50 protein-coding genes (2 of these 50 only partly in view) are annotated in these 56,530 nt (G+C 69.0%); 24 read left to right on the top strand and 26 right to left on the bottom strand.

Features of this window, described 5'->3' with window-relative positions; genetic code table 11:
* A protein-coding gene (locus QHF84_RS25570; protein WP_281316027.1) for a patatin-like phospholipase family protein crosses the window boundary here: on the top strand, window positions 1–901 show its 3' portion. The gene continues 212 nt to the left of window position 1, outside the view; the window shows 901 of its 1,113 coding nt (coding positions 213–1,113); its start codon lies off the left edge, out of view; its stop codon occupies window positions 899–901.
* On the opposite strand, the gene QHF84_RS25565 is transcribed toward QHF84_RS25570, so the two are convergent.
* On the bottom strand, window positions 898–1,317 hold the full coding sequence (locus QHF84_RS25565; protein WP_281316026.1) for an STAS/SEC14 domain-containing protein: 420 nt from the start codon (window positions 1,315–1,317) through the stop codon (window positions 898–900). The two genes, QHF84_RS25570 and QHF84_RS25565, sit on opposite strands and share 4 nt — an antisense overlap.
* 226 nt (window positions 1,318–1,543) lie before the next feature.
* Here QHF84_RS25565 and QHF84_RS25560 point away from each other — a divergent pair, with 226 nt between their 5' ends.
* Window positions 1,544–2,260 carry a DNA-directed RNA polymerase gene (locus QHF84_RS25560; RefSeq protein WP_281316025.1) on the top strand — a complete coding sequence of 239 codons (717 nt, stop codon included), beginning with the start codon at window positions 1,544–1,546 and terminating at the stop codon, window positions 2,258–2,260.
* A gap of 10 nt (window positions 2,261–2,270) precedes the next feature.
* Here the strand turns inward: QHF84_RS25560 and QHF84_RS25555 are convergent, their stop codons facing one another.
* Complete coding sequence (locus QHF84_RS25555) at window positions 2,271–3,737, bottom strand: 5'-methylthioadenosine/S-adenosylhomocysteine nucleosidase (protein ID WP_281316024.1); 1,467 nt, start codon at window positions 3,735–3,737, stop codon at window positions 2,271–2,273.
* Between the two features lie 83 nt (window positions 3,738–3,820).
* Between QHF84_RS25555 and QHF84_RS25550 the strand changes: the two genes are divergently transcribed.
* Together QHF84_RS25550 and QHF84_RS25545 are read left to right on the top strand one after the other, a co-directional pair.
* Complete coding sequence (locus tag QHF84_RS25550; protein ID WP_281316023.1) at window positions 3,821–5,215, top strand: SIR2 family protein; 1,395 nt, start codon at window positions 3,821–3,823, stop codon at window positions 5,213–5,215.
* 48 nt (window positions 5,216–5,263) lie between these two features.
* The gene (locus tag QHF84_RS25545; protein WP_281316022.1) at window positions 5,264–6,187 is read left to right on the top strand and encodes an adenylate/guanylate cyclase domain-containing protein; all 924 of its coding nucleotides are present in this window, start codon (window positions 5,264–5,266) and stop codon (window positions 6,185–6,187) included.
* Between the two features lie 3 nt (window positions 6,188–6,190).
* Here QHF84_RS25545 and QHF84_RS25540 read toward each other — a convergent pair whose 3' ends face one another.
* The 8 genes from QHF84_RS25540 to QHF84_RS25505 all read right to left on the bottom strand — a co-directional run bounded on the left by QHF84_RS25540 (window position 6,191) and on the right by QHF84_RS25505 (window position 19,830).
* Window positions 6,191–6,703, bottom strand: a complete 513-nt coding sequence (locus QHF84_RS25540) for a class I SAM-dependent methyltransferase (protein WP_281316021.1) — start codon at window positions 6,701–6,703, stop codon at window positions 6,191–6,193.
* Between the two features lie 162 nt (window positions 6,704–6,865).
* A complete protein-coding gene (locus tag QHF84_RS25535; protein WP_281316020.1) occupies window positions 6,866–10,501 on the bottom strand; it encodes a hypothetical protein in 3,636 nt (1,211 codons plus the stop codon).
* A gap of 147 nt (window positions 10,502–10,648) precedes the next feature.
* A complete protein-coding gene (locus tag QHF84_RS25530) occupies window positions 10,649–11,689 on the bottom strand; it encodes a tetratricopeptide repeat protein (protein WP_281316019.1) in 1,041 nt (346 codons plus the stop codon).
* Between the two features lie 259 nt (window positions 11,690–11,948).
* On the bottom strand, window positions 11,949–13,787 hold the full coding sequence (locus QHF84_RS25525; protein WP_281316018.1) for a VWA domain-containing protein: 1,839 nt from the start codon (window positions 13,785–13,787) through the stop codon (window positions 11,949–11,951).
* Between the two features lie 85 nt (window positions 13,788–13,872).
* Window positions 13,873–15,225 (bottom strand): hypothetical protein, encoded by a 1,353-nt coding sequence (locus QHF84_RS25520; RefSeq protein ID WP_281316017.1) that lies wholly within the window; start codon window positions 15,223–15,225, stop codon window positions 13,873–13,875.
* 73 nt (window positions 15,226–15,298) lie between these two features.
* The gene (locus tag QHF84_RS25515; RefSeq protein WP_281316016.1) at window positions 15,299–16,642 is read right to left on the bottom strand and encodes a sigma-54 dependent transcriptional regulator; all 1,344 of its coding nucleotides are present in this window, start codon (window positions 16,640–16,642) and stop codon (window positions 15,299–15,301) included.
* Window positions 16,642–19,626 (bottom strand): ATP-binding protein, encoded by a 2,985-nt coding sequence (locus tag QHF84_RS25510; RefSeq protein ID WP_281316015.1) that lies wholly within the window; start codon window positions 19,624–19,626, stop codon window positions 16,642–16,644. The genes QHF84_RS25515 and QHF84_RS25510 overlap by 1 nt, the downstream gene beginning before the upstream one ends.
* A 3-nt stretch (window positions 19,627–19,629) precedes the next feature.
* Window positions 19,630–19,830: a hypothetical protein gene (locus tag QHF84_RS25505; protein ID WP_281316014.1), complete on the bottom strand. Its 201-nt coding sequence runs from the start codon at window positions 19,828–19,830 to the stop codon at window positions 19,630–19,632.
* Between the two features lie 267 nt (window positions 19,831–20,097).
* On the opposite strand from QHF84_RS25505, the gene QHF84_RS25500 reads away from it, so the two are divergent.
* Genes QHF84_RS25500 through QHF84_RS25485 form a run of 4 tightly spaced genes read left to right on the top strand, consistent with a single transcriptional unit; the run spans window position 20,098 to window position 25,294 of the window.
* The gene (locus QHF84_RS25500; protein ID WP_281316013.1) at window positions 20,098–21,435 is read left to right on the top strand and encodes a hypothetical protein; all 1,338 of its coding nucleotides are present in this window, start codon (window positions 20,098–20,100) and stop codon (window positions 21,433–21,435) included.
* A 39-nt stretch (window positions 21,436–21,474) separates the two neighbouring features.
* Entirely contained in the window at window positions 21,475–23,445 is a 1,971-nt protein-coding gene (acs, locus tag QHF84_RS25495; RefSeq protein ID WP_281316012.1) for an acetate--CoA ligase, read from the top strand.
* A complete protein-coding gene (locus tag QHF84_RS25490; RefSeq protein ID WP_281316011.1) occupies window positions 23,442–23,732 on the top strand; it encodes a DUF485 domain-containing protein in 291 nt (96 codons plus the stop codon). The genes acs and QHF84_RS25490 overlap by 4 nt, the downstream gene beginning before the upstream one ends.
* On the top strand, window positions 23,729–25,294 hold the full coding sequence (locus tag QHF84_RS25485; RefSeq protein ID WP_281316010.1) for a sodium/solute symporter: 1,566 nt from the start codon (window positions 23,729–23,731) through the stop codon (window positions 25,292–25,294). Before QHF84_RS25490 ends, QHF84_RS25485 begins: the two co-directional genes overlap by 4 nt.
* Window positions 25,295–25,297: 3 nt before the next feature.
* Here QHF84_RS25485 and QHF84_RS25480 read toward each other — a convergent pair whose 3' ends face one another.
* Together QHF84_RS25480 and QHF84_RS25475 are read right to left on the bottom strand one after the other, a co-directional pair.
* Window positions 25,298–25,894, bottom strand: coding sequence for a Uma2 family endonuclease (locus QHF84_RS25480; RefSeq protein WP_281316009.1), 597 nt, complete (start codon window positions 25,892–25,894; stop codon window positions 25,298–25,300).
* Between the two features lie 68 nt (window positions 25,895–25,962).
* Window positions 25,963–27,093, bottom strand: a complete 1,131-nt coding sequence (locus QHF84_RS25475; protein ID WP_281316096.1) for an aromatic ring-hydroxylating dioxygenase subunit alpha — start codon at window positions 27,091–27,093, stop codon at window positions 25,963–25,965.
* A 161-nt stretch (window positions 27,094–27,254) separates the two neighbouring features.
* Between QHF84_RS25475 and QHF84_RS25470 the strand changes: the two genes are divergently transcribed.
* The 3 genes from QHF84_RS25470 (at window position 27,255) to QHF84_RS25460 (ending at window position 30,267) form a co-directional block, all read left to right on the top strand.
* Window positions 27,255–27,980, top strand: a complete 726-nt coding sequence (locus QHF84_RS25470) for a hypothetical protein (RefSeq protein ID WP_281316008.1) — start codon at window positions 27,255–27,257, stop codon at window positions 27,978–27,980.
* Window positions 27,981–28,045: 65 nt separating this feature from the next.
* Entirely contained in the window at window positions 28,046–29,101 is a 1,056-nt protein-coding gene (locus QHF84_RS25465; protein ID WP_281316007.1) for an OmpA family protein, read from the top strand.
* A 38-nt stretch (window positions 29,102–29,139) separates the two neighbouring features.
* Window positions 29,140–30,267, top strand: coding sequence for a hypothetical protein (locus tag QHF84_RS25460; RefSeq protein WP_281316006.1), 1,128 nt, complete (start codon window positions 29,140–29,142; stop codon window positions 30,265–30,267).
* Window positions 30,268–30,271: 4 nt separating this feature from the next.
* Here QHF84_RS25460 and QHF84_RS25455 read toward each other — a convergent pair whose 3' ends face one another.
* From QHF84_RS25455 to QHF84_RS25445, 3 genes are read right to left on the bottom strand one after another with little or no spacing between them, the layout of a single operon-like run.
* Window positions 30,272–30,928, bottom strand: coding sequence for a hypothetical protein (locus QHF84_RS25455; protein WP_281316005.1), 657 nt, complete (start codon window positions 30,926–30,928; stop codon window positions 30,272–30,274).
* A gap of 17 nt (window positions 30,929–30,945) precedes the next feature.
* Window positions 30,946–32,577, bottom strand: a complete 1,632-nt coding sequence (locus QHF84_RS25450; protein WP_281316004.1) for a serine/threonine-protein kinase — start codon at window positions 32,575–32,577, stop codon at window positions 30,946–30,948.
* A complete protein-coding gene (locus QHF84_RS25445; protein WP_281316003.1) occupies window positions 32,574–33,476 on the bottom strand; it encodes an SUMF1/EgtB/PvdO family nonheme iron enzyme in 903 nt (300 codons plus the stop codon). Before QHF84_RS25445 ends, QHF84_RS25450 begins: the two co-directional genes overlap by 4 nt.
* Window positions 33,477–33,634: 158 nt before the next feature.
* Here QHF84_RS25445 and QHF84_RS25440 point away from each other — a divergent pair, with 158 nt between their 5' ends.
* From QHF84_RS25440 to QHF84_RS25420, 5 genes are all read left to right on the top strand, one after another.
* Window positions 33,635–34,099, top strand: coding sequence for a Tudor-knot domain-containing protein (locus QHF84_RS25440; protein ID WP_281316002.1), 465 nt, complete (start codon window positions 33,635–33,637; stop codon window positions 34,097–34,099).
* A 15-nt stretch (window positions 34,100–34,114) separates the two neighbouring features.
* On the top strand, window positions 34,115–35,281 hold the full coding sequence (locus QHF84_RS25435; protein ID WP_281316001.1) for an acyltransferase: 1,167 nt from the start codon (window positions 34,115–34,117) through the stop codon (window positions 35,279–35,281).
* A 124-nt stretch (window positions 35,282–35,405) separates the two neighbouring features.
* Complete coding sequence (gene fusA / locus QHF84_RS25430) at window positions 35,406–37,490, top strand: elongation factor G (protein ID WP_281316000.1); 2,085 nt, start codon at window positions 35,406–35,408, stop codon at window positions 37,488–37,490.
* Between the two features lie 8 nt (window positions 37,491–37,498).
* The gene (locus tag QHF84_RS25425) at window positions 37,499–38,803 is read left to right on the top strand and encodes a hypothetical protein (RefSeq protein ID WP_281315999.1); all 1,305 of its coding nucleotides are present in this window, start codon (window positions 37,499–37,501) and stop codon (window positions 38,801–38,803) included.
* 89 nt (window positions 38,804–38,892) lie between these two features.
* Entirely contained in the window at window positions 38,893–39,822 is a 930-nt protein-coding gene (locus tag QHF84_RS25420; RefSeq protein ID WP_281315998.1) for a cation diffusion facilitator family transporter, read from the top strand.
* Between the two features lie 3 nt (window positions 39,823–39,825).
* Here the strand turns inward: QHF84_RS25420 and QHF84_RS25415 are convergent, their stop codons facing one another.
* Window positions 39,826–40,254, bottom strand: a complete 429-nt coding sequence (locus QHF84_RS25415) for a hypothetical protein (protein WP_281315997.1) — start codon at window positions 40,252–40,254, stop codon at window positions 39,826–39,828.
* 416 nt (window positions 40,255–40,670) lie between these two features.
* On the opposite strand from QHF84_RS25415, the gene QHF84_RS25410 reads away from it, so the two are divergent.
* Both QHF84_RS25410 and QHF84_RS25405 read left to right on the top strand, forming a co-directional pair.
* Entirely contained in the window at window positions 40,671–41,330 is a 660-nt protein-coding gene (locus tag QHF84_RS25410; RefSeq protein ID WP_281315996.1) for a hypothetical protein, read from the top strand.
* Window positions 41,331–41,536: 206 nt separating this feature from the next.
* On the top strand, window positions 41,537–41,704 hold the full coding sequence (locus tag QHF84_RS25405) for a hypothetical protein (RefSeq protein ID WP_281315995.1): 168 nt from the start codon (window positions 41,537–41,539) through the stop codon (window positions 41,702–41,704).
* A gap of 4 nt (window positions 41,705–41,708) precedes the next feature.
* On the opposite strand, the gene QHF84_RS25400 is transcribed toward QHF84_RS25405, so the two are convergent.
* The 8 genes from QHF84_RS25400 to QHF84_RS25365 all read right to left on the bottom strand — a co-directional run bounded on the left by QHF84_RS25400 (window position 41,709) and on the right by QHF84_RS25365 (window position 51,444).
* Complete coding sequence (locus QHF84_RS25400; protein ID WP_281315994.1) at window positions 41,709–42,323, bottom strand: hypothetical protein; 615 nt, start codon at window positions 42,321–42,323, stop codon at window positions 41,709–41,711.
* A 1-nt stretch (window position 42,324) separates the two neighbouring features.
* The gene (locus tag QHF84_RS25395) at window positions 42,325–43,350 is read right to left on the bottom strand and encodes a site-2 protease family protein (RefSeq protein ID WP_281315993.1); all 1,026 of its coding nucleotides are present in this window, start codon (window positions 43,348–43,350) and stop codon (window positions 42,325–42,327) included.
* 32 nt (window positions 43,351–43,382) lie between these two features.
* On the bottom strand, window positions 43,383–44,042 hold the full coding sequence (locus QHF84_RS25390; RefSeq protein ID WP_281315992.1) for a molybdenum cofactor guanylyltransferase: 660 nt from the start codon (window positions 44,040–44,042) through the stop codon (window positions 43,383–43,385).
* Window positions 44,039–45,958 (bottom strand): molybdopterin biosynthesis protein, encoded by a 1,920-nt coding sequence (locus QHF84_RS25385; RefSeq protein WP_281315991.1) that lies wholly within the window; start codon window positions 45,956–45,958, stop codon window positions 44,039–44,041. The genes QHF84_RS25390 and QHF84_RS25385 overlap by 4 nt, the downstream gene beginning before the upstream one ends.
* A gap of 15 nt (window positions 45,959–45,973) precedes the next feature.
* On the bottom strand, window positions 45,974–47,227 hold the full coding sequence (glp, locus tag QHF84_RS25380) for a gephyrin-like molybdotransferase Glp (protein WP_281315990.1): 1,254 nt from the start codon (window positions 47,225–47,227) through the stop codon (window positions 45,974–45,976).
* A gap of 7 nt (window positions 47,228–47,234) precedes the next feature.
* Window positions 47,235–48,863, bottom strand: a complete 1,629-nt coding sequence (locus QHF84_RS25375) for an NADH-ubiquinone oxidoreductase-F iron-sulfur binding region domain-containing protein (RefSeq protein WP_281315989.1) — start codon at window positions 48,861–48,863, stop codon at window positions 47,235–47,237.
* Window positions 48,864–48,884: 21 nt separating this feature from the next.
* Window positions 48,885–49,109 (bottom strand): hypothetical protein, encoded by a 225-nt coding sequence (locus tag QHF84_RS25370; RefSeq protein WP_136928993.1) that lies wholly within the window; start codon window positions 49,107–49,109, stop codon window positions 48,885–48,887.
* Between the two features lie 289 nt (window positions 49,110–49,398).
* Window positions 49,399–51,444 carry a DUF2330 domain-containing protein gene (locus QHF84_RS25365; protein WP_281315988.1) on the bottom strand — a complete coding sequence of 682 codons (2,046 nt, stop codon included), beginning with the start codon at window positions 51,442–51,444 and terminating at the stop codon, window positions 49,399–49,401.
* A 311-nt stretch (window positions 51,445–51,755) separates the two neighbouring features.
* Here QHF84_RS25365 and QHF84_RS25360 point away from each other — a divergent pair, with 311 nt between their 5' ends.
* The 5 genes from QHF84_RS25360 (at window position 51,756) to QHF84_RS25340 (ending at window position 55,028) form a co-directional block, all read left to right on the top strand.
* On the top strand, window positions 51,756–52,292 hold the full coding sequence (locus QHF84_RS25360) for a MerR family transcriptional regulator (protein ID WP_281315987.1): 537 nt from the start codon (window positions 51,756–51,758) through the stop codon (window positions 52,290–52,292).
* On the top strand, window positions 52,289–52,717 hold the full coding sequence (locus QHF84_RS25355) for a DUF2203 domain-containing protein (RefSeq protein WP_281315986.1): 429 nt from the start codon (window positions 52,289–52,291) through the stop codon (window positions 52,715–52,717). The genes QHF84_RS25360 and QHF84_RS25355 overlap by 4 nt, the downstream gene beginning before the upstream one ends.
* A 5-nt stretch (window positions 52,718–52,722) precedes the next feature.
* Window positions 52,723–53,286 carry a GTP cyclohydrolase I gene (locus QHF84_RS25350; RefSeq protein ID WP_281315985.1) on the top strand — a complete coding sequence of 188 codons (564 nt, stop codon included), beginning with the start codon at window positions 52,723–52,725 and terminating at the stop codon, window positions 53,284–53,286.
* A gap of 61 nt (window positions 53,287–53,347) precedes the next feature.
* Complete coding sequence (locus QHF84_RS25345) at window positions 53,348–54,001, top strand: LON peptidase substrate-binding domain-containing protein (protein ID WP_281315984.1); 654 nt, start codon at window positions 53,348–53,350, stop codon at window positions 53,999–54,001.
* A gap of 49 nt (window positions 54,002–54,050) precedes the next feature.
* Window positions 54,051–55,028 (top strand): hypothetical protein, encoded by a 978-nt coding sequence (locus QHF84_RS25340; RefSeq protein ID WP_281315983.1) that lies wholly within the window; start codon window positions 54,051–54,053, stop codon window positions 55,026–55,028.
* On the opposite strand, the gene QHF84_RS25335 is transcribed toward QHF84_RS25340, so the two are convergent.
* Window positions 55,025–55,552 (bottom strand): hypothetical protein, encoded by a 528-nt coding sequence (locus QHF84_RS25335; RefSeq protein WP_281315982.1) that lies wholly within the window; start codon window positions 55,550–55,552, stop codon window positions 55,025–55,027. The genes QHF84_RS25340 and QHF84_RS25335 overlap by 4 nt on opposite strands.
* Entirely contained in the window at window positions 55,549–56,124 is a 576-nt protein-coding gene (locus QHF84_RS25330; protein ID WP_281315981.1) for a hypothetical protein, read from the bottom strand. The genes QHF84_RS25335 and QHF84_RS25330 overlap by 4 nt, the downstream gene beginning before the upstream one ends.
* Before the next feature lie 357 nt (window positions 56,125–56,481).
* Between QHF84_RS25330 and QHF84_RS25325 the strand changes: the two genes are divergently transcribed.
* Window positions 56,482–56,530: the beginning of a hypothetical protein gene (locus QHF84_RS25325; protein ID WP_281315980.1), read on the top strand. It continues 1,085 nt past the right edge of the window; 49 of the gene's 1,134 nt are visible here — the first part of the coding sequence; its start codon is at window positions 56,482–56,484; its stop codon lies off the right edge, out of view.

The raw sequence follows: 56,530 nt of genomic DNA, 5'->3' as shown, positions 1-56,530 counted from the left end.
TCGCCTCTACCGCGCGCTGCTCGATCCGGTCGACAACTTCTTCCCGCTCGAACGTGGCCACGTCTTCCGCATGGACATCGACGAGTGGCGCCGCGCGCTCTCCACCTCGTGGGTCGCGATTCGCCACGCCCTCGCGCGCCTCTCGTCGCGCCACGACGCCGTCTCGCCCACCGCGCCGAGCCACCTCTACCTGTGGGAGCAGATCGATCGCCTCGCCGACTCCCTCCCCGCGGGCTTCTTCACGCTCGACCGGTACGAGCGTTTCCTCGCTGAGTTTTTCCTTCGCCGCGGCATCCCGAACGCCTTCCGCGCCATGCCGCGCCCCTTGCGCATCCCCACGTACGACGTCGACTGCGGCGACCGCATCCTCTTCGGCGCCGAGGGGCACGAGGACATCCCGGTCTCGCTCGCGTGCGCCGCGACGCTCGCGCTCCCGCCCTTCTTTTCGCCGATCCGTATCGGGGATCGGCACTACATCGACGGCGGGCTCGGCGACGTCGCGCACCTCGACGTCGCGGCCGAGGCGGGCGTCGAGTTCGCGGTCGTCGTGAACCCCATGGTCCCCGTCTCCGTCGCGCACCGCGCCGTTCCCACGGGACACGGCGTGCGGCAGAGCGTGCGCGACAAGGGCCTGTTCTGGGTGATGAACCAGGCCATGCGCATCGGCACCCACGCGCGCCTCGCGCAGAACGTCGAGCAGATCCAGCAGAAGACCGGCATGCACGTCCTCGTGCTCGAACCCGAGCCGACCGACGTCCTGCTCTTCTTGCACAACCCTTCGAACCTCGCCGCGCGCCGCGCCATCCTCGAATACGCCTACCGCACGACACGCGAGCGCATCGTCGAGTGGATGGAGAAGCGCCGCGGCGTGGTCGCGCGCCTCGGCTGGGAAGCGGCCTAGACCGCGCGCAGCGACGCGCGCTGCTCGGCGAGCCAGGCGCGCGCGGTCTCTTCGTCGTCGAAGAATTCCGTGGGCGACGTCTTGCCCTGCATGAGCCGCGCGGCCGTCTCCAGCATGGACACGACGACGCGGACCTGGAAGTTCGCCCCCACCATCGCCATGGGCCCCATCAGCTTCGCGCGCGGGTCTTTTGCGGCGATCTTTCGCGCCTGCGTGGTCGGGCCCGACGAGCGCGACACGTCGCTCAAGAGCATCACGGGCTGTCCCCCTGCGACCCCTTCGAGCAGATCGTAGAGCGCCACCATCTCGTCCGGCTCGATCGGGCCGTGCAACGACAGCACCACGAGGTCGGGCGGCTCGAAGGTCACGCGATGGGCCGAGCCGATGCGGAAGATACGCGACGCGTCGTGTTCCAAGGCTGCTCCGCCGTGGTCACCCGGATTTTGAAGCGAGGACGCTCACGGATATCCCTGGGCAAAGACCTCGTCAACGCACACCTCCGGGGCGCGCGTGTAAGGCTCGCCGACCTCGGGACGTTCTCGGGGCATGTCGCCCGCGCCTCGATCCAGCCTCGCCACTGCCCGTCCTTCCACGCCGGCCCTTGAAAGCCGCCCCTCGCTGCGCTCTCCTCGGGGGATCCCGATGGTTGCCCGTCCTGCTCTCCTCGCCGCCCTCGCCACCGTCGCCCTCTCGGGCCTCACGGGCTGCGCGAGCCTCGTTCCTTTCACCCACGAGATCCGCACCGAGCACGGGCTCACGGACGACGAGGTCAAGAACCTTCAGTTCTACACCTCGCACGGCATCACGCTCCGCCGCGAGATCGAGTCGGGCGGCCGCAAGATCACCCCGGGCCACAAGTTGCTGCTCATCTCGGGCAAGCAGATCGAGGAGGTCGTGATTCCGGCGAAGACCCCGGGCGTCGCCGTGAAGGTCGGCCCGCGCGCGCTCGCCGTGAGCTTCGAGCCGGGCACCTCGCTCGTGTTCACCGTGAAGGGCTCGCGCCTCGCGATGAACGATCGAGGGTTTTTGCGCCCCCTCGCGCTCGATCCTTCGCCCGCGTCGCCGTTCGAGCGGAACGTGACGAACCTGCTCGGCCAGGAGTTCGCGCAGCCTCCGAACCCGTTCCCGGGCAATGACGGCAATGAGCCGCTCACCGGCTCCTCGACCGTGGCCGGCGACGACGCGAGCGGCAATTACTGGCTCGACACCGACAGCGCGGGCCGCATCTCGTTCGCGGGCAAGCTCTGGAACAGCGAAGAGGACAGCATGCAGGCGCACCTGCTCATCGACTCCGATCTCCTGGAGGAAGTCGACAAGAAGCGGAACGTCCTGCACGGCGTGAAGCTCGAGCCGAAGTGATTCGCTCGCGCTACTTGCTCTTCAAAAACGGAATCGGGTGGCTCTTCAAGAGCTCCACCGTGTACCCCGCGGCCACGTCGCAGGCATACGCTCGAAATTCTTGCACGCGCGGCGTGTTCTTGTTCTCGTCGGCGAGGTCCGACACGCCGCGCACCATGAAGAACTCCGGCTGACGCGCCGCCGCGAAGCAAGCGCTCGCCACGCCCGCGGCCTCCATCTCCACGCCGATCAAGCTCGGCCACACGTTCCGATACTCCGTGAGCACCCGCCCGACCGCGACGACCTTGTCGCCCGACGCGATGGGCCCGAGGTGGATCCGCGGCGCGCCCTCGCCCGGGCGCGGCACCGTAAGGCTCTGCGTCCACGCGTCGCCGAGCACGTTCAGCGCCGCTGCATAAAGCCGACGTGATGCTTTGTGCACCGACCACCGCACCTCGATCCCCTGCTCCGTGAGCTTTTGCAGCTCGTAATCGACGACCTGCTCCGAGATCAAAAGATCCCCGAGCGAGACGCTCCGCCCCGCGACGCCCCCCGCGATCCCCACGAGCACCACGTGCCGCGGCCGCCAGCGCTTGATCGCCTCGCTCGTCGCCGTCGCCGCATTCACGCGGCCCATTCCGAGCAGCGGCAGCACCACGATTCGATAGCTGCCCGCGCCGTCCGCGACGGGCAACGTGGCGCGGAAATAGACGTGCACATCGTCCTTGCGCGGCACGACCCGCTCGAAGCCGGGCAGGCGCCGCAAGAGCGCGTCGCGCTCCTCGGGCAGCGCCGTGACCAGCAAAAAATCGACCCGCTCGGGCTTCGTTTTCGCCGCGCTCTTCGGCTGCCGCGGCTCCTTCGGCCGATCCGCGGCGGTGATCGGTTTGCGGCCCGAGACCTCTTCCGTGATGAGATCGAGCAGCCGCTCGGCCACGTCGTCGGCCGCCTCGCGTGTGGTGATCGGCGTATCGAGCGCGGCGATCTGCGCCCGCGTCACGCGCCGGTAGAGGCCGGAACCCTCGAAATCGGCCATGATCTCGTCGAATGCTTTCTTCGCGTCGCCGCCCGTGGACGGCAGCGGAAAGACGGGCACCTGCTCATTACGCGCGGTTTGGTATGTCTTGTACGTACCGCTGATGCCGCCGATGAGGATCACGGCTTGCGCGCGCCTGACGCTCTCGACCCATTCGGGGACACCTTTCTCCACGTAAACCACGTCCCCGCCGAAAAAGGAGGGCTCGTCGGGGCGCGGCACGATTTGCTTGAGGCGCGTGGAGAGCGGGAGCCCGAGGGCTTGCAGCTCACCGGCGAAGGCCATCGTCGCGGCTTTGTCCACGCCGTTCCAGCCGCACGTCACGAGCCCTGCGCCGCTGTGCGCCAGCGCCCGCCCGATCGCTTGCGCCGTGAGCTCCTCCGTCCTGGGCAACGGCGCTTTTCGCGAACCCGTGCCCGCGACCTGCACCCACATCTCCTGCCCCTCTGCGGCGTCCCTCATGATGGTGGAGTCTACCAGGCGTCTCGCCTCGGGTGTACGCTTCAGCAAACGCGCGGCGTGGGTCGAGCGCGGAGGAGCCGAGCATGGATCAGGGCCTCACCGATTTCCTGCGAGATTACGTCGACGCCCTCGAACGCGGGAGCGCGGCGCTGTTCGTCGGCGCGGGTTTGTCGATGGCCGCCGATCTGCCAGGCTGGGGCAAGCTGCTCGAAGGCATGGCGCGCGAGATCGGGCTCGATGTCGACGAAGAGCACGACCTCGTCTCGCTCGCCCAATTTTACGTCAATCGGTATGCCGGCAGCCGCACGCGCCTCGAATCCCTGGTCCGGCGCACGTTCGATCGCGAGGTCTCCATCCCGGACAACCACCGGATCCTCGCGCGTCTCCCGATTGGCCACGTCTGGACCACGAACTACGACGAGATTCTCGAAGGCGCGTGGCGACAGGCGGGCAAGGTCCTCGACGTCAAATCGCGCAGCCGCGACCTCACGACCTCGGACCCCGAAGCCGACGCGGCGCTCTTCAAGATGCACGGAACGGCCTCGCATCCGGACGAGATCGTCCTGACGAAGGACGATTACGAGCTTTATGCGCGCTCGCGGCCGGGGTTTTTGCAGATCCTCGGGAGCGACCTCACGACGCGCACGTTCCTGTTCCTCGGATTGAGCTTCACGGATCCGAACCTCGGGCACGTCCTCTCCGCGCTGCGCCGATCCTTCGACGATGGCCAGCGCCAGCATTACACGATCCTGAAGCGCCCCTCGGACCCGTACGCCGCGCGGCGGTTCGAGCACCTCGTCACCGACCTGCATCGTTATGGCATTCGCGCGATCGTGGTGAAGGATTATGCCGAGATCACGGACATCCTTCGCGAGCTGGAGCGGCGTCGGGCGCGGCGCAGCGTGTTCGTGTCGGGCAGTTTTCCCGAGGACGGGGACGAGAAGGAGCGCGCGTTCGTCACGACGATCGCGCGCGGCGTCGGGCGCATCGTGGGCTCGAAAAACCTGCGGCTCGTGACGGGGCTCGGGCGTGTCGTGGGCAGCGCGGCGGTCACGGGGCTCGTCGAGGCGCTCGACGGACGGACGGCCGCGGCCATTTCGAGGCGCCTCGTGGTGCGCCCGGTCCGCGAGGTGGTCCCGCCCGGCGCGTCGCTGGAGGCGTGGAAGCGAAAATCCCGCGAGAACCTGATCGCGCAGGCGGGCGTGATGATCGTCATCGGGGGATTGCGGCGCGGCGCGCCCGCGCCCGGGGTGCTGGAAGAGTTCGAGATCGCGAAAACGCAGGGCCTCGTGGTTCTGCCGATCGCGGCCACGGGGCACGCGGCGCGGGTGATTCACGAATCCATGCGCGCAAACGCCATAGCCCTGCTCCCCGCGGAAATCGACGCGGCCTCGTTCGATGCGCTCGGGCCGGAGACGAAGGACGAAGGCGCGATCCTCGCGGCCATCGAGCGCTGCCTCGGCAAGCTCGCGACGTAAAGCTTCGGGGTGGATTTCGAGGGCCCTCGCGCCCTACGATGCCCGGCGATGCCGAGCATCTTCTACGCGCCCGATCAGATCCGCATCGACGTCGAGGAGAGACAAACCCTCTTGAATGCCGCGCTCTCCGCCGGCATCCCTCACACCCACGTCTGCGGCGGCCACGCGCGTTGCTCGACGTGCCGGGTGATCGTGATCGAGGGGCTCGACAACATCGAGCCGCCGAACGAGGTCGAGCGCGCGCTCGCCGAGCGCCTCGGCTTGCCGCGCGAGGTCCGCATCGCTTGCCAGGCCACGGTGCGCGGGTCGGTGCGCGTGCGCAGGCTCGTGCTCGACGACGACGACGTCGCGCTCGTCGGCCGCATGCGCAAGTCGAAGGTCGACCTCACCCCGGTCGGCGAGGAGATCCGCGTCGCCATCCTTTTCTCCGACATCCGCGGCTTCACCCCGTTCACCGAGGCCCTCTTGCCGTACGACGTGATTCACGTCCTGAACCGCCATTTCGAGGCGATGGGCAGCGCGGTCGCGACCGAGGGCGGGTTCATCAACAATTACATGGGCGACGGCTTCATGGCGCTCTTCGGGGTCGACGGCAAACCCGACGCCCCGATGCGCGCGGTGCGCGCCGCGCTCGGCATGCTCTCGGCGATGAAAGCGAAAATGACGCCGTACCTCCTCGCGACGTACGGGCACGCCTTCGACATCGGGATCGGGATCCATTACGGCGAGGCCGTCGTCGGCCCGATCGGCTCGAGCGATCGGAAGGCGATCACCGCGATCGGCGACGCCGTCAATTTCGCGAGCCGCATCGAATCCGCCACGAAGGACGTCGGCGCCCGCCTGCTCGTCTCGGAGGCCATGTTTCGCGAGCTCTCCGGGCGCGTCGTGATCGGAAAAACCGCGCGCGTCGCCGTCAAAGGAAAAACCGGCGAGCACGAGCTCTTCGAGGTGACGGCCGTCCGCGAGGATTGACGCTCAGTTTTTCCGGTACACGAGCAGCTCGTTGCCGTATTCGAGCCGCCGCACCCGCCGGAGCCCGTGCGGCGCCATCACGTGGTCGAGGGTCCGGGGATCGAGGTATTCGATGCCGATCCACGTGAATGCCGGGTTCGGATTGACGACCACCACGTGCCCGCCCGCCGTCAGATGCTCGGCCATGCGCGCCGCGGCCTGATCCAGGTGCGGCACGTGGTTCAACGCGTGGACCGCCGTCATCACGTCGTATCGCTTCCGCAGCCGCCGCGCGCCCGCGCCGAAATCGAATCGATCGACCCCGTCGATGCGCCTTCCGGGATGTAGCCCCCGCGCCTCGCGCACCACGAGCCCCGTCCTGCTGCCGACGTCCAGCATCGAGCGGAACGGCAGCTCGTCGAGCATCGTGAAGAGCGCCACGAGGTCCATCCGAAGGCTCGGCGATCGATGAAATGCTTCGAGCTCCCATCGGGGCCGCTCGGCGACTTGGATCGGTTGCAGGGCGACGTGGTTCATGGTGCAGCCGGAGCAGGAAAACGTGACGTGAGCGGATGAGGCCTTTGCACCTCACGTGCCACGGCGTTGACGCCCGGTTTTGCGTCGCGTGTCCTCGGACGGCTGCGCAGGTTGCGCAGGAACGGCGCGACCTGCGCCGCGCCTTTCCCACGTTGTCACGGCCTACAGGCCCGGGATGCTTCCGAAAAGTGAAGGCTCGATCTTGCCGACCGTCGCTTCGACCTCGAACCGATACACCACGCCGTCGACGTCCTCGGCGACGACACGCCGGAGCGCCGCGGGATCCCCGCGCGTCACGAGCACACGATCGACGTGGAGCTCCACGCGCAGGATCCCCGTGCCAGGCTCGCGCGGCGTGCCCGTGAGCACGACCGTCGTGGGCGAAGACGACCCCGGCGCGAGCGCGAGGGAAAACGCGCCCTGCGGGCCCATCGCGAGCGCACGCCAGAGCGCGAGCAGGGGCGTGGCCACGCGGCGCGGCGCCGACGGGCCCTGGCCGTCGCGGAACTGGATCGAGGTGACGCCGTCGTAGATCAGCCGATCGTGGCCGTGCACATCGCTCAGCACGGCGATGCGAAAGGTTGTGCCGTCGCGCAGTTCCACGGCGATGGCGACCGGCGGCGCCGTGACGACCACGCCGTCGGACCCCGTCGCCTGGCCGTGGATCAGCGCGGCCATGGGCGAAGAGCGCGGATAGAGCGCGTCGATCGCGCTGCCGAGCTCCTCGGCCGCGCCCGCAGGCGCGACGGCGCGCTCGGGCCAGGTGAGCGGAGACGCGAGCGAGACCGGCGAGATCCGCGTCGATTTCACGGGCTCAGTCGCACGCGGGCCGAACGTGGCGAGGTCGTTCTCCGTGCCGTCGGGAGGATCGAGCAAGAGCAGCCGGCCCACGTGCGTGAGCGCGGCCGTCTGCGGCAGGCCCGGCGCATCGAGCGCGAGCGCGGGCGTGGCCGAGGCCGCGAACCGCGCGGCCACGGGCGGGAAGGGCAGGGGAGGCAGGAGCGGTTCGGGCGGGCGACCCGGGTAGACGAGCGCGCGGATCAAGGTCACGCCGAGCGGATCGGCGGCGCGCAGCGCGTCCGTGCGGTCGCGCGGGACCCAGTCGAAGGCCTCGCGAACGGCCGCGACCAGCGCCTCGACGTCGAGTCCTTCCCCCAGCATGCGCTCCACGGACCATTGCAGCGCCGCCGTCCCGCCTTGCTCGGCGGCCTTGCGCAGGAGCGGGATACCGCGCTGCGCCGCGCCGCGCGACAACGCCACGAGGCCCGCGCAGGCGAGCATCGCCGCGTCGCCCGGCGGCCGCGAGCCTGCGCGCTCGAGCCGCGACATCGCCTCCTCGTAGCAGGCGACGGCCGCGCGGTGGGCGCCGAGATCGTCGAGCCTGCGCCCGTGCCGCACGAGCTCGAAGGCCGCGCGCAGGTGCACGCGCCCGTGCCGCGCGTCGCCCTCCTCCTCGCTCGCTTGCAAGAGCCCCGGCAGCTCGTCCACGCCGCGGGCCTGCTCGCGCATCAGCGTGAGGTACCAGGCGATGTCGGCGCGGCGCTCGCGGATGTAGACCTCGCCCGGGTGGTCCAGACAAACATCCACCCAGCGCAGCGCGTTCTGCAGCGCTTCGAGCCACGCGATCGCCTCGTCCTTCCGGCCGAGCGTGGAGAGCACGTGCCCTTCGAGCAGCGCCGCCGAGAAGCGCACGCGGTGTACCACCGCGCCGAGCCCGCCGAACGAGGCGCGCAGCCACCCGAGCCGTTCGAGCGCAGCCTCGGGCTTGCCCGCGCGCGCGAGCACCGCCGCTTCGTTGTAGGCCGCCGCCGCCGCGACCTCGTGGAACGGGCTCTGCCACGTCCCCGCGAGCCGCTCGGAGAGCGCGCCGAGCACCGCGAGCGCGTCGTCGTAGCGCCCCGCGAGCCCGAGCGCGGCGCCCTCGTTGCACGCCGCGATCGCCGCGAGCGCGCCTTCCGCCGGGGTCGGCGAAGGGCCGAGCCGCTCGCGCAGCGCGCTCGCCCGCTCGGCGGCCTCGTCCGGTCGGCCCGAGCGCGCGAGCACGAACGCCGTCAGGCACGCGGCTGCCGCCTCCGTCTCCCGCTGCGCTGCGCTGCTCCCGCCCGACGTCGACAGCGCCGCGTGACCGAGCGCCGCGAGCGCGCGCGCGTCGTCGCCCCGCTCGATCGAGATCACGCCGAGCGCGAGCGCCGCGTCCGCCGCGAGGGCGCGCAGATCCACCGAGGACGTTTGACCTGCAAACTTCCACTCTCCGGCGAGCTCCAGCGCGGCCGCGAGGCTATCGGTCGCGAGGGCGAAGCGCTCGCGGGCCGCGTGGCGTTTGCCCCTGCGGTAGAGCGCGAGCAGCACGGCCTCGAAGATCTCGGGATCCTCGTGCCTGCGGTCGTGGAACCTCCGGACGACCTCGTCGTACTCGCCCGTCTCGGTCTGCGCCGAGAGATCGCCGAGCGCGAGGAACGCCTTCGCCGTCTCCTTGCTCCCTCGTTCGTCGCGCACCGCCTCGCGCACGATCGCCGCGCAGATCTTGGCGGCCTCGGCGTTTCGCCCCTGCGCGCGGAGCGCCATCGCCTCGGCCAGGCGCTCGGCGTGCTGGGCCGAGAGCTTGCGTGACGAGAGCGGATCGGGCCGCGCCGGCCTCTCCGTGGGGCTCGTCGGGCGGCTGCTCGACGTGGCCCCGGGCGAGGCCGAGAGCCCGGGCGAGCTCGGCCTCTCCGTGGGCACGACACGGATGCCTTCGGCGGGCGTCGCCTGGGGCGCCGCGCGGCGCGCCTCGATCGCCGAGAGCAGCTCCGCCGACATGGGCCGCGCGCGCGCGCCGACCTTGATCGGGCTCGTCTTCGAGAGGCACTGCACGAAGCGGAAGTACGCGTGTGAAAGACCCTGCGGATCCGACGTCGGCTCCACCTCGGCGGCGAGGCGCGGGGCGGGCTTCGTGGTGCTGCGCTGCGGGATCTGCGCGAGCTCGAGGTATAGCGAAAGATCACACGTGGGCAGCGCGAGGGTGGATCGCAAGAGCGCTTCGAGCCGCGGCCGCGCCTCCTCGACGAACGCGCGGCCCGCGGGGCCGTCGGCCACGTGCACGAGCAGCGGGAACAGGTGGATCGGCCGATCCGTCGAGGCGATCGCGCGCCTGCCGTGCGCCCAGGCGCCGAGCTCGATGGCCTCTTCGAGCGACGCGTCGTCGAGCACCACCACGAGCTTGTCGGCGAAGTGCGAGGCGAGGAGCGCCGTCGTCTCGGTCTCGCCCGTCGGCGCGTCGAGGAGCACCGCGTCGTAGCGCCCGCGCAGCGCTGCGGCGATCTCTTCGAGCACGCCGGGGAAGGCTTCGAGCCCATCGAGCGGGCGGTTTCGCTCGCGCGGCGTGTCCTCGCCGCCGACGGGCAGGAAGTGAAGCTCCACCGTCCGGTCCTCGGGCAGGCCGGGGTAGCGCAGGGGCACGCGCCGGATCGCGGCATCGTTCGCCTCGATGATGCGCTCGACGAGTTCGCGCGCCGCGCCGCCGCCGGCGGGCCCGCGCGTCGCGGGAAAGCGCCGGGCTTCTTCGCGCACGGCGGCGAGCAGATCGACCACGCCGGGCGCGGGCCGCGGCCTCGGGGTGTTCGACGTGGCGGCGCGGCGCTTCGTGTCGTCCGGGAAGTACCGCGTGAGCGTGGGCGAGTCGACGGCGAGGTCGACGACGAGGACCTTGTCGCCGCGGTGGGCGAGCAGGGCCGCGACGTTTGCCAGGGCCATCGCGCGTCCCGCGTCGCTGCGGGCCGACGCGAACACGGCGAGGTAGCCATCCCGAGCGGTAGGCAATCGAAAACCCTCCAGCGGCCTACTCTCGCATGTTGCGGGCGCGGTACAAGAGGGTCGCGCGGTCGCGACGCCCGGGGTTTGGGGGCGTAGCCCCCAAGCGCAAATCGGAGGGTTTGGGGGCTCGCCGAGCGTAGCCCCCAAGCGCAATCAGAGCTGGCCCGACTCCATCGCCGCCTTCTCGGCAGCACGAACGGCCGTCTTTGCTTTGGCCTTGCCGGCGATCACGCGCGCGAGTGCGTCCGCGTAGACCTCGGTCGTATCCATCGCGTCGAAGATCATGTTTCGCACGAGCAGCGGCGAGAGGATCTCGTCGGTGTAATCGAGGGCGATCTTGAACCGGACGGACCCGTCGTCGAAGTCCATCTCGAAATTGCCATCGCCCATGCCGAAATTCGCGCGCGTGACGAACTCGGCGAGCTCTGCGCGCAGCTCCTTCTTCGCTTTCGGCTCGAACATCACGTACACGACGACCCGCTCGAGCTCCTCGGACAGACGGACCGCGAACGACTCCACGATCCCCTGACCGACCGGGGCCAGGTAGTCGATGTACCCCGCCTCGTCCTCGGAAAGCGCGAACGAAAAGCCCGACGCACCGAGCACCTCCTCGACGACCGTCCGGGCCGTCGGCGGCGCCTCCTCCGCCATTGCGCTCTTCGCGCCCTTGCGCGCCTTCTTTCCGTCCTTTTTGGCTTCCATCGTTCCGTTCCTCTGATTCCCCTCGGCCTTGCGAATCGTGTCGAGCAGGTGCTGCGTGTTCGAGCGATGGTGCCAGTCGGGCGGGGCCATCGCCAGGGCGCGCTCGCAGTCCTCCACGGCGCCCGCGAAATCGGCGCGCAGCGCCCGGAGCGCGGCCCGCTCGCCATAGGCGCTCGGCTCGTCCGGCGCGAGGCGAATGGACTCGTCGAGGTCGATGATCGCGCCTTCGAGATTGCCGTGCCGCTGCTTCGTCAACCCGCGGCGCTGCCAGGCGGGCGCGAATTCCGGCGCCATCTCGATTGCCTTCGTGTAATCGTCGAGCGCGCCGTGGACATCACCGGCGAGCGACCGGGCATTGCCGCGGTTGTACACCGGCGCGTGCTCGCCGGGCGCGAGCTTCATGGCTTCGGTGAAATCGGCGATCGCGCCGTCGAGATCGCCCTCCTCCTGCTTGCGATTGCCACGGTTGTTGAGCGCGGCCCAGGCAGGCATTCCGCTCTCGGACCCGGCCGCGCGCCTCGGCGCGGCGCGCTTCGTGGTTCGTTTCGCCGGGATTTTCCGGGTGGTGCTTTTCGTTTCGGGAGTTTTTTTCGTCGAACGGGGCATGGGCCGGAGGAAGCGTACCCCCTGCGCGGGGCCGAGGAAACATTTTTCCAGGGCTTGCCGCGCTCTCGCCCGTTCTTCCGGTCGAGCGTGGATGGCGGGACAAACGGGGCGCGGCGCCCGAGCGAGCGCCGCGCCCGGCGTCGTTTTACTGAATGAGCCGCTTGATCTCGCCGCCCGCGATGTACGAGCCGCCGCCCGAGGCCTCGACGACCTCGTCGCAGACGTAGAGCACGCCGAGCTCGCGGATGCTGCGCGGGAAGCGGATGTTCCAGTTCGGGTTGTAGCCGTCGCTCACCACGCGCGCGCGGAGCTTCTTGCCCTCGGGCACGCATTGCACGAGCACGCCGTCGCCGATCTCCGTGCACGTCGGCAGATCCGCCGCCGTCGCCGGCGTCTTCGCCGCCTTCGAGGACGACCCCGACGACCGCCGGCTCGAACCGCCGGAGCTCACGCTCACCGTCTCGCCCGGCCGGAGCAGCCGCTTGATCCAGCCAGCCGCGCGGTAGAAGCTCCCGTCGTTGCTCCCCACCACGTTCTCGACGAGGTACGTCACGCCCTCCTGCCGGATCGCGCGCGGGAACTGCACGTTCTTCGACGAATCGAAGCCGTCCGAGATCACCTTGATCCGGAGCTTGCCGCCCTCCTTCTCGCAGCGCACCACCACGCCGCCGTCCGCGCTCGTGACCGTGGGCAAACCCGCCGCGCTGCCGCCGGCCGTGCCGCGCTGCGCGAGGTCGCTGCGGTTACGCGTGCCGGCCTGGTACGACTGATCGCGCAGCTCCTTGCGGAGCACGCCGTCGTACGAGCGCTTCTCCAGCCGGTCGGCGAAGTGCTCGAGCTGCTCGATCTCCTCGGCGAACGCGAACTGGTTCGCGAGCGGGCTGTTGCGCAGATCCTCGGCCATCTTCCTGAGCTTCTGCGCTGCGTTCTTGAGGTCGCCCTTGTCCGCGAGATCGACCGCCTCGTCCTTGAGCTTCGCCGTCTCCAGGCGCCGCGCCTCGCCGATGACGTTGATGTCCTGCGCTGCCGCGGCCGCTTCTTCCGCCGTGCCCGCGTTCACGGTCACGACGAACTCGCCCGACCCGTCCTTGATCGAGCCGTCGACCACCGTCTGGTACTGGAACTGGATCGACGCGACCTTGATCGTCCCGGCCTTCGTCGGCTTCACCTCGAGCTCGAGCGCGAGGACCTTGTCTTCCACGGCGTACACGTCGCCGAGCGTCACTTCGAGCTCGTTCCCCTTCTCCTGGATGCGGTACTTGTTCAGCACCCAGCCGTGCTCCACGACGTCGTCGGGCCGCACGCTCACCACGAGGTTCTGCCCGATCACGGAGGACAAACCTTCGAGCTCGATCTTGAAGACCTGCTCGACGTCCTCGGGTGACTCGATGAAATAGAAGTTGCCCTCGGCCTCGCGGGCCATGCCGATGAGCAGGTCCTCGTTGAAGCCCGAGCCGAAGCCGAGCGTCGTGGTCACGACGCCCTCGCGCGCCTTCTCGCCGGCCGTCTTCTTCAGCACGTCGGGATCGGTGATCCCCATGTTCGCCTGGCCGTCGGTGAGCACGAGGACGCGGTTCACCTCGTCCTTCTGCGCGTGCTTCTTCACGTGCTTGACGCCTTCGAGCCAGCCGCCCGACAGGTTCGTGCAGCCGCCGGCGCGCGCCTTGCCGATCTTCTCCTGGATGCCCTTCTTGTCCTTGGCGGGCACCGGATCGACGATCGTGTCGGCGCTGTCGTCGAAGATGACGACGCTCACGCGATCGTCTTCCTTCATCTCGCCGACGAGCGCCTGCGCGGCCTTGATCGCCTGCCGCAGCGGCGTGCCGCCCATCGAGCCGGAGCGATCGAGCACGAGGCTCAGGTTGAGCTTCCTTCTCGGCGCGTCTTCTTTTTTCCCCTCCGCCCCGAAGCGGACGACGAGCGATAGCTTGGTGGACTCACCGACGACGATCGTCGGCTTGCTCAATGCGTAAGTCGCTTTCACGGAGTTTCCCCTCTGGACGCCCGAAGTGGCCGCCCGCGCGGCCTAGAGAGGTATCACAAGGCGCCCAGGGCGGAAAATCAGGATCTCAAGGAAGGAAGCCGATCAGGTGAGGGGAGAGGATCTCGTCGCCCATGTCCGGGGCCGTGAACTTCGCCTCCTTGTTGTCGCCCCAGCAGTGGATCTCGCCCTTCTTCGTGCGCGCGCACGTGTGGCGCCATCCGGCCGCGATCTCCACGACGTCGGGCAGCTCCACGGGCAGCGGCACGTACGTGGTATTGGTCGTGCCATCGCCGATTCGCACGACCGTGCTCGACACGTAGGGCTTGCCGTCCGTGCCCGAGACGCTCGCCGTGTGCTGGAAACCCGAGGAGACGGAGATCGGCGAGGGCACCGCGGAGGCGTCCGTGGGCGTCGTGCGCCAGGTGAACTCGCCGTCGATCCCGAGCTGCCCCTGATAACCGTTCCCCCAGCAATATTGCTTCCCGCCCTTCAAGGCGCAGGTGTGCTCGTAGCCGGCCGAGATCTGATCCGCGCCGATCAAGCTCACGACCTTGGGCGAGAGCTGATCCGGCCCGTCGCCGATCCCGAGCCGACCATAAATGCCGTTCACGCCCCAGCAATGAAGGGTCCCGTCCTTCTTCACCGCGCACGTGTGCTCGTAGCCCGCGGAGACGTGGGCGACGTCGGTGAGCGCCACGAGCGAAGGCACCTCGACCTTTTCGCTCGTCGACCCGAGCCCACATTGTCCCTTGTCATTCGCGCCCCAGCAATAAAGCTCGCCCTGGTTCGTCACCGCGCACGTGTGCCGCCCGCCCGCGCTCACCTCCGTCGCGCCGACCAGGCTCACCGCGGTCGTGGGTTTGTCCTGCCAGTTCCCGTTCGACGTCCCGAGCTGGCCGTTCGTGTTCGCGCCCCAGCACTGGACCGTCGTGTCCTCGAGGACCGCGCAGGTGTGCGCGACGATCTGGTCCGCGCCGGCCGCATTCGTGAAGGCGCCGCCGCCCGCGTCGATGTGGACCGCTTTTCCGGAGACGGCGACCTTCTGCGGCACGAACTGGTCGAGCATGTCCCCGATCCCAAGCTCGTACGACGAGTTGTTCCCCCAGCAATACACGTCCCCGAGCGCCGTCCGCACGCATGAGTGCCGGTAGCCGGCCACGATCTGGACCGGATCGTTGCACGCCGAATTCGAGCACTCGAGCTGGCAGCGCACGCTGCAACCGCCGCAGTTCGCCGCATCGTCCGTGACGTCCGTCTCGCAGCCCGGCGCGCCGTCGCAATTGGCCGTCCCGGGGTCGCACGCGTCGCCGCCGGAGCCTCCCGCGCCGCCCGTGCCGCCCGCGCCGCCGCCGCCCGTACCGTAATCGCGTGCCTCCGGCGAACACGCGACGAGGGCGAGGCCGACGACGAAGGCGCTGACGGAAAATGCATTTCGCATGATGGAACCTCGAAGGAAAACGAAGCCTGCCGCGGTATGCTCGCGTACGGCAGCGCGATTGTCAACGCCGCCCTCACTTCGAGCGCGAAAGCCCCATCCTTTGCCGGCGCTCCCACAGCGTCTTTCGGCTGATCCCGAGCCGCTTCGCCAATTCGGTCTCCGTCATGGTGTCCTGGTTTTCCAAGACGAACCGACGGAAATATTCTTCCAGCGACACGTCCGAGGGGAGCTGTGCCTGTGCCGCGCCGCGGCTCTCTTCCTCGGCCTCCAGGCCGAGCAGCTCCGCGGTAATCGTCCCGCCGTCGGAGAGGATCAGCGCGCGCTCGATCGCATTTTCGAGCTCGCGCACGTTGCCGGGCCAGGAATGGGTCATGATGGCCTTCTCGGCGTCCGGCGAGAGCGCGGGCACCGGCCGCCCCGCTTTTCGGGATCCCTCGGTGATGAAATGGCTCGCGAGCGCGAGCGCGTCGTCGCCCCGCTCCCGCAGCGGCGGCAGCCGGACCTCGATGACGCGCAGTCGAAAATAAAGATCGCTCCGGAACGTGCCCGCCTGCACCATCGCCGCGAGGTCTCTGTGCGTGGCCGCGACGAGCCTCACCGAGACCTTGCGCGCCCGCGTCGAGCCCACGTGCCGCACCTCGCCCGTCTGCAAGAACCTGAGCAGCCGCGCCTGCGCCGACTGCGGCAGCTCGCCGATCTCGTCGAGGAACAACGTGCCGCCGTCGGCCGCCTCGACGAGCCCCGCGTGCGCGCTCGTCGCGCCCGTGAACGCGCCGCGCTCGTGACCGAAGAGCTCGCTCTCGATCAGACCCTCGGGGATGGCCGCGCAGTTGACGGGCACGAACGCGCGCCCGCTGCGCCGGCTCATGCGATGAATCGCGGCCGCGACGAGCTCCTTGCCCGTCCCGCTCTCGCCGAGCACGAGCACCGTCGCGTCCGTGGGCGCGACCTTGCGCAGGCGCGCCTCGACCTCGCGCATCGCCGCCGACCTGCCGATCAAGCCCTCGAACGCGCCTCCGTCCACGCGCGCGGCGGGCGCCGCGGGGGCCTCCGCAGCGGTGCGCGGGCGCGACAGGATCCGCTCGACGAGCGCGAGCAGCTCGTCGTGTTCGAACGGCTTCGACAGATAATCGACCGCGCCGCGCTTCATCACGTCGACCGCGGATCGTACGGTCGCGTAACTCGTCATCACGAGGACGGGCACCCCGTGCGCGGCGCTCGAACCGATGAGGTCCGTGCCGGGCGCGCCGGGCAGCCGCACGTCGGTGATCACGAGATCGAAGGACGCGAGATCGTGCTCCTCCTCGGCTTCCCGCACGCTCTGCGCCTCGGCGACGTCGTGGCCTTCGCGCGCGAGCAGGCGACGGAGCTCGCTCCGGATGATGGATTCGTCTTCGACGAGGAGGATCCGGGGCATCAGATCGTCTTGCCAAACGCGGACGGCTCATCTTCGCCCAGACGCGGCGCGAGCGGAAGCCGCACGTGCACCGTCGTCCCCACGCCCTCCTCGCTCTCGACCCACACCGCGCCGCCGTGCTCCCGCGCGATGCTCTCCACCACGGCGAGGCCGAGCCCGGTGCCCTCGCCGCGTGGCTTCGTGGTGAAAAACGGGTCGAACATCCGCGCCTTCACGTCCTCCGGAATGCCCGTCCCCGCGTCGATGACGCGCAGCACCACCGTCTCGTCCTGCCGCTCCGCGTCGATGAACACGCTGCCTCCTTCCTGCGACGCGTCAGAGGCATTCGTCAGCAGATTGATGAGGATCTGGGTCAGGCGTTGCCGATCGGCGCGGACGGCGAGATTGTCCGGACATACGTTTTCCATCTGGATCCGCTTGCCCGTTCGATCGAGCCGCACGAGCGCGATGGCCTGATCGACGACCGGCGCGAGCGGGACGCGGGTGAACACGCCCTCCGGCCCCGGCTCGACCGCGCTCGCGCCCGCGTGGCTGTATCCGAGCAGCGATCGAACGATCGCATCGATACGCCCCGCTTGCTCCAGGATGAGCCGTGCCCGCGCCCGCGCCTCGGCGGCGTCGGGCTCCTCGGCCAGGTTTTGCGCGAGGCACGTGATACCGGTCAGCGGATTGCCGATCTCGTGCGCCACGCCGGCCGCGAGCCGACCGACCGAGGCGAGGCGATCCCGATGCACGAGCTGTGCTTCGAGCGCCGCGCGCTCCGTGCGATCTTCCAGGAGGAGCACGAGGCCAAACGGCGCGCCCGTCGCGCCCGCGCCCTCGGAATCGAGCAAAGCCTTGTGCAGCCGTACGGCGAGGCGCCGCCGGCCGTCGTCGAGGTCGACGTCGGCCTCCGCGCGCGTGGCGTCATCCGCGAACGAGGAAAGGGCAGGCCCAAAGGGATCGGGCAATCGTTCGAGGGGCAAACCCGACGCGGCTTCCGGCGCGATTCCGGTCGTACGAGCGAGCGCGCGATTCCACAAAATGACATCGCGGCGTGGCCCGAGCGCGCAGACGCCGATCGGCAAATCTTCGAGGACCGCGCGCAAATACCGACGCAAAAGATCGAGCTCCGCCGCGATTCCCGTGAGCCCGAGGGCGGGCCGATTGAGGCGTTCGTCGAGGAAGCGGAGCTGATCGGCGAGCGCGGCGTCGTCGCCTTCGCCGCGCTCGGCCGGATGGACGAGCAGCCGCGCGAGGATCGGCCCGAACAGGCCCGACAAGTTTCGCTCGACCTGATCGCCGAGCCGGCGCAGATCCGCGCGGCCGAGCCCTTCCCGCGAGAGGGCGAGCTCGCCGAGGGCGCGCGTGACCTCGGCCTCGGCCACCGCGGCGCCCACCTTTCGCGCGAGGGCCCGTTCGAGCTCGGACGCTGAGCCCCACGGCGTCGCGGGCGGCCCCACGACGATGGCCTCTCGCGCGCAGATCCGCGCCGCCTCGGCTTCTTCGGGCGATTGCCGACCGCGCAGCGACACGCCGCAGAAGAGCGCCAGATTCACCGACAAGGACAGGACCGTGGGCAAGGTCCAGCTATCGCCGAGGTCCGCGCCGAAGAGCGCTCGCGCAAAAAGATCGTCCGGTAAAACCCCGGTGCGTGACAGAAGCGGCAGCAGTGCCGCCGCCACCCAGACCGAGGAGCCCGCGCCGAGCCCTGCCAGAAATCCCGCTCGCGTCGCGTGTTTCCAGAACAGCACGCCGATGAGGCCCGGGAGGAACTGGGCGAACGCGACGAACGACACGATGCCCGTCTCGACGAGCAGCCCGCCGCGCTCCTGCACCCGGTAAAACCCATACCCCGCGAAGATGATCGCCGCGACCAGCGCGCGGCGCAGCCAGAGCAGCCGCCCGTACGGATCGTCGCCGAGTTTGTCGAAACGAACCGGCAATACGAAATAGTTGACGCACATGCCGGCGAGGGCGATCGTCGTGACGATCACCATCGCGCTCGCCGCGGAGACCCCGCCGAGGAACGCGAGCAAAAGCAGCTTCGTCGACCCGAGCGCCGCGGGCACCGCGAGCACGTACACGTCGGGCGAGGCGTCGAGCCCGAGGCGCTGGCCGGCCCAGAGAATGGGCAAAACGGGCAGGTTGAGGAGCAGGAGGAACGCGGGGAACGCGACGGCGCCGAACCGGAGCGAGCGCTCCTCCGCGCCCTCGGCGAACGCGACGTGGTATTGCCGCGGCAGGAGGAACGCCGCGCCGAAGGAGGCGAGGAGCAGCGACGAATACCCCGTCCCCTCGCGCACGGGCGCCGCGAGCCGCTCGGCGAACGCGGGGTGCGTCGCGAGAAACGCTTCGAGTCCCCCGATGCCGCCATGCACGCCGAAGAGCGCCGCGGCGCCGACCGCGACGAGCGCGGCGAGCTTCACGACCGATTCGAATGCGACCGCGAGCGCGAGCCCCCCGTGCCGCTCGCGGGCCGTCAAATGACGCGCGCCGAAGAGCACGGTGAACGTGGTGAGCAGCGCCGAAAACCCGAGCCCGAGCGCCGCCGGCGACGCCGTGGGAGCGAGTGCGCGCGCGCTGTCCACGACGGCGCGGATCTGCTGCGCGATGTACGGCACGCTCGCGACGAGCGCGAGCAGCGTGACGAACACACCCACGCGGCGCCCGCGATATCGAAAGGCGAAGAGGTCCGCGAGCGACGTGAGCTGATGATCCCGCGAGAGCCGCAAAATCGGCTGCCAGACGAGCGGCACGGCGATACACGCGAGCGTCGGCCCGAGGTAGACCGCGAGGAACGTGAGGCCATGCCGATCGGCAAACCCCACGCCGCCGAAATAGGTCCACGACGTGGCATACACGCCGAGGGACAGCGAATACACGAGCGGTCCGCCCGTGAAGCGCTCTGGAATGGTCCCCCGCTCGGCGAGGTGCGCGAGCAAAAAGAGCAGCGCGAGGTAGCCGAGCGCGACGAGCGAGAGGGTGGAGGCCGCGAGCGTCATGGGTCAGGGACCGCGGTCGTTACGCTCGCCCCGCGCCGCGAGGGCCGCGAGCGCGACGAGGACGACCCACACGAGGAACGGCGCGAGCCACGTGCGCCCCGGATGCGCCCACGCGAGCCGCAGCGGCGACAGGACCACGAACGCCCCACATCCGAAGAGGACGAGGGAGATCTCGGCGGCGGAGGCGCGCGGAGGGATGCCCACGCCGCGACGTTACCAGATCCGGCGGGCCCTTGGCGCGCGCCGAGTGTGCTGACGCACTGCGTTCGTTACGAAAGGAAACGCCGCATCGTTACGAAACGCCACGCGATGCGGTTTCGTCGCGGCGCGCGCCCGTGATCCGCGCCTGGTACGGGCATTGCAATCCGGTTTTTCCGGCGAACGGGGACGTGCCCGACCACGGTTGCCTCGGGCCCCCCGTTCCCCGCTTTTCCGCCCGCTGGAGCGCCGGCGCGGCTTTGGGGGTCGTCCATGAAGAGGTGTCTCACGGCGGCTTTGGCAGGGCTTTCGCTCGTGGCGACGGCGGGCGTCGCGCGGGCCGAATACGATCCGTCGATCGACAAGGGCGTGAAGATCGACCTCTCGAAGGACGGAACACGTTATTTCCGCATCCTCACGTGGCACCAGATCTGGATCCGCCATAACGAACACAACCCCGATTCGCTCGTCCGCGGCGCGCCCCAGGATGCGAGCATGGACATCGGCATTCGCCGCTCGCGCCTGCTCCTGCACGGCCAGCTCTCCAAGGACCTGACCATCCTCGCGCATTTCGGCATCAACAACCAGAGCACCGTGGGCGGCGGGTTCGGCGCGGGCGACACGCCGAAGAAGCCGCAGCTCTTCCTGCACGACCTCTGGGGCGAGTACAAGATCGCCGGCGAGGCGCTCGCGCTCGGCGTCGGCCTTCATTACTGGAACGGCGTCTCGCGCCTCGCGAGCGCGAGCACGATCAACACGATGACGATCGACTCGCCGATCCACAACTGGCCGACGATCGACAAATCCGACCAGTTCGCGCGCCAGCTCGGCGTCTACGTGAAGGGCATCCTCTGGAAGCGCCTCGAATACCGCGCTGCCGTGAACCACCCGTTCGCCACCGCCGGCGAGCCCAAGGAGGCGAAGGCCGATTACGACCCGAGCTCGAACATGCCGGCCGTGCAGGGGTACTTCAAGTACGATTTCCTCGAACCCGAATCGAATGCGCTGCCTTATTACGTCGGCACGTACCTCGGCAAGAAGAAGGTCCTGAACCTCGGCGCGGGGTTTTACTGGCACCCCGACTCGATGGCGTATCTCGACGGCGGCGACAAGATCAAGGCCGACACGCGGCTCTTCGGCGTCGACACGTTTCTCGATCTGCCCACGGGCTGGAAGGGCACGGCCGTCACGGCGTACGCGGGCCTCGTCCTCTCCGATTTCGGCCCGAATTACGTGCGGAACATCGGCATCCTGAATCCGGCGACGGCGATCGCCGAGGGCGCGACCGGCTCGTTCAATGGCCCGGGCAACGCCGTGCCCACCGCCGGCACGGGCATGCAGATCTACGGGCACGCGGGGTTTTTGCTCCCCGACATGGGCCGCGCGGGACAGCTCCAGCCTTACGTCGCCGTGCGGCGCAGCCAGTTCGAGGGCCTCGACGACGCCGTGCTCGTGCCCGACGTCGGGCTCAACTGGTTTGTCGTCGGGCACCACGGAAAGCTCACGCTGAATTATCGCAGTCGTCCGGTGTTCACGGCGCAACCCGAGGGCAAACCGATCGAGACGGACCGCAAGAACGAAATCACGATGCAGGCGCAGGTGTTCTACTGACGAGGGCGCGCGCCGCTATCACGAAATGGGAGGAAGAACATGAAATTCGCAGATGAACCGCTCGCCTACCACCCGAAGATCCGCTCGATGGAGGACTACGAGGCCCTCTATCGCCAGAGCCTCGACGAGCCCGAGGTCTTCTGGTCGGAGCGCGCCCGCGCCCTCTCCTGGTTTTACCCGCCGCACGGGACCGTCGACGTCGACCCCGAGGGCGCCGACGTCGCCTGGTTCTCCGGCGGACGCCTCAATGCCTGCTTCAACGCCGTCGACCGGCACGCGGCCCACCGCCCGCACAAGACGGCGCTCGTCTGGGCGAAAAACGAGCCCGGCGAGTACGAGCGTATCTCCTTCCAGAAGCTCAAGCACGAGGTTTGTCGCATCGCGAATGTCCTCAAATCGTTCGGCGTGCGCAAGGGCGACCGGGTTTGTCTCTACATGCCGATGATCCCCGAGCTCGTCTACGCGATGCTCGCCTGCGCGCGCATCGGCGCGGTCCATTCCGTGGTCTTCGCCGGCTTCTCGGCCGAGAGCCTGCGCGAGCGGATCCTCGACGCGGGCTGCGAGGTCGTCCTCACGGCGAACGAGGCGCTCCGCGGTCCGAAGCGCATTCCGCTCAAGCACATCGTCGACGACGCGGTCGAGGGCCTCTCGCTCGTCCACACGGTCCTCGTCTCGCGCCGCACGGACGCGCCCGTGCCCATGCAAGCGGGTCGCGACCATTTCCTCGACGAGGTCATGGACAAGCACCGCTCGACCTGTCCCGTCGAATGGATGGCCTCCGAAGACCCGCTCTTCATCCTCTACACGTCCGGCTCCACGGGCAAACCCAAGGGCGTCCTGCACACGACCGGCGGATACCTCGTGTATGCGGCCCTCACGCACGCGGTCGTGTTCGACGTGCGCCCGGACGACGTCCATTTCTGCACCGCCGATCTCGGCTGGATCACGGGCCACAGTTACGTGGTGTACGGCCCGCTCGTGAATGGCACGACCACGGTGCTGCTCGAAACGCTCCCGAATTACCCCGACGCGAGCCGCATCTGGCAGATCGTCGACGATCTGAAGGCCACGCAGCTCTACACCGCGCCGACCGCGCTTCGCTCGCTCATGGCCGCCGGGGATACGTACCTCGAAACGTCGAGCCGCGACACGCTGCGTGTCCTCGCCTCGGCCGGCGAGCCCATCAACCCCGAGGCCTGGCGCTGGTACCACGATCAGGTCGGCAAAGGCCGCGCCGCCGTCGTCGATACGTTCTGGCAAACCGAGACGGGCGGCGTCCTCGTCACGCCGCTGCCCTTCGTGACGCCCACGAAGCCGGGATCCGCGACGAGACCCTTTTTCGGCGTGGAGCTCGCCGTCCTCGACGATCAGGGCCACATCCTCGATAAAAACGGCGTCAACGGCAACCTCTGCGTCAAACGCTCCTGGCCCGGCCAGGCCCGCACGCTTTATGGGGATCATCGCCGCTTCCGCGAGACCTATTACGCGCGTTTCCCGGGCCTGTATTTCACGGGCGACGGATGCCTGCGCGACGAGGACGGCGACATCTGGGTCACGGGGCGCGTCGACGACGTGCTCAATGTCTCGGGCCACAGGCTCGGTACCGCCGAGGTCGAGAGCGCGCTCGCCGAGCACGACGCGATTGCCGAGGCGGCCGTCGTGGGCGTCCCGCACGCCATCAAGGGCACGGGCATCTTTGCGTATGTCGTCCTCAGGCCCGGCGTCTCGTGCCGCAGCGAGGTCGAGCTCCAGGGCGCGCTGAAGGAGCAGGTGCGCCGCGCGATCGGCCCGATCGCCACGCCGGACGGATTCCGCATCGTCTCGGGCCTGCCGAAGACACGCTCGGGCAAGATCATGCGCCGCATCTTGCGCAAGATCGCCTGCGGCGAAACCGAGAACCTCGGCGACACGACCACGCTCGCCGATCCGACCATCATGGACGAGCTTCTCGAAAAACCCGCCGAGGGCGCGACGAAATCGCGTACGCTGAGCGCCGAGGTGAGGGCATGAACGAGAAGGATCTTCGCCGGGTCGCCGCGGCGCGCGACCGCATCGCGCTCGGCCTGACAGCGGCCACGATGTTCGCCTATTTCGGCTTCATCCTGCTCGTGGCCTGGGGCAAACCCTTGCTCGGGAGCCTGCTCACGAGCGGCTTGAGCCTCGGCATGCTGCTCGGCTCCCTCGTGATCTTCCTGTCGTGGGTGTTCACGGGCGCCTACGTCTACTGGGCGAACCGCCATTACGACGTCCACGTCGATCGCATCGCCGGCAAATCGAAACATGGGGGCGGCACATGAACGGCGTGCAAACCTCGCTCGGCGAGACGAGCGGCACGGCGATCGCGTTTTTCCTGGTCTTCATCTCGGCGACGCTCGCCATCACGGGCTGGGCCGCGCGCAAGACGAAGACCACGAGCGAGTTCTTCGCGGCCGGCGGCAACGTGAGCGGCCTGCAGAATGGATTCGCCCTCGCCGGTGATTACATGAGCGCCGCGAGCTTCCTCGGCATCGCGGGCCTCGTGGCGACGAGCGGGTTCGATGGGCTCATCTATTCGGTCGGCTGGCTCGTCGGCTGGCCCGTGGTGACGTTCCTCATCGCCGAGCCGTTGCGCAACCTCGGCAAGTACACGTTCGCCGACGTCGTGGCCTATCGCCTCAAGAAAAAGCCCGTGCGGATCGCCTCGGCGATCGGCGGGCTCACGGTGATCAGCTTTTATCTCATCGCGCAGATGGTCGGCGCGGGCAACCTCATCAAGATGATGTTCGGCCTGCAATACGAGACCGCGCTGCTCATCGTGGGCACGGTCATGCTGCTTTACGTGCTCTTCGGCGGCATGATCGCGACGACGTGGGTGCAGATCGTCAAAGCGGTGCTCCTGCTCGGCGGGGCGACGCTCCTCGCGGTCCTCTCGCTCGTTCCTTTCGGGATGAATCCGCTCGCGCTCTTCTCGAAGGCGGCCGAGACCTACGGCCCGGAGGTCCTCGCGCCGGGCAAGCTCGTCTCGAGCCCGCTCGAGGCCGTCTCGCTCGGGCTCGCGCTCATGTTCGGCACGGCCGGCTTGCCGCACATCCTGATGCGCTTCTACACGGTGCCCGATGCGAAAGCCGCGCGTGCGTCCGTCTTTTATGCGACCGGCTTCATCGGTTTCTTTTACCTCGTCACGTTCATCCTCGGCTTCGGCGCGAGCGTGCACGTGGGCCGAACGGCCATTACCACGGTCGACAAGGGCGGCAACATGGCCGCGCTTTTGCTCGCCGAGGCCGTGGGCGGCCGTCCTTTCCTCGGGTTTGTCTCGGCCGTCGCCTTCGCCACCATCCTCGCGGTCGTCGCGGGCCTGACGCTCTCGGGCGCGGCGGCGCTGGCGCACGACCTCTGGGTCGGCGTCATTCGGCACGGCCAGGCGGACGAAAAGGAGCAGCTCAAGGTGGCGCGTGTCGCGACGATCTTCCTCGCGCTGGTCGCCATGGGCCTCGGCCTGCTCTTCAAGGGTCAGAACGTGGCCTTCATGGTCGGCCTCGCGTTCGCGGTCGCGGCGAGCTCGAATTTCCCGGTCCTGCTCCTGTCGATCACGTGGAAGAAGTTCACGACCCGGGGCGCCGTGAGCGCGATCGTGGCCGGTGTCGTCAGCGCGCTCGTGCTCATCTGGATGTCGCCGACCATTCAGGTGGACCTGCTCAAGAACCCCACGGCGATCCTGTCCCTGAAAAACCCGGGCATCATCACGGTGCCGCTCTCGTTCTTCGTGGGAATCGTGGTCAGCCTGCTCTTCCCGGAGCCCGAGGCCGAGGCGAAATATGCCGAGGTCGAGCGCCGCATGCACCTCGGCGCGGCGGATACGGAGCCGGTCGCGGCGGAGTGAGCGTTACGCGCTTCCTTCCAAGGGGTTGCGGTACACCTCGTCCAGATCGAGCTTGCAGCCGATCGAGGTGAGCTCCGCGAGCCCTCTCTCCACGGTCTCGTGACGGCTCCACGAACCGTCCACCTCCCGGCGAACCACCTCGATTTTCCGCTCTTCGGACGCCACGAGCACGTACTCCCGCAGCGACGGTATTTGCTTGTAGTTGTCGAACTTTTCCCCGCGATCGTAATGCTCGGTGCTCGGGGACAGGACCTCTACCAGCACGACGGGGTTCGCCATCGTGTTCTTGTGCTGTGGATCCCGCTCCAGCTTGCCACAGACGACGCTGAGGTCCGGGTACGTCGCGAGGCCCGTGGCGAGCACCCGCACCCGAGCATCCGAGCTGAACACTACGCAGCGGCGATCCTGTAGCTGATTACCAAGCAAAAACGCGAGGTTTCCGGCGATGCTGGCGTGCTCCAGAGTCCCCCCCGCCATCGCGACGATCTCGCCGTTCCGGTACTCGTGTTTCGTCTCGGCCTTCTCTTCGAACGCGATGTACTCGGCGAACGTGACGAGCTTACGAGCGGCCTCTCCCATGTGCGGTGCCTCCTTGCTCATCGCCCTACCACGCTCCTCGCCTCGTTCAAAGTTTTTCCTTCTGGAACCCGTTTTACCTTCTCGAACCCCTACACGAGCAGTTTCACCGTTTCTTCATGAACATTTTCGCTCGTCGACACATCCCCCCGCTCGGCCTTCCGCATGAGCCGCCAGATGTGCCGGCCGAGCACGTCGATCTCCGTCGACGCGTATTGCTCGCCCCCGAACCGCTTGATGTTCTCCGTCTGCAACTTCAGGAGCGCCGCGTCCTGCGCGAACACCTTGAGCCCGAGCGGCATCAAAAACGGCTTGAGCAGCCAGCCCGGGAAGAGGCGCACCTTGAAGCTCACCACCGCGTAGATGTGCGTCAAGAAGTCCGTCACCGGCGTCATCGCGGCCGACACCAGGAAATGGTTTTCCGTGCCAATCTTGTACTCGACCTCCGCGATCGAGGGCAGGATGAACCGATCGAAATGCGTCACCTCTCCGCCCGACGGCGAGAGGATCCGCGCCACGAGGCCCGTCGGGCGCGGCTCGCCCACGTACTCGGCCACCACGCGGTCGTGCGTGCGCGTCACGCGCGCCTCGATCTGGATGCCCCGCGGCTTCGATCGAAACAGGCCCCGGTGCAGGTACTGCGTGTGCGGCACGTCGAGCGCGTTCTCCAGCGCCGCGTGCATCGTGCTCTCCGACTCCACGCGCCGCCGCACCGTCGTGTAGCCCGCGCCGAGCTCGGGAAAACGGTAGGGCTCGGTCTTCGGCGCTTCGTTCGGCGTCCCGTACACCCACACGAACCCGTCCTGCTCCCGCGCCGCGTAACTCGGCGCGTTGCGCGCCTTCGCCGCGGCGTCGCCGACGAGCGACGGGACGAACTTGCAGGCGCCCCCGCGATCGAAGCGCCAGCCGTGGTACGGGCACTGGAGCTGCCCTTCCACCACGTCGCCGATCGAGAGCGGCACGTTCCGGTGTGGGCAGCGGTCGAGGAGCGCGCCCGGCTTGCCCTCGCCGTCGCGGAAGAGCACGAGCGGCACGCCGAGCAAGGTCCGCGCGATCGGCCGATCTTTCAGCTCGTTCGACGCCGCCACGACGAACCAGTGGCCGTGAAGGCGCGCCACCGAGGCTCGCACCTTCGCCCGCGGCGGCGCGAGCAGGGCCTCGGCCGGGACGAGGGGTGCGCTCTCGGAAGGCTCGGCAAGGACGTCGCGATCGTCGGGTCCCATCACGCTCGAAGCCTCCCCACTTTCGGCCCCGATGGCAAGTACGGCTTGCGCCTTCACTCCTCGCCCCGGCTTCGCCCGTGTGTGCGATTTGTCACGATGTTTTTACCCGCGGGGCTTTCCGGAGATCCCACGCTCTCGGGAGGTATGTTATGCGATCGACCATGAACCGGACGTTTTCGTTACTTCTCTTGGGCATGGGAATGGTCGGGCTTCCGTTCGTCCTCGGCGGATGCGGCGGCGACGTCTCGGATACGACGAGCGGCACGTTCACGGGAAGCACGGGGACGGCCGGATCCGGCGGGACCGGCGGCGCCGGCGGAATGGGCGGCGCGGGCGGGGCCGGGGGCATGGGCGGAATGGGCGGCGCGGGCGGCGGAATGGGCGGCACGGGCGGGGGCGGCGCCCCTGCGTGTATGCAGCCTTCGGATCCGAATCCGGAGAGTTGCCGCGTCTGCATGTACCAGCAGTGCAACCTGGCCTATTGCGACTGTGCCACAGAGCCGGCCTGCGTCGAAATCATCCCCTGCCTCGAGGCGTGCGGGCCGATGGACCAGGCCTGCGCGGAGGCCTGCTTCCAGAAGAATTCGCTCGGGTTTGCTGAGTTCGTCATTCAAGGAAGCTGCGCGAGCACGCTCTGCGCGCCCTCGTGCCCCAACGCCGACGACATCGGGTCTTGCGAGCTTTGCCTCGCCCAGCAATGCGAGCAACAGTTCGAGGCCTGCATCGGGAACCCCGAATGCACGGCGCTCATCGACTGCCTCCAGGCCTGCCCGCAGGGCAACATGTCCTGCCAGCAGGGGTGCCTCCAGCAACACGCGGGCGGCGCAATCCAGGCGCAGCAGCTCAACCAGTGCGCCACCATGAGCTGCGGCAACGTGTGTAACTGAACGTCACCTCGGCTCTTTTCTTCCCAAGCGCGTCGAGGGCGGCTACGCTCCCCGGCCTCTGCGCCATGTCTCTTCGAAGAACCTTCGACCATCGTCCTTTCCTCGCCCTCGTCCTCTCGCTCCTGCCCCTCGCCTGCGGCTCCGGTTATGCGCCGCGGCCGATGTACGGCCAGGCGGATCGAGGCGCTGACACCGATCAAGACGGCGCCGCCGACATCGACGACGCCTGCCCCGCGGAGGCCGAGGATGGCCTGCCGCCGAAGGCGAACGACGGCTGTCCCGCGACCGATCCCGACAACGACGGCGTCATGCTCGCCGACGACAAATGCCCCTACGCGAAGGAGGACGGCCTGCCGCCGAAGGCCGAGGACGGCTGCCCGTCGGACGACGAGGACCAGGACGGCGTCGCCAATGCGAAGGACAAGTGCCCGATCCAGCCCGAGGACAACCTGCCGCCGAACGTGGGCGACGGCTGCCCCTCGCCCGACGGTGATCAGGACGGCGTCGCCGACGTCAACGACAAGTGCCCGAAGCAGCCCGAGACGATGAATGGGTACCGCGACGACGACGGCTGCCCCGACCAGGCCGCCGGCGAGGTCGCGTATGACGAGAGCTCGCACGAGATCGTCATCCCCGAGACGAAGAAGGTCGATTTCGAGCTCGATTCGGCCGAGCTCACCCCGGCCGCGAAGTCGACCGTCGCCGAGATCGCCAAGGTGCTGAAGGAAGTCCCGCAAATCCAGCGCATGGAGATCGAGGGGCACGCTTCGAGCAAGGGCGACAAAAACTACAACCTGAACCTCACCGAGCGCCGCGCCCAGGCCATCGCGAACGCGCTCGTCGCCGGCGGCGTGGATCGGAACCGGCTCGTCCCGGTCGGGTATGGCGAGTATTGCCCCGCCGTCGATCGCGGCGACGAGGTCGACGACCCCGTCAATCGGCGCGTGCTGCTCAAGGCCGTGCAGGTGAACGGCGTTTGGCAAGACGTACCCCGCGGCTGCTGGCGCGCGAAGGCGGCCGGGATCGACCCCACGAAGCGCAAGCCCGGCGTGTGGCAAACCCCGTCGAGCCAGCCGTCTTCACCGCAGACGCCTTACGTTCCGCCGGCCGGCGGCGCGTGAACGCCATCGATCTTCCTGGTCCCTCGAGGAGCTCCGTCATGTCTTTCCTGCGTCTTTTCGTCAGCCTCCCGTTCGTCGCCGCGCTGCCCCTGCTCGTGGGCTGCGGCCCTTCCCAAGCGCAGATCGACCCGAAGAACGTGGTGAACGTCTCGGTCCGGCCGGCGTCGGGGCAAATGCTGTTTTGCCCGGGTGATGCGTTCCAGGTCGAGGTCGTCGCCAAGCTGAAGGACGGCTCGTCCTGCAGCAACGTCGACCCGAACAAGGGGTGCATGGGGCAAAAGGATACGGTCATCTCCTCGGAGATGGTGCGGATCCAGGGCAGCTCGGGGTTCGTCGGCGGCGGCAATTTCATCTGGGTGCCGGACAAGGACGTGCTCAAGACGGCCGACACGGGCATGGGCCTGCGCGGCTGGCTGGAGTCGGTGACGAGCGGCAAATCGATGGAGGGCGAGGCCCAGCTCAAGCCCGTCTACGATTGCCAGATGGAGCAAAAGCTCCGCGGCGCGAAGGGTCGCGAGGGCGAGCCGGGCGCGCCCGGGCCGGAGCTCACGGTCGCGATCACCACGCTCTCGACGCCGTTTTACCCCGACGCCGCGCTCGTCCGGATCGATTGGCCGGGCAGCCGTATCTACATGATCAGCCCCTCCGCGGACAAACCCGTGCGGATCACGAGCATCGGCGGGGAAGGCGGCGCGGGCAGGGAGGGTGTACCCGGCATTCCGGGCAAGGACGGGAAAGACGCGAGCGCCGAATGCGGCGAAGGCGCGGACGGCACGGACGGCACGGAGGGCGGCCCCGGTGGACGGGGCGGAGACGGCGGGCCCGGCGGCTTGATCAAGGTCATCGTCGATGACGCGAACCCGGACAAACTCAAGGGTCGGGTCTTGCTCCAGAGCGTCGGCGGGCCGGGCGGCGATCGCGGGCCGGGCGGCAAGGGCGGCTTCGGCGGCAAGGGCGGCAAGGGCGGCGCGCTCCGGGCAGGGGACGCCACCTGCAAGCCGAAGGACGGCAAGAATGGGCAACTCGGGCGAAGGGGCCCGAGCGGCGATAGCGGCCGGCAGGGGCCGTCGGGGCCTGCGCCCGTGTTCGAGATGGGTCAGCGCAAGGTGATGTTCGCGAACGAGATCTCGATCATCCAGCGGATCGAGGCGGGGAAGGGGAAATAACCCTTCAGAAGACGATTTTGACGTCGCCGCTGGCGAAAGGCTCGCGCTGGAAGCGGCCGGAGATGCTCCGGCCGCTTTCGGCTTCCGGCAGCTCGATTCGAATGACGGCCGGCACGCCCGGCACGATCCGTGCGAGATCCGCGCCCGCGGTGAGCACGGTCTTCATGCGCGTCTTCCCGTCGAGCCAGAAGCTCAGGTCCTGCGCGGGGTCGCAGGGCTCGCCCCATTCGATGGGCGCGGGGCCTCGATTGTCGAGCGTGACCTCGACCGTCTTTCCGGAGACGGCCCGCAACGTCGCCACGTAGGATTGCCGGTCCCCGAGGACACGGTATTCGACGACGTTGCTCTCCGCGCCGCCCCAGCGGCATGACGCGCGGTACAAGCCGACGTCGCGCATGCTCCCGCACGCGGCGGAGGAGATGGTCATTTCGTGGACGCCGCCCGGGGGAACCTCGATTTCCTCGGGCGGATAGGGCCACGGAGCACGAGGGAGGAAGGGGAGCCACTGTCCTCGCTCGTCCGTCGTGAGCAGGCTCATCCCGTCAGGTTTTTCGCCCCGGACCGGCGCGGGGCCGTGGTTCTCGATCCGCAATCGGAACTGGATCGAGGAGGGCTGGAGCGCGTAAGGCGTGTGCGCGTGGAGCGAGAGCGCGAGGGACACGGTTCGAGCCTCCCGGATCAGGGCCGGCCGAGCACGCTTTCAATGGGCGTGAGCGGCGCGGTGGCGAGGTTCTTGCAGCCCGTGACGCGTTTGCCGGCGAGCGTGTAGCTCGCCACCGGCGGCTGCGTTTGCACCATGGAGACGCGCAGCTTCCCGCCGTCGAGCCGCGCTTCGAGGGGTTTGCCCCCGATCTCGGTGTACGGGACGATGCACGTCGAGCGGGCGAGCGCGACGTCGTATTCGTTCCCTGCCGGCGGATTGGGGCGTAGCCGATCCTCCACGCCAAAAACATCGGTTTTTCCGGGCAAAGCACGAAGCACGAAGCGGGCCTCGCCCTCCTCGTATCCTTGGAGCGCAAACGGTTTTGCGTCGCGGATCCGCATTTCCAGGCGGTCGCCGACGAGGACCGCGTCGTACTCGCGGCCGCTCTCGCTCCGCCAGCGCCCGGCGAGCGCGAGCAGCGGGCTTTTCGCGTCGACGCTCGGCCCCGGGCCCGCATGCGTGCCCGCGCTCGTCGCAGGCTCCACCGCGGGCGGGCCTTTGGCCTCCACGTGCCGCTCGTCCTTCGGCGCGCCGAACAAGCCGAGCGAATAGGAGATGCCGAGCCCGGCGAGGACCGCGATCCCCACGGTGAGCGCAACGGCGAGGCCGCGGTTCGAGGTCGGCTCGTTCCCGGGCGCCGTGATCACCGCAGCCTGCGCGGTCTGCGGGACGCCCGGCGCCGTTCCGCTCGTATACAGCGGCGCCGCCGGCGTGGTCAGGTGGAGCGGCGCGGCGGGCGCGGTGTGGCCGGACAACCCTTGGCCCTGCGCATCGAGCGCCGCGAGGATCTCCTCGCACGAGCCAAACCGATCCTCGCGACGCTTCTCGGCGCAGCGCTCGGCGATGGCCTCGAGCCACGCGGGCACGTCGGGCCGCCGCGCGCGGATCTTCGGCAGCGGCTCCCTCACGTGCGACGTCATGATCATGTAATGGCTGTCGCCGTCGAACGGCACCTGCCCGACGAGCAGCTCGTAGAGCAGAATGCCGAGCGAATAGATGTCGACCCGTTTGTCGATGTCCTTCTTGCCCGTGCATTGCTCGGGCGACATGTAGAGCACCGAGCCGATGACGCCCTCGGTGTTCCCCTTGCCCTTCTGCGCGTCGCTCTCCTCCTTGGCGATGCCGAAATCCGTGACCTTGACGATGCCGTCCCTGCCGCGGATGAGCACGTTCGCGGGCTTCAGATCGCGGTGGATGATGCCCTCGGCGTGCGCCGCGGCGACGCCCTGCACGATGGGGCGGAAGAGCGCGAGCGCCTCGGCGACGGAGAGCGGCGTGGCCGATTTCGCATACCGCGCGATGCGATCTTCGAGGGTCTCACCCTCGATGAACTGCATGACGAGGCAGAGCCCGTCCTCGTCCGAGACGACGGCATTGAGGCGGACCACGTTCGGGTGGTCGATCCGGGCGAGCGCTCGGCCCTCGGCGAGGATGCGGTCGCGGAAATCCTTGCGATGCGCATACTCGGCGCGAATGGCCTTCACGACGACGGGCACCTCGGTGTGCACGTCGCGCGCGAGCCAGACGACGCCCATACCGCCTTCGCCGAGGGGTTTTTCCAGGGCGTACTTTCGATCGACGATCGAGCCGGAGGCGAGTTCTTTCATGGAACATCCACACAACAACGGAATCCGGTGGTCTCGTTCGAGGCGATGCGCGCCCCGCCACCGGTCGTCGGGCAATCGAGATCCGAGGTGATGCTTTCGTAGCCGCCGCCGCGCCGGCGACACGTGTCGTTCGACCCCGTCGACCCGTCGCAGGCGTCCTCCCACTCCCAGACGTTGCCGCTCAGGTCGAAGAGTCCAGGCAAACTTCCCTCGCAGGAGAGCTGCGTCCCGACGTTGACGGAGGTGCCGGCCATTCGATCGTGGCCATTGCACGCGATCGGGTTGTACGTGTTGCCGTAGGGGAAGACGAGCTTGCCGGAGCCGCTACAAGCGTTGTACCACTGGCTCGCGGCGGCATCGTTGATGTTGGCGTACGGAACCGGCCCGCCGCCGATCTTCCCGCAGAGCCGCTTTCCGTGCCATTTGCAGAAGGCGTGGGCGTCGCACCAGTCGACGAACACGACGGGCCGATCGTCCGCGGGCGGCGTCATGCCATTCGTAGGCACGAAGCTCGTGTTGAAGTCGCATTCGGGCGTCTGCTTCGCTTCACCCGCGTTGGCCAATGCGAGCCAGGCCGCATACTGGCTGTTCGTGACCTCGGTGCTGTCGATGCAATACTTCCCGGACGCGGACGCCACGGGCACCATCGTCGGCGTGTTCGGCGCCTGGGGACAGACGATCTCGCCGCCCGCGCCCCCGCCGCCGCCAAACCCGGCCGCGCCCCCGCTCGCGCTCGCGCTCGCGCCCGCGCCGTCTCCGCCCTCGCCGCCCTCGCCGCCCGTGCCGCCGGTCGTGGTGAGGTTCGGGGCGCACGCCGCGACGAGCGCGCAAAGACCCAGCCCGAGGGCCCCCGCGACCCACGCCACCGCCCCTTCGAGCTTCCTTCGACGAACCCTCACGACGGACGCGATGCTAGCGCAGAACCTCGCGGGGTGTGACGTGTCTCCCTCGGAAGCGCGACATGCCATCCTCGCGCGCGGAGCGGCGCGCTTGCATGGTCAGGTCCTCGGGAGTATCTACGCCGCCGGAGACGTCTCTCGGACGTTCGGACTCCGTCATGGCCTTCGTTCGGTCCTCGGTGCTCTCCCTCGTGCTCCTCGCCGCCCTCTCGTCGGGCTGCAAGAAACGTTTCGACGTGGGGGACAAGGTCCTCGTCGAGTGGGAGAGCAACAACTACCCGGCGGTCATCCTCGAGACCCAGGGGCCGACGAAGTTCAAGGTCCACTACGAGGGCTACGACGCGATCTGGGACGAGGTCGTGCCGCGGGAGCGCGTGAAGGGGCTCATCGAGGGGACGGTCGTGCACCCCGAGCCGCCGCAGAAGGTGCGCGCGAAGGCGCTCGCGGCGGCGCAGACGAACATCTACAAGATCGGCGACCGCGTGCGCGTCGAGTGGCACGGCACGATGTACCCGGCCGTGATCGTCGGCATCGTGGGGCAGGAGCGTTACCGCATCCACTTCGAGGGATACGGCGACGAGTGGGACGACACCGTGGGCCTCGCCCGCATCCAGCCTCGCTAGCGCGGGTTTGCCCGCATGCCCCTCGCCCTCGAAAGGCCTGCGCCGAGCGCGGGCCCGTCCTTGCCGCAGCTCGACGCCCTCCGCGGCGTGGCGATCCTCGCCGTCTTCGTGCAGCACCTCGGCGATCGATTCCTCCCGCTCGTGCGCGGCGCGGTGGAGGCGCGCGTGCCGGAGATGCTCGTGCCGTGGATCCTGACGGTGCTCCACCACGCGTGGTGGGGCGTCGATCTCTTCTTCGTGCTCTCGGGCTTCTCGCTCGGGCTCTCGTGGATCCGTTCCGGTAGACAAACCCCGCGCGACTTCTTGCTTCGTCGCGCGGCGCGCATCCTGCCCGCGTACTGGGTCGCGCTCGTGGTGACGCTCGCCTTTCACCGGAGCGTCCTCGGCGCGCCCTCGTTCGCCGCCTCGCTCGCCGCACATTTGTTGGTGCTCCAAGGATATGTGTCGCCGGGCGGGGTCGTGATCATCGGGGCCGCGTGGTCGCTCACCACGGAGGCGTGCTTTTACCTGGTCTTCCCGTGGCTCGCGCCGCTCGTCCTCAGGGAGGGACGGCGCGCGCTCTGGATCGGCGCGGCGCTCGTGGTCGGTAGCTGGCTCGTGCGCATGGGGCTCCACGCGATCGTGCTCGAACCCGGGATCCACACGGGCCTGCTCGAAGCGACGCAGCGGCGGTGGATCCCGAGCCGGCTCGATCAGTTCGTCCTCGGCGCGCTCGCGGCGCGGGCGTTCGTCTCTCTCGCACGATCCGAGCGCGCGGCCGCGCTCGCGCCGTATGCGCTCGCCTCGTGCGTGCCCGCGCTCGTGATCACGTTCCGGCTGGAGGGCCTTCATTACCTCGAACCGGGCGGCGGCGCGCCGTATGCGCTCCTCTCGCTCGTGACGGCGGCGCTCGTCCTTTCGGCGGTCCTCTGTCGCGGCCGCGCGCTCGTGATCGTGGCTCCGCGCCCGCTCGCCTTCGTGGGAATCGTGAGCTACGGCGTGTTCCTCTATCACCAGCTCGCGCTCGGGCTCTCGGACCTCGAGCCCTCGGCGCCGCCAACCTGGAAGAACCTCGCGCGGACGGCGTCGTTCGCGCTGGTCGCCTCGCTGATCGTGGGCTACGCCTCCTGGGTGCTCGTCGAGCGCCCCTCGATGCGGTGGGCGAGCCAGAAAAGAAGGGAATCTCGTCCCTCACCGGCGTGACGAGACGGTGTCAGCCGGCACGCCAGTCCACTTTCCTCTGGCGTGACCGCCGGCTACCGATTATAGCGCGCCGCGTTTTTTGCCGAGAGCCGCCCTCCCCCGGTAGGCGGCAGGAGTCCTCTTCGTGATCAGCGATCTGTCCAGGCTCAGGAACATAGGAATCAGCGCCCACATCGACTCGGGGAAGACCACGCTGACCGAGCGCATCCTCTTCTACACGAAGAGGATCCACGCCATTCACGACGTGAAGGGCAAGGACGGCGTCGGCGCGAAGATGGACTCGATGGATCTCGAGCGCGAGCGTGGGATCACCATCCAGTCCGCAGCGACGTTCTGCAACTGGGGCAACACCCAGATCAACATCATCGACACGCCCGGACACGTCGACTTCACCATCGAAGTCGAGCGCTCGCTCCGCGTGCTCGATGGCGCGATCCTGGTGCTCTGCTCGGTCGCGGGCGTGCAGTCGCAGTCGCTGACGGTCGATCGGCAGATGCGCCGCTACGGCGTCCCGCGCATCGCGTTCGTCAACAAGTGTGATCGCGCCGGCGCGAACCCGCTCCGCGCCCGCGACCAGCTCCGCGAGAAGCTCAACCTGAACCCGGTGCTCTTGCAGCTCCCGATCGGCCTCGAGGACAAGTTCGAGGGCGTCGTCGACCTGATCAAGATGAAGGCGTTCCGGTTCGAGGGCGCGAACGGCGAGAAGATCATCGAGTCGGACATCCCGGCCGGCATGCAGGCCGAGGCGCAGAAGTGCCGCGAGGAGATGCTCGACGCGCTGAGCATGTTCTCGGACGAGCTCACCGAGGCGATGCTCGAGGAGAAGGTCACCGAGGACCTCATCAACAAGGCGGTCCGCTCGGCCACCGTGAACCTCCAGATCGTGCCCGTGATGATGGGCTCGGCCTACAAGAACAAGGCCGTGCAGCTCCTGCTCGACGGCGTGACGAAGTTCCTTCCCTGCCCGACGGACATCACGAACCACGCCGTCGACCTGGAGAAGGACGAGGCGAAGATCACGCTCGACAGCGATCCGGACAAACCGCTCGTCATGCTCGCGTTCAAGCTCGAGGACGGCCGCTTCGGCCAGCTCTCGTACCTGCGCGTCTACCAGGGCACGATCTCGAAGGGCAAGGAGATCACGAACACGCGCACGGGCAAGCGCCACAAGGTCGGCCGCCTTGTCCGCATGCACGCCGACGAGATGGAGGACATCGAGAACGCGGGCGCCGGCGACATCGTCGCGATGTTCGGCGTCGACTGCAACTCGGGTGACACGTTCACCGATGGCACGCTCAGCGTGGCCATGACGAGCATGCACGTGCCCGACTCGGTCATCTCGTTGACCGTGACGCCGAAGGACAACAAGGCGCAGGTCAACATGTCGAAGGCGCTGAAGCGCTTCACGAAGGAAGACCCGACCTTCCGCGTGGGCAGCGATCCCGAGACGAACGAGACGGTCATCCACGGCATGGGCGAGCTGCACCTCGACGTGTACATCGAGCGCATGAAGCGCGAGTACGGCGCCGAGGTGGTGACGAGCCCGCCGCGCGTCGCGTACCGCGAGACGATCACGCGCAGGACCGAGTTCAACTACACGCACAAGAAGCAGACCGGCGGCTCGGGTCAGTACGGCAAGGTCGCGGGCTTCATGGAGCCCTGCGATCAGGCGTACGAGTTCGTCGACGACATCACGGGCGGCTCGATCCCGAAGGAGTTCATCCCCTCCTGCGACAAGGGCTTCCGCTCGATGCTCGCGAAGGGCCTCGTCATGCAGGCCCCTGTGACGGGCGTGCGCGTGACGATCAACGACGGCGCGGCCCACGCGGTCGACTCCTCGGACATCGCGTTCCAGGAGGCCGCGCGTGGTGCGTGGCGTGAGGCCTATCCGAAGGCGGGTCCGCAGATCCTCGAGCCGCTCATGAAGGTGGCCGCCGAGAGCCCGAGCGAGTTCCAGGGCGGCGTCGTCGGCATCCTGATGCAGCGCCGTGGCATCATCATCGGCACGACGGAGTCGGACGGCTTCTGCCGCGTCGAGGCAGAGGTCCCCCTCGCCGAGATGTTCGGGTTCTCGACCGTTCTTCGCTCCGCGACGCAGGGCAAGGCTGAGTTTACCATGGAGTTCTCCCGGTACGCTCCGGTCCCCGGCGCGATCGCCGAGGAGCTCATCAAGAAGCACAAAGAAGAGCAGGCGAAGAAGGGGAAGTGAGGGCACCGATGTACCGCAAAGAGGTCAACGAGCGGAGCCCCATGCGGGTCTTCGAGAAGTCGATGCACGGCGGCCTGGGCCGCGGCAACGTGGGCGTCGTGCTCTCGCGCGCGGGCGTCGGCAAGACGGCGCTCCTCGTGCAGATCGCGCTGGACGATCTGCTGCGTGACCGGCGCGTTCTGCACATCTCGACGGAGCACGCCGTCGATCACGTGCGCGCTTACTACGACGAGCTTTTCCACGACATCGCCACGTACACGAAGCTCGCCGAGCCCGAGTCCGTGCGTCTGGATCTCGAGCGTCACCGGCTGATCTTCTCGCTCCTCGGTCACGCGAACACGACCGAGGGCGCGTCGTCGTCGATGAAGAAGCTCATCGACACGGTGGCGTTCGCCCGCGAGATCGCGCACTTCTCGCCGGACGTGATCATCATCGACGGCTTCGACTGCGCGCACGCGACCGAGGCGATGATCGACACGCTGATCACGATCGCGCGGGATCACTCGGCCGAGCTCTGGCTCTCGACGACGACGAAGGCCGGCGAGGCGACGGCGGGCTCGGCGCCCGCGCCGGTCGATCGGTTCTTCGACAAACTCGGCGTCGTGGTCTTCCTCGACCCCGAGAAGGAGGTCGTGCGCCTGCGCCTCCTGAAGGATCACGACAGCAAGGAGATCGCCGATCTCTCGCTGCGCCTCGAGCCGCACACGATGCGGATCATCGACGCGGACATCCCGCCGGCCTCGGAGCGTCCGCGCGACGCCAAGCGCTACCGCCTCTACTCGGGCGGCGCGAAGGGCGCGGAGGCGGCGTTCGGCGCGTGTGCGGAGCGTTGGGGCCTCACGGAGACGAACTTCAGCTTCGAGGGCCACACGCTGCGCGAGCGTACGCGCGGCGTGCAGGTGCTGAGCGAGGCGGACCTGCGCCGCGGCGACTTCAGCCTGGTCTACGTGTCGAAGCGCCTCGGCCGCGTGCTCAGCGAGATCCCGCTCGTGCGCAACGTGCTGCAGACGATCTGGTACCAGATCAACGCGGCGCGCGAGGTCTTCGTCGTCGGCCAGATCCAGGACGACGGCACCGTGCGCGGCGGCACGGGCTGGGGCGCGGAGCTCGCGCGGCTCTGGAAGAAGCCGCTCTACGTCTTCGATCAGCAGAAGCGGACCTGGTTCCGCTGGAGCGGGACGGCGTGGGAGATGGCGACGCTGCCGATGATCAAGAGCGAGGCCTTCGCCGGCATCGGTACGCAGAACCTGACCGAGGACGGCAAGCAGGCGATCGAGGAGCTCTTCCAGCGGTCGTTCGGCGACCCTTCCTGACGGAAGGATCGCGGTGAGCAAACCCCCGGCGTGCTTCGGCGCGCTGGGGGTTTTCTTTTTCGGGGCCCGCTCGTGATACAAGGGCTCCCGTGTCGTCGTCGGAAGACCATTCGACCTCCCATATCGTCCAGTCGCTGCTCGCCAACCTCGCCATCGCGGCGGGCAAGGGCGTGGTCGCGTTCCTGACGGGCTCGGGCGCGCTGCTCGCCGAGACGCTGCACTCGGCGGCGGACTGCGGCAATCAGCTCCTGCTCCTGCTCGGCGTGAACCGCGCGCGCAAGAAGCCGGACGCGTCGCACCCGCTCGGCTACGGGCGCTCGCTCTACTTCTGGTCGTTCCTGGTCGCGCTGCTCCTGTTCTCGGGCGGCGGCGTGTTTTCGATCTACGAGGGCATCCACAAGCTCGGTCATCCCGAGCCCGTGGAGAAGGTGCACCTCGGCCTCGGGATCCTCGGGTTTTCCCTGCTGCTCGAGGGCGGCGCGACGATCTCGAACATCCGCGAGATGAACAAGCGCCGCGGGCAGAAGCCGTTCTTCCAGTACCTCAAGGACACGAAGGACTCGGACCTCGTCGTCGTCTTCGGCGAGAACGCGGCGGCCTCGCTCGGCTTGATCCTCGCGTCGCTCGCGCTGACGGCGGCGTACTTCACGCACGATCCGAAGTGGGACGCGATCGGGAGCATCGCGATCGGGCTCGTGCTCGTGGCCGTGGCGGTCTTCCTCGCGGTGGAGATCATGTCGCTCCTGATCGGCGAGTCGGCCGATCCGGAGGTCGAGGTGGCGGTGCGGCAGACGGTCGCGGCGCACCCGAAGATCGACCGGGTGCTGCACGTGATCACGGTGCAGCAGGGTCCGGGCGAGGTGCTCGTCTGCGTGAAGGTGAGCTTCTACGACGGCGTGACCACGAACGAGGTCTGCACCGCGATCAACGAGTTCGAGGCGTCCTTGCGCAACCGCAGGTCCGACGTGCGCTGGTGCTTCGTCGAGCCGGACATTCCGCGGACGGCGCAGGTGGCCTGAGAATCAGGCGTACTTTTCGATGACCTTCGAGAGGCGCGGGACGGCCTCCTCGACGTGCTTCTTGGCCGTGCCGCGCAGCGATTCGTAGGTCGAACGGACGAGCGCGTTTTTCGCGTTTTTCGATTTTGCGTCGGTCACGGAGAGCAAGGCGTCCGCGACGCGCCCGCGGTTGTCCTGGAAGAATTTGACGGGATTGCCCGCGGAGACTCCCTCGGCCCAGATCGGGTCCACCTTCGTGGCCATCTCGGGCAGGAGCGACTCGATGACGTGCGGAATGAAGCCGGGCTTGATGCCCTTGATCGCCTTGTAGCCCGCCTTCAGCGGCAACGCGGCGAGTCCCTTCGACGCCACCTCTTCGTCGATCAACGTGGCGCAGTCGGAGATGATCCGGCTCTTCTTGTCCTTGTCCGCGAGCGCATCGGAAAGTCCCATTCTTTTTCCTCCAATTCCGAAAAGCGCGGCCTTCCTAGCACATGCACCGCGTCATGCGCGAGTTTCACGCCCCGCGCGAAACGCCGCGTCCGCCCCGAGCGAGCGCCTATGATCGCAGCCCGCGCTGGGCTCGCTCTGTCGAATGAGCATGCGCATCCGCCTGGGGTTGGTAATATGAGGCACTAGCTGAGCATACTGCTTGGATTCGGGGGGATCCAATGAGTTCGAGTTGCGGCGTCTGTGGAGGGGCCCGGGAGGGCGAACGCCCGGGGACGGAGGGGACGATTTGTCCCCGGTGTGTGTCGGAGGTCTTTGCGGGGCGTTTTCTGGGCCGAACGGAGATATCGGACGAGGATCCGACGTGCATCTGGGCGCCCGGCGTCGGCCGCGAGGGGCCGCGGAGCGCGCGGAATCGGATGGATGACTTGCATGAGCTCGCGGACCGGTCGCGTTCGACGAAGCTCCCGCCACCGCCGCCCGACGTGGGCCTCGGCGAGGTGTCGATGAGCGTCCGTGCGGCCATCCGCAGCGTCGACCTTTTCCCGGCGCCGGCGGCACCACCACCACCGGCCCCGGCGAGCAGCGACGGCCCGCGCGAGCGTGAGCCGACGTCGTCGCGTCCGCGGCCGGTCACGCTCGACCGGGTGCTCCTGGCGGTGGCCGTGGGCGGTTCGCTCGTGATGGGATACAAGGTCGGCGAGGAGCGATCGGCGCGGTCGGGGCGTTCGTCGCTGTCGGCGCCGGAGCTCGCGGGCAAGGTGATGCCGGACGCGACGGAGCGGACGCATCGGATTGCGACGAGCTTCCGGCTGGAGGCGACGCCGCCGCGCGCGGAGGAGCCGGTGAAGGCGCTGCCCGATGCAAAGGCCGCGGCGATGCCCGCGCCGAGCTGGCAGAGCCACGCGCCCCGGGCGAACCGGAATGCGGCGCCCATGGCGAAGGCGCCCGCGCCTGCGCCCGCGGAGGAGGCGCCTGCGCCCGTGGCGGAGGCCGAGGAGCAGCCGACGCCTTCGTTGCCCCCGCCTGCGATGTCGCTCGTGGAAGCGATGGCCGCGGCGGTCAAAGCGAAGCCTTGAATTTCGTCCGCCCTTTTCGTGACGCGGTCGCGAGCGAAAAGGGCGCGAGCAGCATCTCTTAAAACGTACTTAGAGCTGACACGTCTTACCTTCGAGAGAACGACATGCGCTTTCTTTCGCCTCGCATTCGCCGCCGTCCGTCCATTGCACGCCATGACCGTAGGCCCGTCCCGGCCGATCCATGGTCTTTCACGACGAACGAATACATGGAGAGCGTGACGTTCGTCGAGTTCGTCCTGGGCGAGCTCGAGGACGAGGAGGAGCGCGGCGCGTCCGATTCCGTCGCGGACGCGGATGCGATGGGCGCGCGCGTGGCCCGGGCGCGGCGTATCGGGCGGCCTCGCGCGGGGCTGCGGCGGCGCGCGGCGGGGTGACGCGTCAGCGCGGGCAGTTCAATTCGGGATGCTTGCGGTCCGAGGGCGCGCCGGAATCATCGAGGCCGAGCACGCCCACGAGCAGACCGACGCTCGCGAAGGATTCGTCCCGCGCGGGCAGATGGTCGACGTGCCCTTCCAGGCCGATCGTGACGTAGGTGAGCGAGCGGCACAGGATGAGGGCATCCGAAGGGTAGGTCTTGCGCACGGGAATCCCAGCCGCGAGCACTCCGTACAGGCCGACGTTTCCGTATCCCGTCCCTTCGAGCGACTGATATCCGAGCGCGCCGCCGGCGGCCCCCAGGATCGCCACTTTCGCGTTCGTCGAGGCCACGAAGAGCCCCGGCCGCCACCCGATGCCAAACCCCAGCCCCGATCCGCGCAGATAAGCACCCGAAGCGATACCCCAGCGCCGCGCCGTCTCGGGCAGCGGCCTATCGGCGAGAAGATCGTCCGTGGGCTGTATGTCCACGTAAATGTTCGCGTTCGCCTCGACCCCGCCGATCGGCTCATCGTTGCGCGAGGCGACCATCGGCCCGATCTGCGCATGCCCGAGGACATTGCAGCCGGTGGCGAGGAGCGCGAGCGCGCCGAGCGGGGCAGGGGAGGCGAAGGTCATTTCAATACTTCGACCAGGGCGTGGGCATGAAGAGCAGGACGAAGACGACGAGCGAGAGGACCGCGATGCCGCGGCGGACGGGCGAGAGCTCGCCGGGCTCGGTCGGAGGATGATCCTTGCCGCCGAGCCGGCCGAGCAGGTGGACCAGGACGAACCAGACGAGCCACGAGATCGAATTGCCGACGGCGTCGCCGATTCCCTCGCCGGCCCGGAGCGCCGGAGGCAGGAAGCGGGCGAGGTTCAGGAGGAACATGCCGAGCATCGTGACGTGGACGATCCGGGCATAACGATTCTGCTTTTCGCCGAAGAGGGCGTACGCGATGTGTCCGCCGTCGAGCTGGCCGACCGGGACGAGGTTCAGCATGGTGACGAAGAGCCCGACCCAGCCGGCGAACGCGGGGCCATTGAGGAAGACGTCGTGCCCCGGAGGAATCGTGCCGATGGCGAGGCGCTTCAGGGCGAAATAGAGCAGGCATTGCCCCTCCTGGATGCCCTCCTCGGGTATGGGCAGGACGGGCGAGGTGCGCAGGCCGTGGAGGATCACCGGGATGGCGACGAGGAGCCCGGCGAGCGGGCCGGCCGCGCCGATGTCGAGCAAGGCATTGCGACTCTTGATGCGGCCGCTCATGCCGATGACCGCGCCCATGGTGCCGAACGGGCTGAGGAGGGGGAGGGGAATAAAAAATGGGAGCGAGGCGGGGACTTTGTGGAGGCGCGCCGCGAAGTAATGGCCGAGCTCGTGCGTGAGGAGGATGGCCATGAGCGGGACGGTGTACGTCCACGCGCGGAGCACGCCGCGGAGCTGCTCGGCGAACGGCGCGCCCTCGGGGACGAGGCCGTTCGAGAGGGCGAAGGTGACGAGCGTCGAGACGATGGTCAGGACGAGGAGGAGCAGGTTCTTCTGCCACCGGAGCGGGCCCGCGGCGGGCGCGGCGGGATCGGCATGGGGATCGGGCAGAGGCGCCTCGGCGGCCTTTGCATCGGCCGCGGGGGGAAGGTCGGTCGTCTCGGCTTGGTCCCTTTGCATCGGGGCTAGCGTGGCCGGCATCCGGCGTCGGCTCAAGCCGGATCGCTCGGCCTCGGGAGGCCCGCGACGTCGAGCGCCGCGAGCCAGTCGTCGGGCGTGTTGAGGTTGCGCAAGGCGAGGATTTCGTCGCCCGAAAGCGAAAGGCCAGGCGCCTCGCGGAGCCGATCTTCGGGGACGACGAGGGTGCGCACGCGCTCGAACAGGAAAAACGGGCGGAGTCGGTCTTCAACGAGGAGGGCGTCGATCTCGGATTTCACCGAGACGCCGTACACGGCCGCGAGCGGGTGATAATGGCCGCCGCCGCGAGGGACGGCGATGTCGTGCGTGGAGCCGCGGAGATCCCAGAGGAAACGCACGAGCGCGGGATCCACGAAAGGCGCGTCGGTGGAGGAGACGAACGCAGCTTCCGCTTTGCCGGCGAGCGCCGCGAGGCCAACCGCGATGCCTTGCAGAGGCCCGCGGCCCTCGACGGGGTCTTCGGCGATCGCGACGTCGGGCGGCAGAGGCGGGAGCGCTTGCCCGGGAGCGCGGACGACGACGAGGGGCGCGGCGACGTCGGCGAGGCGGCGCACGACACGCTGGAGGAGGACCTCGTCGCCGAAGGGGAGCCACGCCTTGGGGCGGCCCATGCGGCTGCTGCGGCCGCCCGCGAGGACGACGGCGCCGAGGCCGGAGAGGACGCCTCCGCTCACGCGAGGAGCCCTCGGGCGCGGAGCGCGGCGCGCGCCGGTTCGGACGCGAGCTCGGCGAGGAAGGCGCGTACGGCGGGACGAGCGAGGCGGTTCGAGGGGACGACGAAGTCGAAGCGCTCCTCGCCGATCGGGAGGAAGCCGAGGCCACGATCCCGCGCGACGATGTCGATCGCGATGCCGAAATCGGCGCGGCCTTGCGCGACGGCCGCGGCGACGGCGCGGTGGGAGGAAGCCTCGACCGAGTGGCCGGCGGGGCGCGCGTCGCCGAGGAGGCGGTCGTAGAGCGCGCGGGTGCCGCTGCCGCGGTTTCGGTTGATCATCACGATGCCCTCGGCGCGCGCAGCCTCGTGGACGGCGTCTTCGGCGCGCTTGCCCTCGAAGCGTGGATCACCCGGGCGGAAGACGACGCCTTGCATGCGGCCGTAGCCGCGGACGAGCTCGAGCCCGGGGCCGAGGAAGGGCTCGTTGTAGGTGCCGGTGTTCGGGTCGTAGAGGTGCACGCCGGCGAGGTCGCATTCGCCGCGGCGCACGGCCGCGAGGCCCGCCTCGCTGCCGACGGCGATGAGCTTGCTCGTGGTGCCACGCGCGGCGAGGCGGCCGAGCAGGACGTCGAGGCCCACGCAATGGCTGCCGATGACGACGAGATCGACCTGCCGCGGGCGTGATCCGGCGATGGGGTGGATCACGACGGTGTCGCCCGCGTCGAGCATCTCGACGTGCTCGTCGACGATGAAGAAGCCGTCGGCCTGCGAGAACGTGGTGACGGAGCCGGATCCCTTGCCGATCGGATACGCGACGCGCTCGCCGTGTTCGTCGTCGACGAGGCGCACGAGCACGTACTCCGTGCGGCCGTGCTCGCTCGTGACGCGGAACGGCAGGCGCGCCGTGACCGTGTCGTCCGCGCGCTCGGAGAGGCCCGCGAAGGCGCGGATGACGGGCGCGACGAACTCGTGGAACGTGAAGATCGCCGAGGTCGGAAAGCCGGGGAGGACGACGACGGGTTTGCCGCGGGAGACCGCGAGGCAGAGGGGTTTGCCGGGCTTGAGCGCGACGCCGTGTACGACGATGCCGGGTGGATCGAGGGCCTCGGCGAGGACACGCGCGTTGAGATCGCCCGGTCCTTTCGAGGTGCCGCCCGAGAGGAGCACGACGTGCGCTTCGGCGAGGCAGCGCTGGAGCGCCTCGCGGACGGAGGTTTCGTCGTCGGGCACGATGCCCGCGAGGATCGGCTCGCCGCCGGCTTCGCGAACGGCGTCGGCGAGGATGCGGGCGTTCGAGTCGTAGACCGCGCCGGGCGGAAGAGGGCGCCCGGGCGGGACGATCTCGTCGCCCGTCGAGAGGATCGCCACGCGCGGACGCGCGAGAACGGCGACACGATCGAGGCCGATCGCCGCGAGGACGCCCGTCTCCCGCGAGGTGAGCCGCTCCTTCGCGCGCAGCACGACCTCGCCCTGCGCGACGTCGGTGCCCGCGTAGGTGATCGAGCGGCCGGGGATCGTGGCCTTCGTGACGAGCACGTCGTCGCCGTCGAGGAGCGTGTGCTCGACCATGACGATCGCGTCGGCGCCACGCGGCACGGCGCCGCCCGTGGGGATCGCGAGGGCCGTGCCCGGCTCGACGGTGGCCTCGGGGATGCGGCCCATCGTGACGATCGAGGGCAAGCGCCGGAGCCGTCGCGGCTCGTGTTCGCTCGCGCCGAAGGTGTCGACCGCGCGCACCGCGTATCCATCGACGTTCGAGCGATCGAAGCCGGGCACGTCGACGGGGCTCGCGACGTCCTCGGCGAGCAAGCGCCCGAGGGCCGCGTCGAGCGGGACGACCTCGGCGCCGATCGCGTCGATCGCGCCGATGGCCGCGCGGAAGCGCCGCTCGGCCTCGTCCCGGTCCACGACGTTGAGGAACTGCGCTTGCTTCATGACGCCCCCCGGCGGTCAATCGTAGAGGAAGACCTCGACCTCCTCGCCCTCGCCATGGCCCTCGCTGCCGGCAGGGACGAGCACGACGCCGTCCGCGCGGGTCGTGGAGGAGAGGATCGACGCGCCGCTCGTCATGATCGGCGTGACAAGCGCGCCGTCGTACTTCACGCGGACGTAATCCATGCGGCCGAGCTCGGAGACGATCTTCGCGGCGAGACGGCCCTTTCCGCGCGGGTGAGGCCACGCGCGCGGGAGGCCGCCGAGCGCGCGGATCGTTGGACCTGCAAAGAACTCGTACGCACACAAACAAGAGACCGGGTTGCCCGGCAGGAGGAAGACGGGGCGCGGGCGGACGCGGCCGGGGATGAAGCCAAAGCCTGCCGGGCTCGACGGGCGCATCGCCACGCCGTGCACCGTGACCTCGCCGATCTCGGCGAGCGCGAGCGGCGCGTGATCCTCGGGCCCCACGGACGATCCACCCGAGACGAGCACGACATCCTCGTCGCCCCCCGCGATCGCCTCGCGCACGAGCTCGTACCGATCGTTCGCGCGTACCGTGGGCGAGAGCGCGCCGCCGTCCCGCGCGACGAGCGCCGCGAGCACCACGCTGTTCGAGTCCACGATGCACGATCCCTCGGGCATGCTGCCCGGCGCGAGCAGCTCGTCGCCCGTGATCACGACGCGCACGCGGGGCCTCTGCACGACGGGCACGAGGCCCGCGCCGACGCTCGCCAAGAGGCCCACGTCCTGCGGCCGGAGCTTGCGGCCTCGCCGCGCCACGATCGTACCGGCCGGAACGTCCTCGCCGATCGCGCCGACGTGCTTGCCGGGTGACACAGGCTCCGCGACGGAGACGATCGTCCGATCGCCGCGCGTGATCTCCTCGGCACGCTCGGCCATGAGGACCGCGTCCGCGCCTTCGGGCACCGGCGCGCCCGTCGTGATGCGCACGGCCTCACCGCGACGGAGCACGCCCGCGAACGGCCTTCCCGGCCTCGCCTCGCCGATCAGCACGAGCGACGCGGGCGCGTACGTGCTCGCGCCGAACGTCGACTCCCCGACGACGGCCCATCCATCCATCGCGGCGCGGCGGAAATGCGGCACGCTCGCGGCGGCGGCCACGTCTTCCGCGAGCACACGCCCGCTCGCCTCCGTGACGGGCACGCGCTCGGCTTCGAGCTCGCCCGTGCGCGACGTGAGCGCCGCGAGCGCCTCATCGACGCTCGCGCGCTTTCGGAAGCCGCGCATGCGCACGTCTCGCACGCCCATGGCTCGATCAATCCTCCGGGAAGCGGGCGCGCACGTCGTCCTCGAAGGCGCGCAGGACGGAGAGGAACGGTGCGATCGCGACCTGTCCGAGGCCGCAGATCGAGGTATCGGCGAGCGTCTCGGCGAGCTCGGAGAGCACCACGAGGTGACGCTTTTTCCCGCGCCCGAGCACGGCTTCTTCGAGGATCGCGACGGCCTTCTCCGTGCCCACGCGGCACGGCACGCACTTGCCGCAAGACTCGTTGCGGAAGAACGCCACGACGTTCGTCACGAGATCCACGATGTCCGCGCCTTCGCACACCACGAGCACCGCGCCCGAGCCGAGCATCGAGCCGCGCTTGTGGAGCGCGTCGAAGTCGAGCGGCGCATCGACGGCATCCGCGCGCAAGAAATTCGACGAGGCGCCGCCGGGCGCGATCGCGAGGATGGGTTTTCCGTCCTTCGTACCGCCGGCCCTCTCGATGAGCTCGCCGATCGTCGTGCCCATGGGCACCTGATAGACGCCCGGCTTTTCGACGTCGCCCGAGAGCGCGATGAACTTGAGCCCGCCCGAGCCGCGCACGCCGCGCGCCTTCCACGCCTCGGCGCCCTCTTTCACGATGAGCGGGACGTACGAGAGCGTCTCGACGTTGTTGATCAACGTGGGCCGACCGAAGAGCCCCTTCTGACCGGGGAACGGCGGCTTGTTCCGCGGCTCGCCGCGGTTGTCTTCGAGGCATTCGAGCAGCGCCGTCTCCTCGCCGAGGATGTATCCACCCGGCGAGATGGCGATCCGCACGTCGAACGGCAACCCCGGCCCGAGCGCGTCAGGGCCGAGCGCGCCGCACTGCCGCGCTTCTTCGATCGCACGCGCGAGGTTCTCCCGCTCGAGCCCGTACTCGTGGCGGATGAACACGATCCCTTCGGAGGCCCCGACGACGAGCGCGGCGATGGCCATGCCCTCGATCACGAGGTGCGGCAACTCGTCGAGGATCACGCGGTCCTTGAACGTGCCCGGCTCGCTCTCGTCCGCGTTGCACACCACGTACTTCGGGCGCGCCGTCTCCTTGCGGACGAGCTGCCACTTGCGACCCGTGGGGAACCCCGCGCCGCCCATGCCGCGCAGCCCGCTCGCGTCGAGCGTCGCCAGGATCCGCTCCGCGGCGAGCGCATCCCCGCGCAGCGAGGCGAGCACGCCGTAGCGTGATCCTTGGTCCTCATACGGATCACTCGCCCAGCGTCGCGGCGGGGAGGGCGCTGCTTTGGGCTGCGGCTCGTCGGCCCAGCGGACGGCCACGGCCAGGGCGTCGAGGTTTTTCGCGTGCACCGGTCGCTCGTTGAGCGCGGCGGCCGGGGCTCGATCACATCGGCCGAGGCAGCTCACCTCGCGCACCTCCACCGACGGATCGCCCCCGATCGCCTGCCGCGCCCGCGCCAAAAAATCACGGCCGCCGGCGAGCCGGCACGTCACGTCGCGGCAGAGCGCGACCTCCACGCGCGGCGGGGGTTTTCTGCGGAAGTGCGGGTAAAACGAGACGAGCCCTTCGATCCGGTAGAGCGGAACGCCGAGCTTTTGCGCGAGCGCCGCGAGGCGCGCGTCGTCGAGCCAGCCGTGCTCGTGCTGTAGGTCGGTCAGCGCGTCGATGATGGCGCCCACGTGCGCCCCCCTGCTCCGCGATCAGCGGCAGAGTCTGCCGATGTCCGTGATGCGCTCCTTGAGCTCCTGCGGCGGCAGGAACACGCCCAGCGCGGCCTGGAGCGTGGGGAGCGCGCGCTCGAGATCGTCGCGCTTCATCTTCGCGGCATCGACGCCGATCCGCGCGAACGCCCGCTGGATCGTGCCCTTCGCGAACACCGGCGAAAGGCCGCTACGCTGGACTACTTGATCGAACAGGGAGTCCACGCGCGCGCCATCCTTCGTTGAGCGGGGTCATGCATCCCGAGCCGACCGATCATAACGGATCTCGGGTCTCGTGTGGCGCCTGGGCGATCGCCGCCCGTGCCGCGATGATGCTGCACCCCCTCGCGAGTCTGGCGCCCGGCGCGATGCATGATGTGCGTATCCTACCATGTCGGCCCCGACGGCAACACGGCCCATCGGAGGATCGTCCGACGTTTTCCTGCCAGGCCGACGGGACCTCGGCGCATGCCCGGTCGCCCCGGACAGCCCCGGAAGCGGGCATGCGGGGCCCTCACGACGAAGAACGCTCGCGCCGGGGTTTGTCCTTGGCGCCGCGCCGCGAACGATCGGGCCGCGCGAGGCGACGAAGCGGCGCGAGGATCGCGAGCAAGCCGAGGGTGATGACGGACGCCTTCGGCCCGCGTTTGCGCATTTTTTTCGCGGGAGCGCGGTGCGCGGCGGACGACGTGTCGTCCTTTCGGGAGGCATCGATCGTCGCGACACGCTTCGCCGCGCTGCTCGACTTGCGCGCCTCTTCCCAGTCGCCCCAGTCGTCGCTGTCGCTGCCGTCGTCGGTGTCGCCGCTGCAATCCGAGTCGCTGCTGCTGTCGTCGCTGCCGTCGTCGGTGTCGCCGCTGCAGTCCTCGCTCGACGAGTCGTCGTAGTACTCGTCGTCCGACGTGTCGCCGCTGCAGTCCTCGCTCGACGAGTCGTCGTAGTACTCGTCTTCGGTGGTGTCGCCGCTGCAGTCCTCGCTCGACGAGTCGTCGTAGTACTCGTCTTCGCCCGTGTCCGTCGTGTCGCCGCTGCAGTCTTCGCTCGATGAATCGTCGTAGTAGTAGTCATCGCCCCCGCTGCCCGTGTCGTCGGTGATCACGGGATCCGCGGTGCCGACGCAGGCGCAGGCGACATCGTTGTCGTAGTCGTCATCGTAGTAATAGCCGGCCGATCCGGCCGACCCGCCGACGCCGACGCCGACGCCGTTCGATCCGCCTTGTCCGCCCGAGCTGCTGCTTCCGCCCGAGCTGCTGCTGCTGCCGCTGCTCGTCGAGCTGCTGCTGCTGTTGTTGCAGGAGGCGAGGTCGAGGCTCGTCGCCGTGAGCAAGGGATTTACGTCGGAAGACGCGGGGTCGAACGTCACGGGCCACGTGCTGCCGGCCGCGTTTTTCGGGATGAACATCGTCGCGCGCGTGAGCACGGTCTCCTTCGGAACCATGCCGGAGAGCGCGACGGCGAGGTCGTCCGTGATGCCGCCGCAGCGTAGCTTCGCGGGATCGATCTCCGCGCCCGCGGGCGACTCCACGCACGCGGGACCATCGTCCACGACGCCGAGCCCCGCGCGTGGACACGTATCGGCCACCGGATACGCCGCATCGAGCGCGAGCGCGGCCGCCGTGATGCAAGGCGAGGCGCTGGCGCTCCCATCGCCGTACGTCGCGGCGCGCTGGAAGAAGCTCGTCACCACGCCCGTCACCGAGCCCGTGCCGTTTGCGATCGGCATGTTGCTCACGAGCGCCTCGTGGCTCGCCGCCTCGATCAGCACCGCGCTCTTGCCCCAGGCGAGCAGCTCTTGCTCGCGCAGCGCCACGTAGTTCGACGCGTCGTGGCCCGTCTCCCAGTAGAGAGCGCTCGTCGAGAGCGTGATCGGCTTGCTTCCGGTGAGCGCAGCCCTGCCCTTGCCGAGCAGCCACGCCGTCACACGCAGATCCGAGGCGCCGGCGCGCGTGAGCGCGAGCGGGAGCACGGGGGCCGCCGCCTCCGACACGACGCGCAGGGTGGTGGTGACGAACGGCGCGCTCGGCGCGTCGTAGCGCTCGGCGAAGAAGCGTTTTCCCGCCATGCCGGAGAGCGCGGCGGCGACGTCGGGCGAGATGCCGAAGCCATGCTTGTTCGCCCACGCGAGGACCGCAGTCGTGTCCGGCAAGAGGACGGATTCGACGGGCGCGAGGCTCTCGGTCGCGCCGAGATCGTCGGTCACGTGGAACGGATCCGTGTTCTCGGAGGGCTCTGCGCCGGGGCACGTCGGGGTCACGCCCGCCGGCGGGAAGACGCGCGGCGCGGTGGCGGCGTTGAGCGCCTCGAACCACGCGTCGGAGCTGTGATCGAGCGCGGCGCCCGGGGCGACGGGGACGATGATCCCGAACGGACCGCTTTCCGCCGACGCGCGGAGGCTCGTCCAGAGCGCCACGTGCGTGGGACCGACGGCGACGGCCACACGCTGCTCGATCGGCGTGGCCTCCCCACTCGGAAGCCAGGCGCCGGTCGCGTCGGCGTGCTGGGTCATGGCGAGGGTCGTGATCGCGGCGAGGCCCGTGAGAGGGAGCAAGCGCAAGTGCATGCCGAGCTCATGAGCAAGTGACGTGCCTCCCTCGCATTCAAGCGAAGAAGCGGAGTTTCGTGCTTTGCCTCGCTGGGTGAGAACCGTCGTTCATAGGCCGCTGCGCAAACCTGGAGGGACGACGACGGACCCCGAGAAACACGCATGTGTGGGGGTAAACATACACGCGCGAATGGGAAGCCCCCTTGCCGGTTACGTAACCTCATGTACCCTGGAAACCCGTGGATCCTCATGCCCCTGCTCCGCGCGCCGATTCGCCCGCCCCATCGGCTGCTCCTGCGGAGGCGGACCGCCCGCGCGAAACGCAGCTTTTGACCACCGGTGAGATGGCGCGGCTGTCGAACAGCACGCTCCGCACGGTGCGTTTCTACGAGGAAGAAGGCATCTTGCGGCCCGCCCGGCGCACCGACGGCGGACATCGCCTCTTCGAGCGATCCGAGCTCGATCGGCTGATGCTCGTGACGGACATGCGCATGGCCGGTCTGTCGCTCGACGACATCAAGGCCATCCTCGACGTGAAGAAGACGGCGTCGTCGGGGTCGGCGGCCGCGCAGCAGGCTACGCGCGTCCTCGCCGCGCGGATCGACGAGCTGAAAGAAAAGCTCGCGGTCCTGAACCGCCTGCGCGACGACCTCGAAGAGACCACGAAGATCGTCGAGCCGTGCATGAAGTGCGAGGACGATCGAGGCTTCCCGACGGCGTGCGAGACGTGCACCGTGATGACGTCGCACCCGGTCCTGCCGCGGAGCGTGCGCGTGCTCTGGTCGATCAACCCGTGCAACCACGATCAGGCGCGCAAGGTCCCGGCGCAGCCTGGCGAGGCCGAGGGCGAGAAAGAGTCCCCTTGAGCGTCCGGCGGATCTGGACGGTCGCCGAAGCGAACGCCCTCGTGCCGCGCCTGTCGCTCCTCGTCGGCGAGCAGATGCGCCGCGCGTTCGACATCGACCAGCGGCTGCGCGCGATGCGCGCGCGAGGCCAGGGCGGGCGCTTGCTCGTGATGATCGAGGGCGAAGAGGCGCTCGATCCCGAGGAGCGCGCCCTTCGAGCCGAGCTCCTGGTCTACGAAGACGGCTGGCGCGCCATCGAGGAGCTCGGCGTTGCCGTGAAGGATCCGCGCATCGGCCTCTGCGATTTCCTCGGGCAGATCGAGGGCCGCGACGTCTGGCTCTGCTGGCGGTACGGCGAGCGCGCCGTCGAGCACTGGCACGAGCTCGACCAGGGTTTTTCCGGGCGCAAGCCCATCGGGATCCCGTCGAAGCCGCTGTATAACTGACCATCATGATCGATCGCAGAGCAGCCGCGCGGGCCGTGGAGGATTTTCTGCGCGCTCTCGGGCACGAGCCCGTGGGCGAGCTCGAGGGCACAGGCGAACGCGTCGCCGACGCATGGGCCGACGACCTGCTCGAAGGCGAGTCGATCGACGCCGCCGCCGTCCTGCGCGAAGGCTCGCTCGGCGTGACCGACACGGGCACGGGCATCGTCGTCGTGCGTGATCTCGCGGTCACGACGATCTGCCCGCATCACCTCTTGCCCGCGTTCGGCTCGGCGATCGTCGCGTATCAGCCGGGCGCGCGTGTCGCTGGGATCGGCACGCTCGCGCGTGTCGTCGACGTCGTGGCGCGCAGGCTGACCTTGCAGGAGCAGATCGGCGCCACGGTGGTCGACCTCATCGGCCGCGAGCTCGAAGCGAAGGGCGCGCTCTGCAAGCTCTCGCTCACGCACACGTGTCTCGTGTCGCGAGGCGAGCGGAAAACCGGGGCGATCGTGGAGACCCTGTCGTTCGGCGGATCGTTCGCCACGAGCGACGGGCGCGCGCTCGCGCTCGCGGCTCTCGGCCGCTGACGTTCGTCCGTTCGGGGTCATCGGCGTACGCCCCTCCTGTGGTGCGTGCTACGTTCGTTCGATGAACACCCTTTCGGATCTGCTGGAGGCGCTCCCGGCGCTACCCCTCTTCCCGCTGCCGAACACGGTGCTCTTTCCGGGCGCGCTCTTGCCGCTGCACATCTTCGAGCCGCGCTACCGCGCCATGGTGGCCGACGTGCTGAAGACGCACCGCTCGATGGCGATCGTCATGATCACGAACGAGCGGCCCGTGGACGCGCACGGGCATCCCGAGATCGCAGAGGTCGCCGGGCTCGGGACGATCCTCGACCACACCGAGCTTCCGGGCGGTCGGTACAACATTCTCGTCCGGGGCCGCGCGCGGGTGCGTCTTTCCGAGCTTCCGTTCGAGCCGCCGTACCGGCGTGCTGCCGCGGAGGTGCTCGTCCCGCCGGACGAGGAAATCACGCAGAGCGAGCTGTCGGCGTTGGTATCGACCGCGACGTCGTTCACGCAGTTCGTGCGGGAGCGGGATCGAGGCTTCGAGTTTCGCTTGCCGCGCGACGCGAAGCCGGCTTTGCTCGCCGATCTCTGCGCCCACCATCTCGTGCTCGACGCGCGCGAGCGTCAAGCGATCCTCGAGACCCTCTCGCCGCGTGCGCGTGTTCGCCGCGTAGCTGAGGTCCTCGCGATGCAGAGGCACACGCTCGCGCCGGGCGGGCGCGAGCTGAATTGAGCGCGGACATCGCGTGCGCCGCGCTCCTCATGGGCTACTCTGGCCGCCCATGACCGTGAACGTCCCCCCTGCCTCCGCCGTCGCGCCGATGATCGTCAAGCACCCGGGCTGTCCCGAGTGGGGCCTCGGATATCTCTCGGAAGAACGCGACGACAAGCGCTTTTACGATTTCGAGGATGGCATGAGCCACTCGATCGCCAAGGCCTTCTGGTCGAAGCTCGAGCCGGTCACGCTCGGCGCCGCGGAGGCGCGCGCCCTCGAAAAGAAGGTCCGCGGGCTCAAGGATCAGAGGTCGCCGTCGGGCAAGCCGAAGCAGAAGGCGGTCGCGCCCGTCCTGCCGAACTTCGACGCGCAGTTCGCGCTCTTCCTCGAGATCTTCCCGGGTGGCTTCACGAGCGCGCGTTTCGCCAAGGAGGAGCGCGGCGCCGAGGACCCGAACCCGACGGCGAAGAAGGCCAAGGCGACGCGCGCGATCGCGGCGGCCACGGCGCGTGATCTCCTCTCGCGCGAGGTGCTCGACAAGCAGATCCAGGCCGGCGCGTTCGCGGAGATCGTGGCGAACGTGCGCACGATCCACAAGGCGGCGACGGGCCTCCTGCACCCGCTCGGCGACATCATCCCGTTCAGCAAGATGGCGGCCGAGCACGACCGCGCCGTCGCCGAGGCGGTGCGTGATCTGCTCCATGGAAGCGACGCGTACGACGCGCGCTTCGATCGGCTGGTCGCGGTGCTCGGCAAGGCGAAGCTCGCGACGTGGCCGCTCGCGACGGTGCTCTCGGCGCTCTTGAACCCGGAAGAGCACGTCTTCGTGAAACCGTCGTTCTACGAGAAGCAGGCGGCGATGATGAGCTTCCCGCTCAAGTACGAGCGCGCGCCCAGCGCGGCCGCGTACGAGCGCATGCGCGCGCTCGTCGACGACATCGCGCAGAAGCTCACCGAGAAGGGCCAGACGCCGCGCGACAAGATGGACGTCTACTCGTTCATGTCGCGGACGATGTCGCCGCAGCAGCCGCCGAAGAAGGGCTAAGCCCCTTCGTCCTCTTCACCCAGCGAAAGCGTTCCGTCGAGCAGCTCGCCGAACGTCGCGGCGCGGTGGGCGCGTGCAGGAGATCCGAGCGCGACGAGCTCGTCCTCCGGTAGCACGCGTCGCACGACGTTCGGCCCCGTGGCCGCGTTCGGCTCGATGAGCACGCGCGTGCCCTCGACGGGCGTCTTTCGCTCCACGCCGAGCCAGCCGGCTTTGCGCGTGGGCGGAGGCTCGGCCGTGAGGCCGTCGATCTCCCAGGTCGAGTAGTCGTCGACGCGCTCGTCGCCGCGCGCATCGGGCACGCGCACGCTCGCGACCTTGCGCGAGGCCGGCGGGCGCTCCTCGGACTCGGGGAGCGGCTCGGCTTCGGGGTCGAGGATGCCGGGCAAGGCGTCGTCGAGCGGCAGCTCGTCCTTGAGCGAGCGCGGTTGTCGTGACGAAGCGGGCGGAACGAGGTCCGGCGTGGACTTCGAAACCTTCGTCTCCGGCGAGCCGGGCCAGTCCTGGTCGTCGTCGTCGCTCAAGCGTCACCTCGGGAGGAGGGCCCGTCGAGCTCGGCGAGCACCTCGGCCCATACCGTGCCTCGCGCGAGCTCCGCGCGCATCCTCGCCGTCGCGCCGGCGTTGCTCACGAAAAACCGCGCGCGCGCCTCGACGCGCTCGATCCGCACGACCCGCGCGCTCTTGCCGCTCGCCACGGAGAGCGCGCCTTCGAGCGCGATCTCGCAGAGCTCGTCGCCGTCCGCGCCGAGCGGGGACTGTCCCACGACGAACACGAGCGCGCGGCCCCACCGTTCGAGGTCGAGCGCGCCGAGCCCTGCGAGCGCCCACGCGGCGGCGAGCTCGGAGAGCGCGGCTTCGGGGCTCGCGTCGAGCATCGTGCTCGTCGGATCTGCGCCTTCGGGAGCGAGGCGTTTGGCGGCGGCGCGACCGATCGACTCGCCGAGGACGCGACCGAAGACGCGACGCGCGGCGGGGCTCGCGCCGCCCCAGAGCGCCATGAGCGCGGAGGCGGGCACGACGAGGCGCGCCTCTCCGCCGAGCCGCACGAGCCCTTCAGCGAGGTCGAACGACAAAGTCCCCGCGTTCGTGTACATACCCTACCCGTGTCGAGCGGCCTTCGGAGCCCGACGATCTCGGACTTCATCGTTGTAGGGCGTCGCGCCGAGGGGTGTCAAATGGCGGCTTCGCGCTCGTCGCGCGGGCGCTGGGCCATCGGGTGGGCAGGACTGCTGGTCGCTGCGGTTGCCGCGTCCGCGCCCGTGGCCGCTTCTGCGTCCGCTTCCGGCTCCGCGTCCGCTCCCGCCTCCGCCTCCGCTCCCGCGTCCGCCCCCGCTACTGCACGCCCAGCCGGCCCCTCGGTTCTCCCCGCGCGCGAGCGCCCGCGTGCCGCCGCCGTCCCCAGGGCTGCCTGTTCCTTCCTCGCGCCCGTCTGCGTGCATGCCGCCGCCTCCGTGGCCGAGGGCTCGATCCTTCGCGCGCTCGCCTCCGCCGAACGCGCTC

Origin of the sequence: Polyangium sp. y55x31 (assembly GCF_029946505.1) — a bacterium.
In the GTDB taxonomy this organism is placed as follows: Bacteria; Myxococcota_A; Polyangia; order Polyangiales; family Polyangiaceae; genus Polyangium.
This window is presented reverse-complemented; position numbering and strand designations above follow the sequence as displayed.

What these genes read in the sequence shown, in the direction of transcription:
- QHF84_RS25520 (WP_281316017.1), bottom strand. Translation starts at nt 15,225, where the DNA reads ATGCGAAATGCATTTTCCGTCAGCGCCTTCGTCGTCGGCCTCGCCCTC.
- QHF84_RS25500 (WP_281316013.1), top strand. Translation starts at nt 20,098, where the DNA reads ATGAAGAGGTGTCTCACGGCGGCTTTGGCAGGGCTTTCGCTCGTGGCG.
- QHF84_RS25470 (WP_281316008.1), top strand. Translation starts at nt 27,255, where the DNA reads ATGAACCGGACGTTTTCGTTACTTCTCTTGGGCATGGGAATGGTCGGG.
- QHF84_RS25450 (WP_281316004.1), bottom strand. Translation starts at nt 32,577, where the DNA reads ATGAAAGAACTCGCCTCCGGCTCGATCGTCGATCGAAAGTACGCCCTG.
- QHF84_RS25510 (WP_281316015.1), bottom strand. Translation starts at nt 19,626, where the DNA reads ATGACGCTCGCGGCCTCCACCCTCTCGCTCGTCGCGCTCGGCTACCTC.
- QHF84_RS25465 (WP_281316007.1), top strand. Translation starts at nt 28,046, where the DNA reads ATGTCTCTTCGAAGAACCTTCGACCATCGTCCTTTCCTCGCCCTCGTC.
- glp (WP_281315990.1), bottom strand. Translation starts at nt 47,227, where the DNA reads ATGGGCGTGCGAGACGTGCGCATGCGCGGCTTCCGAAAGCGCGCGAGC.
- QHF84_RS25350 (WP_281315985.1), top strand. Translation starts at nt 52,723, where the DNA reads ATGATCGATCGCAGAGCAGCCGCGCGGGCCGTGGAGGATTTTCTGCGC.
- QHF84_RS25515 (WP_281316016.1), bottom strand. Translation starts at nt 16,642, where the DNA reads ATGCCCCGGATCCTCCTCGTCGAAGACGAATCCATCATCCGGAGCGAG.
- QHF84_RS25485 (WP_281316010.1), top strand. Translation starts at nt 23,729, where the DNA reads ATGAACGGCGTGCAAACCTCGCTCGGCGAGACGAGCGGCACGGCGATC.
- QHF84_RS25480 (WP_281316009.1), bottom strand. Translation starts at nt 25,894, where the DNA reads ATGAGCAAGGAGGCACCGCACATGGGAGAGGCCGCTCGTAAGCTCGTC.
- QHF84_RS25475 (WP_281316096.1), bottom strand. Translation starts at nt 27,093, where the DNA reads ATGGGACCCGACGATCGCGACGTCCTTGCCGAGCCTTCCGAGAGCGCA.
- QHF84_RS25385 (WP_281315991.1), bottom strand. Translation starts at nt 45,958, where the DNA reads ATGAAGCAAGCGCAGTTCCTCAACGTCGTGGACCGGGACGAGGCCGAG.
- QHF84_RS25460 (WP_281316006.1), top strand. Translation starts at nt 29,140, where the DNA reads ATGTCTTTCCTGCGTCTTTTCGTCAGCCTCCCGTTCGTCGCCGCGCTG.
- QHF84_RS25330 (WP_281315981.1), bottom strand. Translation starts at nt 56,124, where the DNA reads ATGTACACGAACGCGGGGACTTTGTCGTTCGACCTCGCTGAAGGGCTC.
- QHF84_RS25540 (WP_281316021.1), bottom strand. Translation starts at nt 6,703, where the DNA reads ATGAACCACGTCGCCCTGCAACCGATCCAAGTCGCCGAGCGGCCCCGA.
- QHF84_RS25410 (WP_281315996.1), top strand. Translation starts at nt 40,671, where the DNA reads ATGGATGACTTGCATGAGCTCGCGGACCGGTCGCGTTCGACGAAGCTC.
- QHF84_RS25490 (WP_281316011.1), top strand. Translation starts at nt 23,442, where the DNA reads ATGAACGAGAAGGATCTTCGCCGGGTCGCCGCGGCGCGCGACCGCATC.
- QHF84_RS25405 (WP_281315995.1), top strand. Translation starts at nt 41,537, where the DNA reads ATGGAGAGCGTGACGTTCGTCGAGTTCGTCCTGGGCGAGCTCGAGGAC.
- QHF84_RS25550 (WP_281316023.1), top strand. Translation starts at nt 3,821, where the DNA reads ATGGATCAGGGCCTCACCGATTTCCTGCGAGATTACGTCGACGCCCTC.
- QHF84_RS25395 (WP_281315993.1), bottom strand. Translation starts at nt 43,350, where the DNA reads ATGCAAAGGGACCAAGCCGAGACGACCGACCTTCCCCCCGCGGCCGAT.
- QHF84_RS25435 (WP_281316001.1), top strand. Translation starts at nt 34,115, where the DNA reads ATGCCCCTCGCCCTCGAAAGGCCTGCGCCGAGCGCGGGCCCGTCCTTG.
- QHF84_RS25400 (WP_281315994.1), bottom strand. Translation starts at nt 42,323, where the DNA reads ATGACCTTCGCCTCCCCTGCCCCGCTCGGCGCGCTCGCGCTCCTCGCC.
- QHF84_RS25555 (WP_281316024.1), bottom strand. Translation starts at nt 3,737, where the DNA reads ATGAGGGACGCCGCAGAGGGGCAGGAGATGTGGGTGCAGGTCGCGGGC.
- QHF84_RS25345 (WP_281315984.1), top strand. Translation starts at nt 53,348, where the DNA reads ATGAACACCCTTTCGGATCTGCTGGAGGCGCTCCCGGCGCTACCCCTC.
- QHF84_RS25425 (WP_281315999.1), top strand. Translation starts at nt 37,499, where the DNA reads ATGTACCGCAAAGAGGTCAACGAGCGGAGCCCCATGCGGGTCTTCGAG.
- QHF84_RS25560 (WP_281316025.1), top strand. Translation starts at nt 1,544, where the DNA reads ATGGTTGCCCGTCCTGCTCTCCTCGCCGCCCTCGCCACCGTCGCCCTC.
- QHF84_RS25530 (WP_281316019.1), bottom strand. Translation starts at nt 11,689, where the DNA reads ATGCCTGCCTGGGCCGCGCTCAACAACCGTGGCAATCGCAAGCAGGAG.
- QHF84_RS25545 (WP_281316022.1), top strand. Translation starts at nt 5,264, where the DNA reads ATGCCGAGCATCTTCTACGCGCCCGATCAGATCCGCATCGACGTCGAG.
- acs (WP_281316012.1), top strand. Translation starts at nt 21,475, where the DNA reads ATGAAATTCGCAGATGAACCGCTCGCCTACCACCCGAAGATCCGCTCG.
- QHF84_RS25365 (WP_281315988.1), bottom strand. Translation starts at nt 51,444, where the DNA reads ATGCACTTGCGCTTGCTCCCTCTCACGGGCCTCGCCGCGATCACGACC.
- QHF84_RS25440 (WP_281316002.1), top strand. Translation starts at nt 33,635, where the DNA reads ATGGCCTTCGTTCGGTCCTCGGTGCTCTCCCTCGTGCTCCTCGCCGCC.
- QHF84_RS25415 (WP_281315997.1), bottom strand. Translation starts at nt 40,254, where the DNA reads ATGGGACTTTCCGATGCGCTCGCGGACAAGGACAAGAAGAGCCGGATC.
- QHF84_RS25340 (WP_281315983.1), top strand. Translation starts at nt 54,051, where the DNA reads ATGACCGTGAACGTCCCCCCTGCCTCCGCCGTCGCGCCGATGATCGTC.